Annotated in this window: 52 protein-coding genes and 1 pseudogene (1 of these 53 running past the window's edge); 31 read left to right on the top strand and 22 right to left on the bottom strand. The window is 68.2% G+C overall.

All coding sequences use genetic code 11. The features are described 5' to 3' along the window. The 4 genes from infC to NE2_RS21435 form a co-directional block, all read left to right on the top strand. Positions 1 to 575, top strand: partial view of a translation initiation factor IF-3 gene (gene infC, locus NE2_RS21420; protein WP_030518932.1) — the 3' portion only. The gene continues 106 nt to the left of window position 1, outside the view; 575 of the gene's 681 nt are visible here — the last part of the coding sequence; the start codon falls outside the window, past its left edge; it ends in the stop codon at positions 573 to 575. Between the two features lie 66 nt (positions 576 to 641). Then, positions 642 to 836, top strand: a complete 195-nt coding sequence (gene rpmI / locus NE2_RS21425; protein ID WP_030518931.1) for a 50S ribosomal protein L35 — start codon at positions 642 to 644, stop codon at positions 834 to 836. A gap of 73 nt (positions 837 to 909) precedes the next feature. After that, entirely contained in the window at positions 910 to 1,290 is a 381-nt protein-coding gene (gene rplT / locus NE2_RS21430; RefSeq protein WP_025348785.1) for a 50S ribosomal protein L20, read from the top strand. A gap of 71 nt (positions 1,291 to 1,361) precedes the next feature. After that, positions 1,362 to 2,213 carry a TrmH family RNA methyltransferase gene (locus NE2_RS21435; protein WP_063028888.1) on the top strand — a complete coding sequence of 284 codons (852 nt, stop codon included), beginning with the start codon at positions 1,362 to 1,364 and terminating at the stop codon, positions 2,211 to 2,213. Positions 2,214 to 2,277: 64 nt separating this feature from the next. On the opposite strand, the gene NE2_RS21440 is transcribed toward NE2_RS21435, so the two are convergent. Then, positions 2,278 to 4,692, bottom strand: coding sequence for an MFS transporter (locus tag NE2_RS21440; RefSeq protein ID WP_218018641.1), 2,415 nt, complete (start codon positions 4,690 to 4,692; stop codon positions 2,278 to 2,280). Between the two features lie 185 nt (positions 4,693 to 4,877). Beyond that, complete coding sequence (locus tag NE2_RS21445) at positions 4,878 to 5,450, bottom strand: TetR/AcrR family transcriptional regulator (protein ID WP_063028802.1); 573 nt, start codon at positions 5,448 to 5,450, stop codon at positions 4,878 to 4,880. Positions 5,451 to 5,594: 144 nt separating this feature from the next. On the opposite strand from NE2_RS21445, the gene NE2_RS21450 reads away from it, so the two are divergent. From NE2_RS21450 to NE2_RS21475, 6 genes are all read left to right on the top strand, one after another. Beyond that, a complete protein-coding gene (locus NE2_RS21450) occupies positions 5,595 to 7,073 on the top strand; it encodes an MFS transporter (RefSeq protein WP_084494219.1) in 1,479 nt (492 codons plus the stop codon). 375 nt (positions 7,074 to 7,448) lie between these two features. Continuing rightward, complete coding sequence (gene pheS, locus NE2_RS21455) at positions 7,449 to 8,522, top strand: phenylalanine--tRNA ligase subunit alpha (RefSeq protein ID WP_030518955.1); 1,074 nt, start codon at positions 7,449 to 7,451, stop codon at positions 8,520 to 8,522. Positions 8,523 to 8,577: 55 nt separating this feature from the next. Further along, a complete protein-coding gene (gene pheT, locus NE2_RS21460; RefSeq protein WP_063028804.1) occupies positions 8,578 to 11,079 on the top strand; it encodes a phenylalanine--tRNA ligase subunit beta in 2,502 nt (833 codons plus the stop codon). A 19-nt stretch (positions 11,080 to 11,098) separates the two neighbouring features. Further along, positions 11,099 to 11,881, top strand: a complete 783-nt coding sequence (locus NE2_RS21465) for an alpha/beta hydrolase (RefSeq protein ID WP_063028806.1) — start codon at positions 11,099 to 11,101, stop codon at positions 11,879 to 11,881. Positions 11,882 to 11,920: 39 nt separating this feature from the next. Continuing rightward, positions 11,921 to 12,406 (top strand): hypothetical protein, encoded by a 486-nt coding sequence (locus NE2_RS21470; protein WP_030518958.1) that lies wholly within the window; start codon positions 11,921 to 11,923, stop codon positions 12,404 to 12,406. 41 nt (positions 12,407 to 12,447) lie between these two features. Beyond that, entirely contained in the window at positions 12,448 to 13,488 is a 1,041-nt protein-coding gene (locus NE2_RS21475; RefSeq protein ID WP_063028808.1) for a hypothetical protein, read from the top strand. 71 nt (positions 13,489 to 13,559) lie between these two features. Here NE2_RS21475 and NE2_RS21480 read toward each other — a convergent pair whose 3' ends face one another. Next, on the bottom strand, positions 13,560 to 14,045 hold the full coding sequence (locus NE2_RS21480; protein WP_063028896.1) for a carboxymuconolactone decarboxylase family protein: 486 nt from the start codon (positions 14,043 to 14,045) through the stop codon (positions 13,560 to 13,562). 96 nt (positions 14,046 to 14,141) lie between these two features. Beyond that, on the bottom strand, positions 14,142 to 15,098 hold the full coding sequence (locus NE2_RS21485; protein ID WP_218018642.1) for an LLM class flavin-dependent oxidoreductase: 957 nt from the start codon (positions 15,096 to 15,098) through the stop codon (positions 14,142 to 14,144). Positions 15,099 to 15,379: 281 nt separating this feature from the next. Between NE2_RS21485 and NE2_RS21490 the strand changes: the two genes are divergently transcribed. Further along, positions 15,380 to 16,933: an amino acid permease gene (locus tag NE2_RS21490; protein ID WP_063028810.1), complete on the top strand. Its 1,554-nt coding sequence runs from the start codon at positions 15,380 to 15,382 to the stop codon at positions 16,931 to 16,933. 35 nt (positions 16,934 to 16,968) lie between these two features. Here NE2_RS21490 and NE2_RS21495 read toward each other — a convergent pair whose 3' ends face one another. Beyond that, positions 16,969 to 17,883, bottom strand: a complete 915-nt coding sequence (locus NE2_RS21495; RefSeq protein WP_063028812.1) for an oxidoreductase — start codon at positions 17,881 to 17,883, stop codon at positions 16,969 to 16,971. A gap of 75 nt (positions 17,884 to 17,958) precedes the next feature. On the opposite strand from NE2_RS21495, the gene NE2_RS21500 reads away from it, so the two are divergent. Then, positions 17,959 to 18,399, top strand: a complete 441-nt coding sequence (locus NE2_RS21500) for a winged helix-turn-helix transcriptional regulator (RefSeq protein ID WP_063028814.1) — start codon at positions 17,959 to 17,961, stop codon at positions 18,397 to 18,399. A 262-nt stretch (positions 18,400 to 18,661) separates the two neighbouring features. Here NE2_RS21500 and NE2_RS21505 read toward each other — a convergent pair whose 3' ends face one another. The 3 genes and pseudogenes from NE2_RS21505 to NE2_RS35115 form a co-directional block, all read right to left on the bottom strand. Next, positions 18,662 to 18,868, bottom strand: coding sequence for a DUF397 domain-containing protein (locus tag NE2_RS21505; protein WP_063028816.1), 207 nt, complete (start codon positions 18,866 to 18,868; stop codon positions 18,662 to 18,664). Beyond that, positions 18,865 to 19,020 carry a Scr1 family TA system antitoxin-like transcriptional regulator gene (locus tag NE2_RS37705; protein ID WP_373862270.1) on the bottom strand — a complete coding sequence of 52 codons (156 nt, stop codon included), beginning with the start codon at positions 19,018 to 19,020 and terminating at the stop codon, positions 18,865 to 18,867. Before NE2_RS37705 ends, NE2_RS21505 begins: the two co-directional genes overlap by 4 nt. A gap of 109 nt (positions 19,021 to 19,129) precedes the next feature. Then, positions 19,130 to 19,993: pseudogene (locus tag NE2_RS35115) on the bottom strand (helix-turn-helix domain-containing protein); the annotation flags it as partial. 401 nt (positions 19,994 to 20,394) lie between these two features. On the opposite strand from NE2_RS35115, the gene NE2_RS21510 reads away from it, so the two are divergent. Continuing rightward, positions 20,395 to 22,131, top strand: coding sequence for a pyruvate dehydrogenase (locus NE2_RS21510; protein ID WP_063028898.1), 1,737 nt, complete (start codon positions 20,395 to 20,397; stop codon positions 22,129 to 22,131). Between the two features lie 51 nt (positions 22,132 to 22,182). On the opposite strand, the gene NE2_RS21515 is transcribed toward NE2_RS21510, so the two are convergent. Next, positions 22,183 to 23,715, bottom strand: coding sequence for an acyl-CoA synthetase (locus NE2_RS21515; RefSeq protein WP_063028818.1), 1,533 nt, complete (start codon positions 23,713 to 23,715; stop codon positions 22,183 to 22,185). A 273-nt stretch (positions 23,716 to 23,988) separates the two neighbouring features. Between NE2_RS21515 and NE2_RS21520 the strand changes: the two genes are divergently transcribed. Both NE2_RS21520 and NE2_RS35835 read left to right on the top strand, forming a co-directional pair. After that, positions 23,989 to 24,393, top strand: coding sequence for a hypothetical protein (locus tag NE2_RS21520; RefSeq protein WP_063028820.1), 405 nt, complete (start codon positions 23,989 to 23,991; stop codon positions 24,391 to 24,393). A 425-nt stretch (positions 24,394 to 24,818) separates the two neighbouring features. Further along, the gene (locus NE2_RS35835; protein WP_146165246.1) at positions 24,819 to 25,709 is read left to right on the top strand and encodes a hypothetical protein; all 891 of its coding nucleotides are present in this window, start codon (positions 24,819 to 24,821) and stop codon (positions 25,707 to 25,709) included. A 412-nt stretch (positions 25,710 to 26,121) separates the two neighbouring features. Here the strand turns inward: NE2_RS35835 and NE2_RS21525 are convergent, their stop codons facing one another. From NE2_RS21525 to NE2_RS21555, 7 genes are all read right to left on the bottom strand, one after another. After that, entirely contained in the window at positions 26,122 to 26,592 is a 471-nt protein-coding gene (locus NE2_RS21525; protein ID WP_146165245.1) for a MarR family winged helix-turn-helix transcriptional regulator, read from the bottom strand. Next, entirely contained in the window at positions 26,585 to 27,010 is a 426-nt protein-coding gene (locus NE2_RS21530) for an SRPBCC family protein (protein WP_063028824.1), read from the bottom strand. The genes NE2_RS21525 and NE2_RS21530 overlap by 8 nt, the downstream gene beginning before the upstream one ends. A gap of 116 nt (positions 27,011 to 27,126) precedes the next feature. Then, positions 27,127 to 27,351 carry a translation initiation factor IF-1 gene (gene infA, locus NE2_RS21535; RefSeq protein WP_227462776.1) on the bottom strand — a complete coding sequence of 75 codons (225 nt, stop codon included), beginning with the start codon at positions 27,349 to 27,351 and terminating at the stop codon, positions 27,127 to 27,129. Next, positions 27,342 to 28,094 carry a GNAT family N-acetyltransferase gene (locus NE2_RS21540; protein ID WP_063028830.1) on the bottom strand — a complete coding sequence of 251 codons (753 nt, stop codon included), beginning with the start codon at positions 28,092 to 28,094 and terminating at the stop codon, positions 27,342 to 27,344. The genes infA and NE2_RS21540 overlap by 10 nt, the downstream gene beginning before the upstream one ends. A gap of 419 nt (positions 28,095 to 28,513) precedes the next feature. Continuing rightward, on the bottom strand, positions 28,514 to 29,116 hold the full coding sequence (locus NE2_RS21545; protein ID WP_063028832.1) for a flavodoxin domain-containing protein: 603 nt from the start codon (positions 29,114 to 29,116) through the stop codon (positions 28,514 to 28,516). Between the two features lie 169 nt (positions 29,117 to 29,285). After that, positions 29,286 to 31,634: an FtsX-like permease family protein gene (locus NE2_RS21550; RefSeq protein ID WP_063028834.1), complete on the bottom strand. Its 2,349-nt coding sequence runs from the start codon at positions 31,632 to 31,634 to the stop codon at positions 29,286 to 29,288. Beyond that, positions 31,628 to 32,395, bottom strand: a complete 768-nt coding sequence (locus tag NE2_RS21555) for an ABC transporter ATP-binding protein (RefSeq protein ID WP_084494223.1) — start codon at positions 32,393 to 32,395, stop codon at positions 31,628 to 31,630. The genes NE2_RS21550 and NE2_RS21555 overlap by 7 nt, the downstream gene beginning before the upstream one ends. A gap of 152 nt (positions 32,396 to 32,547) precedes the next feature. On the opposite strand from NE2_RS21555, the gene argC reads away from it, so the two are divergent. The 6 genes from argC to NE2_RS21585 are packed head-to-tail and all read left to right on the top strand — an operon-like array spanning position 32,548 to position 38,464. Continuing rightward, positions 32,548 to 33,645, top strand: coding sequence for an N-acetyl-gamma-glutamyl-phosphate reductase (gene argC / locus NE2_RS21560; RefSeq protein ID WP_063028902.1), 1,098 nt, complete (start codon positions 32,548 to 32,550; stop codon positions 33,643 to 33,645). Next, the gene (gene argJ, locus NE2_RS21565; protein WP_063028836.1) at positions 33,642 to 34,859 is read left to right on the top strand and encodes a bifunctional glutamate N-acetyltransferase/amino-acid acetyltransferase ArgJ; all 1,218 of its coding nucleotides are present in this window, start codon (positions 33,642 to 33,644) and stop codon (positions 34,857 to 34,859) included. Before argC ends, argJ begins: the two co-directional genes overlap by 4 nt. Further along, positions 34,856 to 35,791, top strand: a complete 936-nt coding sequence (gene argB / locus NE2_RS21570; RefSeq protein WP_051757197.1) for an acetylglutamate kinase — start codon at positions 34,856 to 34,858, stop codon at positions 35,789 to 35,791. Before argJ ends, argB begins: the two co-directional genes overlap by 4 nt. An 11-nt stretch (positions 35,792 to 35,802) precedes the next feature. Then, positions 35,803 to 36,990, top strand: a complete 1,188-nt coding sequence (locus tag NE2_RS21575) for an acetylornithine transaminase (protein WP_063028904.1) — start codon at positions 35,803 to 35,805, stop codon at positions 36,988 to 36,990. 2 nt (positions 36,991 to 36,992) lie between these two features. After that, positions 36,993 to 37,931, top strand: a complete 939-nt coding sequence (gene argF, locus NE2_RS21580) for an ornithine carbamoyltransferase (protein ID WP_063028838.1) — start codon at positions 36,993 to 36,995, stop codon at positions 37,929 to 37,931. A 59-nt stretch (positions 37,932 to 37,990) separates the two neighbouring features. Then, positions 37,991 to 38,464, top strand: a complete 474-nt coding sequence (locus NE2_RS21585; RefSeq protein WP_030518235.1) for an arginine repressor — start codon at positions 37,991 to 37,993, stop codon at positions 38,462 to 38,464. Positions 38,465 to 38,503: 39 nt separating this feature from the next. Here the strand turns inward: NE2_RS21585 and NE2_RS21590 are convergent, their stop codons facing one another. After that, positions 38,504 to 39,106, bottom strand: coding sequence for a TetR/AcrR family transcriptional regulator (locus NE2_RS21590; protein WP_063028840.1), 603 nt, complete (start codon positions 39,104 to 39,106; stop codon positions 38,504 to 38,506). A gap of 77 nt (positions 39,107 to 39,183) precedes the next feature. Here NE2_RS21590 and NE2_RS21595 point away from each other — a divergent pair, with 77 nt between their 5' ends. Continuing rightward, positions 39,184 to 39,738: a TIGR03086 family metal-binding protein gene (locus tag NE2_RS21595; RefSeq protein WP_063028842.1), complete on the top strand. Its 555-nt coding sequence runs from the start codon at positions 39,184 to 39,186 to the stop codon at positions 39,736 to 39,738. Positions 39,739 to 39,748: 10 nt separating this feature from the next. Here the strand turns inward: NE2_RS21595 and NE2_RS21600 are convergent, their stop codons facing one another. Both NE2_RS21600 and NE2_RS21605 read right to left on the bottom strand, forming a co-directional pair. Further along, positions 39,749 to 40,555 (bottom strand): SAM-dependent methyltransferase, encoded by an 807-nt coding sequence (locus NE2_RS21600; RefSeq protein ID WP_063028844.1) that lies wholly within the window; start codon positions 40,553 to 40,555, stop codon positions 39,749 to 39,751. A 173-nt stretch (positions 40,556 to 40,728) separates the two neighbouring features. Continuing rightward, the gene (locus NE2_RS21605) at positions 40,729 to 41,598 is read right to left on the bottom strand and encodes an NmrA family NAD(P)-binding protein (RefSeq protein WP_063028846.1); all 870 of its coding nucleotides are present in this window, start codon (positions 41,596 to 41,598) and stop codon (positions 40,729 to 40,731) included. Between the two features lie 72 nt (positions 41,599 to 41,670). Between NE2_RS21605 and NE2_RS21610 the strand changes: the two genes are divergently transcribed. Then, complete coding sequence (locus tag NE2_RS21610) at positions 41,671 to 42,285, top strand: TetR/AcrR family transcriptional regulator (RefSeq protein WP_063028848.1); 615 nt, start codon at positions 41,671 to 41,673, stop codon at positions 42,283 to 42,285. 47 nt (positions 42,286 to 42,332) lie between these two features. Beyond that, positions 42,333 to 43,130 carry a maleylpyruvate isomerase family mycothiol-dependent enzyme gene (locus NE2_RS21615; protein ID WP_063028850.1) on the top strand — a complete coding sequence of 266 codons (798 nt, stop codon included), beginning with the start codon at positions 42,333 to 42,335 and terminating at the stop codon, positions 43,128 to 43,130. A 52-nt stretch (positions 43,131 to 43,182) separates the two neighbouring features. On the opposite strand, the gene NE2_RS35840 is transcribed toward NE2_RS21615, so the two are convergent. Next, positions 43,183 to 43,350, bottom strand: a complete 168-nt coding sequence (locus NE2_RS35840) for a hypothetical protein (protein WP_157110955.1) — start codon at positions 43,348 to 43,350, stop codon at positions 43,183 to 43,185. Between the two features lie 319 nt (positions 43,351 to 43,669). Between NE2_RS35840 and NE2_RS21620 the strand changes: the two genes are divergently transcribed. The 4 genes from NE2_RS21620 (at position 43,670) to NE2_RS21640 (ending at position 48,105) form a co-directional block, all read left to right on the top strand. Continuing rightward, positions 43,670 to 44,872 (top strand): argininosuccinate synthase, encoded by a 1,203-nt coding sequence (locus tag NE2_RS21620; protein ID WP_030518242.1) that lies wholly within the window; start codon positions 43,670 to 43,672, stop codon positions 44,870 to 44,872. A gap of 508 nt (positions 44,873 to 45,380) precedes the next feature. Then, positions 45,381 to 46,313, top strand: coding sequence for a class I SAM-dependent methyltransferase (locus NE2_RS21630; protein WP_373862273.1), 933 nt, complete (start codon positions 45,381 to 45,383; stop codon positions 46,311 to 46,313). After that, the gene (gene argH, locus NE2_RS21635) at positions 46,310 to 47,725 is read left to right on the top strand and encodes an argininosuccinate lyase (RefSeq protein WP_063028856.1); all 1,416 of its coding nucleotides are present in this window, start codon (positions 46,310 to 46,312) and stop codon (positions 47,723 to 47,725) included. The genes NE2_RS21630 and argH overlap by 4 nt, the downstream gene beginning before the upstream one ends. A 56-nt stretch (positions 47,726 to 47,781) precedes the next feature. Then, positions 47,782 to 48,105, top strand: coding sequence for a DMT family transporter (locus NE2_RS21640; RefSeq protein ID WP_063028858.1), 324 nt, complete (start codon positions 47,782 to 47,784; stop codon positions 48,103 to 48,105). Between the two features lie 7 nt (positions 48,106 to 48,112). On the opposite strand, the gene ilvA is transcribed toward NE2_RS21640, so the two are convergent. Next, the gene (gene ilvA / locus NE2_RS21645; RefSeq protein ID WP_063028861.1) at positions 48,113 to 49,333 is read right to left on the bottom strand and encodes a threonine ammonia-lyase; all 1,221 of its coding nucleotides are present in this window, start codon (positions 49,331 to 49,333) and stop codon (positions 48,113 to 48,115) included. A 152-nt stretch (positions 49,334 to 49,485) separates the two neighbouring features. Here ilvA and NE2_RS21650 point away from each other — a divergent pair, with 152 nt between their 5' ends. Beyond that, on the top strand, positions 49,486 to 49,968 hold the full coding sequence (locus tag NE2_RS21650; protein ID WP_030518247.1) for an RrF2 family transcriptional regulator: 483 nt from the start codon (positions 49,486 to 49,488) through the stop codon (positions 49,966 to 49,968). 217 nt (positions 49,969 to 50,185) lie between these two features. Further along, complete coding sequence (locus tag NE2_RS21655) at positions 50,186 to 51,421, top strand: globin domain-containing protein (protein ID WP_063028863.1); 1,236 nt, start codon at positions 50,186 to 50,188, stop codon at positions 51,419 to 51,421. A gap of 6 nt (positions 51,422 to 51,427) precedes the next feature. Here NE2_RS21655 and idi read toward each other — a convergent pair whose 3' ends face one another. Then, complete coding sequence (idi, locus tag NE2_RS21660; RefSeq protein WP_233429850.1) at positions 51,428 to 51,991, bottom strand: isopentenyl-diphosphate Delta-isomerase; 564 nt, start codon at positions 51,989 to 51,991, stop codon at positions 51,428 to 51,430. A 484-nt stretch (positions 51,992 to 52,475) separates the two neighbouring features. On the opposite strand from idi, the gene NE2_RS21670 reads away from it, so the two are divergent. Next, on the top strand, positions 52,476 to 54,023 hold a 1,548-nt coding region (locus tag NE2_RS21670), incomplete at its 3' end, for an AMP-binding protein (RefSeq protein WP_157110957.1).

Below are 54,023 nucleotides of genomic sequence, written 5' to 3' on the forward strand. Positions count from 1 at the left end.
GGATCGTGCGTGTTGAAGATGCACTACGCGTCGCCCAAGAGGCTGACCTCGACCTCGTCGAGGTCGCACCGGACGCGCGTCCACCGGTCTGCAAGATCATGGACTACGGCAAGTTCAAGTACGAGACCGCGCAGAAGGCGCGCGAGTCCCGCAAGAACCAGCAGCAGACCGTGATCAAGGAGCAGAAGCTCCGTCCGAAGATCGATGACCACGACTACGCGACCAAACGGGGACACGTGATGCGGTTCCTCGAGGCCGGGTCGAAGGTCAAGGTCACCATCATGTTCCGTGGTCGCGAGCAGTCGCGTCCCGAACTCGGTTTCCGGCTGCTGCAGCGGCTGGCCTCCGACGTCGCCGACCTCGGCTTCGTGGAGACCTCCGCCAAGCAGGACGGCCGGAACATGACGATGGTCCTCGCACCTCACAAGGGTGCGAAGACCCGGGTCAAGGCGCAGACCGCCGCGCAGCAGACCGCGCAGCGTGGTGCGGCGCCCGGTAGTTCCGCGCCCGCTGGGGGCGACGCTGCGGCCGGTTCGGCGCCCGCGCCGGAAGCCGAAGCGGCCAGCCCGCAGTAAACCGATACAGCACCGGCGGTATCGCACGACGCGATGCCGCCGGAACGAGACAAGATTGAGGAATCCATGCCGAAGATGAAGAGCCACAGCGGCACCTCGAAGCGATTCAAGGTGTCCGGTCGCGGCAAGCTGCTGCGCCAGCAGGCGAACCGTCGCCACCTGCTCGAGCACAAGTCCAGCCGCCGGACTCGTCGTCTGGACGGCACGGAGGTCGTCGCGCCCGCTGACGTCCGTCGCGTGAAGAAGCTGCTCGGTATCTGAGCGCACTCGCGCACCGTTCCCTCTCCCAACCTGTGGGCGCCGCCGCGCCCCTCGATCGAACAAGGACTGACCAGTGGCACGCGTCAAAAGGGCCGTCAACGCTCAGAAGAAGCGCCGTTCCGTGCTCGAGGCCTCCAAGGGCTACCGTGGGCAGCGCTCGCGGCTGTACCGCAAGGCCAAGGAACAGCAGCTGCACTCGCTCACCTACGCCTACCGGGACCGCCGGGCTCGCAAGGGTGACTTCCGCAAGCTGTGGATCGCGCGCATCAACGCCGCGGCTCGGCTCAACGACATCACCTACAACCGCTTCATCCAGGGCCTGAAGGCCGCGGGTGTCGAGGTCGACCGCAAGATCCTCGCCGAGCTCGCCGTCTCCGACGCCGAGGCGTTCGCCGGCCTGGTGGCGGTGGCCAAGGCCGCCCTGCCGGAGGATGTCAACGCCCCGGCCGCCTGAGCTGCGACCAGTTGACCAACACGTCGAAACGACCCGCGCAGCGCGGCTCCGACGACCGGACGAATCCGGAACTGTCGGAACGCAATCCGCGGGTCGTTTCCGCTGTCAAGCTGCACCGATCGGCATCCCGCCGCAAGACCGGCCTCTTCCTGGCCGAGGGCGCCAATTCCGTGGCCGCGGCGCTGGATACCGAGCGGGTCGAGGAGCTGTTCTACTCGAATCGCGCCGCCGAACGCGAACACGAACTGGTGGCCACGGCCGCCGCGCTGGGGGTCCGCGCGACGCTGGTGAGCGAGCGGGCCGCCGAACATCTGGGTGAGACGGTCACACCGCCCGGCTTGGTCGCGGTCTGCCGGCTCGTGGATGTGCCACTGTCGCAAGTCGTTTCGCCGCGGCATGAGGATGCGCCAGCGCCGGCAGGTGCCGTGCCGGGACTCGCCTCGGGCGCCCACCTGCTCGCCGTCCCGGTCGAGATCGCCGACCCCGGCAATGCCGGCACCCTGATTCGCGTGGCCGACGCGGTCGGCGCCGATGGTGTGGTGCTGGCCGGTGATTCGGTCGATCCGCACAACGGCAAATGTGTGCGCGCGTGCGCGGGCAGCCTGTTCCACGTGCCGATCGCGCGCGACCGCGATATCGACGCCGTGTTGAACGCGCTGCGCGACAACGGCATCACCGTGCTCGCGACCACCGCGCGCGGTGAAGTCGATCTCGACGACGCCGACGACCTGCTCCGCACCGCTGGCGAATCCGGCGGCACCGCATGGCTTTTCGGCAACGAGGCGCACGGCCTGGACCCTGCCGTCGCCGCTCGCGCCGACCACCGCGTCCGCATCCCCATCCACGGCCGCGCGGAAAGCCTCAATCTCGCCGCCGCCGCGGCGATCTGCCTCTACGCCGACGCCCGGGTCCGCCACCGCTGACTTCGTGCCCCGAATATGGCTGTGGGCGCCGGACTTCCGAATCCGGCGCCCACGTTCACGTCGATCAGTCGCGCGGGTGCGCCAGCTCGATCACGTGGTTGCCGCCGGTGCCCGCGGCCAGGGTCAGCGTGGAGGTGGTTTCCGGGTAGCCGGATGCCACCACCGTGTAGTCGCCGACCGCGAGATTGGCGAACAGATAACTGCCGTCGGCGTCGGTGGTGGTGCTGTCGATCACCGCACCCGCCGCGTCGACGAGGGTCACCCGGGCATCGCGCAGCGGACCGTGCGCACCGTGCACGACACCGCGCAGCTGCGCGCCGCGCGACAGCACCACGTCGAGCTGGGTGATGCCCTGGCCGGCGACCTCCGCCGGCAACGCCACCGGCTGGAACGTGGCGGCGTTCACCGCGACGGTCACCGGTCCGGGAACCAGTTCGGTCAGCGCGTAGTCGCCCTCGGGCCCGGACGCGCCCGCCGCCAGCACATCGCCGCGGCTGTCGGTGACGATCACCAGCGCATCGGCCACCGGCGTGCCGTCGTCGGCCGCCCGCACGGTGCCGGCCAATCCGCTCATACCGCTGAGCCGCACATGATGTTCCAGCGGCCGCGTGCCCACCGTGATCGGCGTGGCCTGCGGCTGGAATCCGTCGGCCGAGGCGATCAGCACATAGGAACCGGGTTCCGGGGCGTCGAGTGCGTAGTGCCCGTCGTCGCGGGCGATGGCACGGCCGATCTGGCGGCCGGTGGGGGAGATCAGGGTGAGCGCGGTGCGCGTCACCGGCGTGCCGTCACCGGCCAGGACGCGGCCGTGGACCATGATCCCGGTGCTCACGAACTCCTCCGGGACCAGGCCCGAGGCGTCCTCGGCCATGACCTTGGCCGAGAGCACCGGTTCCGGCCCCGACTCGGCGGCCTGTGCCAGCGCGCCGGTGGTCCGCAGCGCGACCTCCTTGATGAACAGCGTCAGCAGGAAGGCGACAAGCGCGATGGGCGCCGCGATGAGGAACACGTCGGCGATGGCGTGACCGTAGCCGTCCTCGACGACCGTGCGGACCGGACCGGGCAGCGCGGAGATGTTCGGAATCCGGCTGCCGCCGCCCATGGCCTGCGCCGCGGCCGGGTTCAGGTGGCTCAGACCATCGCTGATGTAGTCCTTCACCCGCTCGGCCATCACCGCGCCGAGCGCCGAGACACCGATCGCACCGCCGAGGCTGCGGAAGAACGTCACCAATGAGCTGGCCGCGCCCAGTTCGTGCGGCGCCACCTGGTTCTGGGTGCACAGCACCAGGTTCTGCATCGTCATACCGATGCCCAGGCCCATCATCGCCATGTAGATCGCGACCAGCCAGTAGTTGGTGTCGTAGCGGATGGTGCCGAGCAGGCCCAGGCCGGCGGCCACCAGCAAGCCGCCGGTGACCAGCCATGCCTTCCACCGGCCGGTGCGGGTGATGATCTGGCCCGACACCGTGGAGGAGATGAACAGGCCGCCGATCATCGGGATGGTCATGATGCCGGACATCGTGGGGGATTCGCCGCGCGCCAGCTGGAAGTACTGGCTGAAGAACACGGTTCCCGCGAACATCGCGACACCGATGAACAGCGAGGCGGCCGAGGCGAGGCTGATGGTGCGGTTGGCGAACAGGTGCATCGGCACGATCGGTTCGGCCGCCCGCAGTTCGGCGAAGACGAACAGCAGAGCCAGCACGACGGCGCCGAGCACCATCGTCAGGGTCTGCCAGGAGGCCCACGCGTACTTGTCGCCGGCGAAGGTGACCCACACCAGCAGCAGGCACACCGCCGCCGTGACCAGGAAGGCGCCCAGCCAGTCGACCTTCACCTCGCGCCGCGTGACGGGCAGACGCAGCGTGCGCTGCAGCACGATCAGCGCGACCACCGCGAACGGCACACCGACGTAGAAGCACCAGCGCCAGCCCAGCCAGCTGGTGTCGGTGATGACACCGCCGAGCAGCGGGCCGCCGACGGTCGCCACCGCGAACACCGCGCCCAGATAGCCGCTGTAGCGGCCGCGTTCGCGCGGGGAGATCATCGCGGCCATCACGATCTGGGCCAGCGCGGACAGACCGCCGGCGCCGATGCCCTGCACCGCGCGGCAGGCGATCAGCATGCCCGGGTTCTGCGACAGACCCGCGACCACCGAGCCGGCCACATAGATCAGCAGAGCGATCTGGACGAGTGCCTTCTTGCTGAACAGGTCGGCGAGTTTGCCCCACAGCGGGGTGGTGGCCGTCATCGCGAGCAGGGAGGCGGTGACGACCCAGGTGTAGGCGGACTGTCCGCCGCCCAGCGTGCCGATGATCTTCGGCAGCGCATTGGTCACGATCGTCGAGGAGATGATCGCGACGAACATGCCCAGCAGCAGACCGGACAGGGCCTCCATGATCTGCCGGTGCGTCATCGCCGCCGTCTCACCCGATTCCGGGGATCTGCGCGCGGCGTCGTTCGCAGAGGTGATTGCCATCGTTCTCTTTCCGGAAGCGTCGATGCGGCGGTCGGCCGGTAGCCGATGTCGCCGCATCACAAGTGTTCGGGGGATATCAAACAAGTTGATTAACGAAAGTAACTATAATCCCGTGAGAACGCTGCGCAAAGGCCGAACGCCCGGTGTGTTCGATCACATCCGGGCGCGGCGGGCGAAACGGCTGGTCAGTCGTCCTCGAAGCAGGCGTTGATTTCCTCGGCCCAGCGGGTCGGCACCGCATCGGGTCCGATCACCTGCATGGCGGTCATCACGGTGATGAGCATGCCGGTGGCCATGAACTGGCGGGCATCGTCGGCGTCGGCGCCGGTGAGTTCGCGGACCAGGTCGTAGATGCGCCCGAACCGCTCGCGGACGTGGTCGCCGATCGCGGGATCGGCGCTGGCGGAGAAGCCGTGCAGCAGCAGGAGCGGCAGTTCCCGTTCGGCGAGGAAGGCCTCGTAGCCCTTGCCGAGCGCCTTCAGTGCTTCCTGTGGGGTCGCGTTCGCCGGCGCGTCGGCGCGCGCGGCGCGGAAAACCTCTTCGATCCGCGCGCAGGACCGATTGACCGCGGCGACGAACAAGCGTTCCTTGGTGCCGAACAGCCGGATCACATAGGGCTGCGACACGCCGGCGAGCCGGGCGATCTCATCGGTTTTCGTTGCGGCGTAACCGGTTTCGGCGAATGCGGTGACCGCAGCGGCCAGTACCTGCTCGCTGCGCTCGGCTGCGGTCAGCCGCGTGCGGGTCGAGTCCGCCATGGTCCTCCTCGTGATCGTCCGACGGTCACGGTAGCGCGGTGCGGGCGGGAATCGAGCCCGGCATCGCTACCTGTTGACATGTTATCAGTGGATGCATACTCTTTCGACATCAAGTTATCAGTCGATAACAACAAAGGATCTGCGATGACCTCCACCCTCGAAACCACCCCCCGTGCCGGCACGGCCGGCTCCCTCCGCCGACCGCTGGGCGCGGTCCTGGCCGCCGTCGGCATCCCGATGTTCATGGTCGCCCTGGACAACCTGGTCGTCACCAACGCGCTGCCGGTGATCCGCACCGAACTGAACGCCTCGCTGAGCGACCTGCAATGGTTCGTCAACGCCTACACCTTGTCCTTCGCGTCGCTGCTGCTCACGGCCTCCGCGCTCGGCGACCGCTTCGGCCGGCGCCGGATATTCCTCGCCGGCATCGCGCTGTTCACCGCCGCGTCGGCGGCCTGCGCCCTGGCCACCGAGCCGTGGATGCTGGTCGCCGCCCGCGCGATCCAGGGATTCGGCGGCGCGGCGGTCATGCCGCTGTCGCTGACGCTGCTGTCCGACGCGGTGCCGGAGAAGATGCGCAGTGCCGCGATCGGCATCTGGGGCGGCATCTCCGGACTGGGCATCGCGGTGGGGCCGGTGGTCGGCGGCGCTGTCGTCGGCGGCCTGAGCTGGCAGTGGATCTTCTGGCTGAACGTGCCGATCGGCATCGCGGTGCTGCCCTTCGCGGCCCGGGTGCTCGGTGAATCCTTCGGCGGCGCACGACGTTTCGATCCGCTCGGGCTGGTCTTGTCGGCGGGCGGGGTGCTGGCGATCGTGTGGGCGGTCGTGCACGGCGCCGACGACGGCTGGACCTCCGCGCCGGTGCTGAGCGGACTGCTCGGCGGGGCCGCGCTGCTGGCCGCCTTCATCGCCTGGGAAATGCGAACCCCGGCCCCGATGCTGCCGCTGCGACTGTTCCGGTCGCGTGCCTTCCGGGTCAGCAACATCACCAGCTTCACCTTCGCGGTCGGCGTTTTCGGCGCGATCTTCCTGATCTCGCAGTACTTCCAGGTCGTGCGCGGCTACAGCCCCTTCGAATCCGGTCTGCGCACGCTTCCCTGGACCGCCGCGCCGATGGTCGTGGCGCCCCTGGCGGGCCTCGTCGTCGGCCGGATCGGTGCCCGCACCCTGCTGGTGGCCGGGCAGGCGATGCTCGCCGCGGCCCTGGCCTGGATGGCGACGGTGAGCACGGTCGACGCCGGCTACGGCTCGTTCATCGGCGCCATGGTGCTCGGCGGCGTGGGCATGGGCTTGACCTTCGCGCCCAGCGCGACCGTCGTGATGGCGAGTGCCGCCGCCGAGGATCGGGCCATGGCCTCGGGAACGAACAACACCGTGCGCGAAGTGGGCGTCGCGATCGGTGTGGCGATTCTGGCCTCGATCTTCGCCTCGCACGGGTCGTATGCGAGTCCGCAGGGATTCGTCGACGGGCTGGTCCCGGCCGTGTGGACCGGCGCGGTGATCGTGGCGGCCGGGGCGGTGATCGTCCTGCTGCGGTTGCCCCGGCACCTCGTCGCGATCGAGGCGCCGGCCAGCGCGCGGGACTCGGACCGCGACGCTGTGACCGTATCGGCCGACGCATGACATCGGGCCGGGCGCGCCGTCGGTGAGCAGTAGGTCCGGTCCGCATCGATCGGCGAGGCCGGGCCGGACGCCGCGGAATGCGTACCCCATATATCGGCTCGCAGGACGGCCTGCCCAGGCGCGTCGCCCGGATCTCGGGCGACGCGCCTTTCCCTATCGGCGCCTCCGATGTACCGATTGCCGGTGTTCGGGCCGATGCCGCGGAACGTCCGAACGCCGGAAATATCCGTGTGAGGCGGCCTGCCGACATCGCCTACGATTCGACCAGCGACAATAGTTGGCATCGCATAGTCGTGTATCGCATGTGCCGATGCCCGATGTGCGTATGCAGGCAACCGCACGGACCCGACCAGCCCAGGGGAGAGACGAACCATCGTGGCCGACGAGAAGGATGCAGCCGAGCAGTCAGCGACGCCGGCGGAGGCGCTCAGCGAAGAGGCTCTCTCCGCTGCTGCCGCCGCCGCGGAGAAGGCGTTCGCGGCCGCGGCCGACCTGGATGCGCTCGCCACCGCCAAGACCGAGCATATGGGCGGCAAATCGCCGATCGCCCTGGCTCAGCGGGCGATGGGCGGGCTGCCCAAGCAGGACAAGGCCGACGCCGGTAAGCGCGTGAACGTGGCCCGCGGCCGGGTCTCGGACGCTTTCGAGGCCCGCCGCGCCCAGCTGCTCGCCGAACGCGACGCCGCCGTCCTGGTCGCCGAGGCGATCGACGTGACGCTGCCGGCCCGGCGCGGTGCGATCGGCGCGCGTCATCCCATCACGGTGATCTCGGAGCAGATCGAGGACGTCTTCGTCGGCATGGGCTGGGAGGTCGCCGAAGGACCCGAGGTCGAGACCGAGCACTTCAACTTCGACGCGCTGAATTTCCTGCCCGACCACCCGGCCCGCACCATGCAGGACACCTTCCACGTAGCGCCGGAAGGGTCCCGCCAGGTCCTGCGCACCCACACCTCCCCGGTCCAGGTGCGCTCGATGCTGTCGCGCGAGCTGCCGATCTACGTGGTCTGCCCCGGCCGCACCTTCCGCACCGACGAACTCGACGCCACCCACACCCCGGTCTTCTCCCAGGTCGAGGGTCTGGCCGTGGACAAGGGACTGACCATGGCGCATCTGCGCGGCACCCTGGACGCGTTCGCGCGGGCGCTGTTCGGTCCCGAGACGCGAACTCGCATGCGGCCCAACTACTTCCCGTTCACCGAGCCCTCCGCCGAGGTCGATGTGTGGTTCCCGGACAAGAAGGGCGGCGCCGGCTGGGTCGAATGGGGCGGCTGCGGCATGGTCAACCCGAAGGTGCTGATCGCCAGCGGTATCGATCCCGAGGTCTACAGCGGATTCGCCTTCGGTATGGGACTCGAACGCACCCTGCAGTTCCGCAACGGCATTCCGGATATGCGCGACATCGTCGAGGGCGATGTGCGCTTCACGCTGCCGTTCGGCATCCGCGCCTGAGCCCGGCCCCCAATCCACCACCCGAGAACCTTCATACGAGGAAGCGAAACGTCACGTGCGAGTAGCGCAGTCCTGGCTGACGGAAACCCTGCAGCGGACCACCCCCGGCTGGTCGCTGACCCCCGAGGAACTCGACGCCGGTTTCGTCCGCGTGGGCCTCGAGGTCGAGGAACTCGACACCCTCGCGCCGGTCACCGGAGACATCGAGCACCCGCTGGTGGTCGGCCGGGTCGCCGAGATCACCGAGCTGACCGAGTTCAAGAAGCCGATCCGCTTCTGCAAGGTCGATATCGGCAAGCCGGAACTGCAGGAGATCGTCTGCGGCGCGCGCAATTTCGCGGTCGGTGACCTCGTCGTGGTGGTGCTGCCGGGCGGCGTGCTGCCGGGCGGATTCGCCATCAGCTCGCGCAAGACCTACGGCCACGTCTCCAACGGCATGATCTGCTCGGTCGCCGAACTCGGTATCGGCAAGGATCATTCGGGCATTCTGGTGCTGGAGCCGGGCACCGCCGAACCGGGCGCCGACGCCAACGAACTGCTCGGCCTCGACGATACGGTGATCGAACTCAACATCACCCCGGACCGTGGCTACTGCTTCTCGGTACGTGGCCTGGCGCGCGAACTCGCCTGCGGTTTCGATCTCGACTACGCCGATCCCGCGGTGCGCACGCTGCCCGACGACGAGGCCGACGCGTATTCGGTGACCGTCGAACCGGAATCCGGCTGCACCCGCTTCGCGGTGCGCAAGGTCACCGGCGTCGACCCGAACGCGGTGAGCCCGTGGTGGTTGCAGCGCCGGCTGTTGCTGGCGGGTGTGCGGCCGATCTCGCCGGCGGTGGATGTCACCAACTACGTCATGCTCGAACTGGGCCAGCCGTTGCACGCCTTCGACGCCGCGAAAGTGACCGGGCCGCTGGTCATCCGGCGCGCGCACACCGGCGAGACGCTGCGCACCCTCGACGAGGTCGAGCGCGTGCTCGACGCCGAAGATGTCGTCATCACCGACGATTCGGGCGTGATCTCGCTGGCCGGCATCATGGGTGGCGCGAGCACCGAGGTCGGCGACGCCACCACCGACATCCTGCTGGAGGCGGCGACCTGGAATCCGCTGGCGGTCTACCGCACCGCGCGCCGGCACAAGCTGGTCTCGGAGGCGGGCAAACGCTACGAGCGCGTCGTCGATCCCGAGATCAACGTCGCAGCGCTCGACCGCGCCGCCACGCTGCTGGCCGAAATCGCCGGTGGCACAGTCGAACCCGCGCTGACCGACGTGCGGCTCCCGGTGCCTGCCGTCGAACCGATCCGGATGGATATCGATCTGGCCGACCGCACCGCGGGCGTGGTCTATCCCACCGGCACCTCGGCGCGCCGGCTCGCGCAGATCGGCTGCGCGGTCGAGGTGAGCGTCAGCGAGACCGGCCACGGTCAGCTGGTGGTGACCCCGCCGAGCTGGCGGCCCGACCTCGTCCAGCCCGCCGATCTGGTGGAGGAGGTGCTGCGGCTCGAGGGCCTGGAGCAGATTCCGTCGGTGCTGCCGACCGCTCCGGCCGGGCGCGGCCTCACCGCCGTGCAGCGCCGTCGCCGCGCCGTGAGCCGTGCGCTCGCCTTTTCCGGATGTGTGGAGGTGCCCGCGCCGATCTTCATGACCGCCGGGGTCTTCGACACCTGGGGTCTGGACGCCGACGATCCGCGCCGCGACACGATGCGCGTGCTGAATCCGCTCGACGTGGAGAAGGCGGAACTCGCGACGACCCTGTTGCCCGCGCTGCTCGAGGTCGCCGCCCGCAATATCTCGCGGGGTGAGCGCGATCTGTCGATCTACGGCATCGCCCAGGTCGTCCTGCCCGGTCCGAACACCCGTGGGGTGGCCGAACTGCCGGTCGACCGCCGGCCCACCGACGAGCAGATTCGCGAGCTGATCGAGTCGCTGCCCACCCAGCCGGTGCACGTTGCCGCGGTCCTGACCGGCCGGCGCGAGCCGCGTGGCCCGTGGGGGCCCGGCCGGGTCGCCGAGGCCGCCGACGCATTCGCGCTCGCCGACGCCGTGGCCGATGCCGCCGGCGTCACCATCGAGCGCCGCGCCGCCGCCTACCTGCCGTTCCATCCGGGTCGCTGCGCGGAACTGCTGGTCGACGGCACGGTCGTGGGCCATGCCGGTGAACTGCATCCGGCCGTGCTGGAGCGCAGCGGTCTGCCGCCGCGCACCTGTGCGCTGGAACTGGATCTGGATGCGCTGCCGCTGCGCGAATCCCGTCCCGCCCCCGTGGTTTCCGCCTTCCCGGCGGTCCTGCAGGACGTGTCGGTGAGTGTCGAGAAGACCGTGGGCGCGGCCCAGGTCGAATCGGCGCTGCGCACCGGTGCGGGCGAGTTGCTCGAGGACATCGCGCTGTTCGACGTCTATGAGGGCGCCCAGGCGGGCGAGGGCCGCAAATCCCTCACCTACGCCCTGCGCTTCCGCGCGAGCGACCGCACCCTCACCGAGGACGAGGCGAGCGCGGCCCGTGATTCCGCGGTCGCGGCGGCGGCCGACGCGGTCGGAGCCGTCCTGCGCGGGTGAGAGGGGGTAAGAAGGGGATATGCGACATCCGGCCGAGGGCGTGCTCAACGCGCTGACGTTCCATCCCGAACGTCGGATCACGATGACGCCCGAGCAGTTCGGCTTCGACCACGAGGACCTCTGGCTCACCGCGGCCGACGGAGCCCGGATCAATGCCTGGTTCGTTGCCGCCGAGAAGCCGATCGCCCACGTGCTGTACGCCCACGGCAACGGCGGCAATATCGGTGATCGCTCGCCGATCCTGGCATTGCTGGCCGCGGCCGGCTTGAACGTGCTGACCTTCGACTATCGCGGTTACGGTCGCAGCCCGGGCCGGCCGAGTGAACGCGGGCTGTATCTGGACGCCCGCGCCGCCCGCCGGGCGCTACTGGAACAGTCCGGCGTGGAACCGAAACGGGTTGTCTACCTCGGTAAATCGCTCGGCGGCGCGGTCGTCACCGAACTGGCGACCGAATATCCGCCCGCCGCGATGATCCTGATGTCCACCTTCACCGGCCTGCGCGACGCGGCCCGCGCGGTCTACCCCTTCATTCCGAAAGCCTTGGTGCCGAACGCGTTTCCGACGCTGCAGCGACTCCGCACCCTGCGTGTGCCGACGTTCGTCATGCACGGCGACGCCGACGAACTGCTCCCGGTCGAGATGGGCCGGACGCTGCACGCGGCGGCCGCCGACCCCAAGCGGCTGCTGATCTACCCCAACGCCGGTCACAACACCCTGGTCTCGATTCCCGGGTGGTCGGGAACCGTATCGGCGTGGGTTCGCGACGTTCTCGCGGGCGTGGAGTCGGTGACCGGCGAGTGAAACCGGCCGGACCGCGGCCGCGATGCGTAGCCTGGGTGCATGTCCGAAACCGGTGATATGGCGGCCCTGCTCGCCGCGATGCAGGATGAGGATCTGCTCGAGGTCGTGGTCACCGCGACCACGGGCCGGCCGGGTCTGGAGAAGTTGCATCTGACCGCGGCCGAACTGGCGGCCCGACCCACTCATGCCGAACCGGAGGTCGATGTGAGTTCGGACACCCCCGGTGCGGCCGCCGCCGTGCCGCCGCCGATCTCGGGCGGATTCGGGCAGGTCGCGGTGGGCTCGGGCGTGCCGCTGCCGCCGGAGGGCTTCGGGGTGCCCGGCGGATACTCCGAATCCGGAGTCCCTACTTTCGAGTCAGTTCGCGATAAGGTCGAGCAGCGCTACGGCACCGCCCAGGGGTTGGGCGAACTCGACCGGCAGACACCGGCGGGCCGCAGCGCCGACGAACAATGGCAGGCGCGGGAGAAAGCCGCGCGGGAACGCCTGGACGAGATCCGGAAGTCGCTGCGCGACGACGTGTGATTCCGGCTGGTCCGGCGGTCCGGACAGCTGAAGGGGAACCGATGACCGCAGCACAGGACATCGCCGCGAAACTGCTCGACGCGCAAGTGGACTACCTGCTCGCGGAGGTGACGGGAGATCGGTTCGCCGAGGTCGTCGCTCGCGATGTGGACGATGTGCTGGCGGTCGCCGACACCATCGTCTTCCGCGATGTGGTCTCCGTCGACGAGGCGCGGCAGACGGTGCGCACCGTGGTGAATCGCATGGGCGGCAGCCCGGTGCTGCAGGATTCGGTGGCCGTGTTCGCCGACGCCATCTACGACAACATCGCCGAGAACAACGACTACACCCTCGGCGACGTCGTGGACCGCGAACCCGTGGAAGCGTTGCTGGAGAAGATCTTCGGCATGCACCAGGCCCAGGAGCGCCTGCTGGAGCGGCTGACCGAAAGCCCCCTGGTCGCGACGGCGGCGTCCAAATTCGTCGACAAGCTGATCGACGATTTCATGGAGTCGAACCGGCAGATGGCCAGCAAGGTTCCGGGCGTCGGATCGCTGGTGTCGTTCGGCACCAACGCGGCCAAGTCCGCCCGCAAGGCCGCCGAGAAGGCCAGCAGCGGCACCTTCATCGGCGATATGGCCGGTAAGGGCGCGATGTTCGCCCTCAAGCGCACCAACAACGCGATCCGGGAGATGCTGCGCGACGCACCGGTGCACGGCGCGGCGATGGAGTTCTGGGATCTGCACGCCGGTGAGCCGGTGAGCGGCCTGCGCGATTACCTGACCCAGGCCGACCTGCGCGAACTCGCCCTGCTGGTACACCGGATCGTCGTCACCACCCGCGACAAGGAGTACGTGGGTGTGCTCCTCGACGAGTGCGTCGACGTGTTCTTCACCAAATACGGCGACCACACCCTCGGCGCGCTGCTGCCCGAACTGGGCCTGGCCGCCGACGACATCCGCACCGAGATCCTGCGCTACGGCCCCGCGGTGGTCGAGGCGGCGAAGCGAAACGGCGTGCTGGCCAAGCTGATTCGCGAACGCCTCGAACCCTTCTACACCTCGGAGCCGGTGCTGGCGATCCTGGCCGAGGCCACGCAGTAGACGGGCACACACGAACCGCGGCGACGGCCCGGCCCGGGGCGACTACCCCCGGGCCGGGCCGAGCTCGCTGATCAGCCGTCGATATCGGCGAACATGCCGGGCTCGTACGAGCCGCCCTGCTGGCGCACGATCACGCCGAGCCGGTTGGCCGCGTTGATCTGAGCGACCAGGCCGACCAGTGCGGCGATCTGGTCGTCGTCGTAATGCTTGCGCACCTGCGCCCAGGTCTCGTCCGAAACTCCCTGATGGGCGTCGGCGAGCCGGGTGCCCTCCTCGGCCAGCGCCAGCGCGGCCCGCTCGGCCTCGCTGAACACCGACGCCTCGCGCCACGCGGCGACCAGGTTGATGCGCACCGCGGGCTCTCCGGCGGCGGCGAGGTCCTTGCTGTGCACGTCGGTGCACCAGCCGCAGCCGTTGATCTGGCTGACGCGCAGCATCATCAGGTCCTGGGTGGCCTTGGGCAGCGTCGACTGGAGGATGACCATGCTGGTGTTGCCGAATCGCTTGGCGAACTTGGCGCCGAGCGCACTGTCGGTGAGGGTGAAGCGGGATTCCATGACGTCGTCCTTGCTGTCGTGATCGTTGTCGGGAACGAACACAAGATGCCGCTCACGCGATCGATGTGACAGTGCGGAAAAGTGATGTGCGGCACATCAGTGCGAAGTCGTCATGGGTTGTAGCAGGGACTCGATCTGGGCCAATTGCCCGGTGAACTCGGTCGGGTCGAGGGCGGCGATGCGCAGGAGGATGTGTTCGGCGCCCGCGTCGATGTACCGATGCAGTTGCGCCGCAACGTGTTCGGCGGTGCCGGTCAGCAGGACCTGGATCGTTTCGACCGTCTCCACCGGCATCCGGTAGGTCGCCTGCGCGTAGCGGTCCAGTGCCGCCCGGCCGTCCTGCGCGTCGTCGCTGAGGTAGACGGTCGCGAAAAGTGCCGGAGTGATGGATGTTTCGGCGCGGCCGGCGGCGGACGCGGCAGACCGGACGGTGGCCAGGCCGTCGGCGTAGGCGGCCACATCCGGTGGGTAGGGGAGCCAGCCGTCGTAGCGCCGTCCGGTCCGGGCGAGCGCGGCGGGCGTGATGCCGGTGGCCCAGATGGGCGGTCCGCCCGGCCGATGCGGCTGCGGGACGTCCGGCAACCAGTCGTAGTGGAGAACCTTGCCGTGGAAGGGGTCGGTGTTGCCGGACCACAGCCGCCGCCACAGGTCGACGGTGTCGTCGAGTTGGGAGAAGCGGGTTCGGTAATCCACGCCGACGAGGTCGAATTCGGCGCGGCTGAGTTCCGGGAATCCCGCGCCGACGCCGAGGATCAGCCGGCCCGAGGCGAGCTGGTCCAGCGATGCGAGGGTGGCGGCGGCCTGTACCGGGTGCCGGTAGGCCGGCATCAGCGCGGCCGTCCCGAGGGTGATCCGTTCGGTCACCGTCGCCGCGGCCGCCAGGACCGTCAGGGGTTCGATCCGAGCCCGGCTCAGCGAATCGCCCAGCCACACCGAATCGAATCCCATTCCTTCGGCTGTCACCGCCAGCTCGGCCAGGCTGCGGGCCGCGCCGCCGCGTTCCAACTGCGCGACGCCGCCGGGGAGGAGCAGGCCGTATCGAATGTCGTTCACGAGACCAGCGTGGGCCGCGGTGCGAGTGCCGGCAATTCCCTGCGGGGTATGGCCGGGTGCCGCTATCGCGGTCGCCGGAGCCGACCGGCAACGATTCGGCGACATCGAATTGCCCCCTCGTCGAATTCGATTATGCACGTTTGAATTTTCGACATTGGGGGCACCGTGGCCATTTTCTGAGAACCGACCGCGCGGTATATGAATATTCCCACCAGTGAACGTACCGATGTCCGACGCTACGTTGTTTGAAGATTCAATGTTGTCCACCGGAAGGTCCGGTCATGAGCACAGACCACCGACCCGTCGAATTATCGGCTCTGGCCGCGGCGTTGCATACGGAGCAGGACGGTTACCGAAAGTCGTTACGTAACCGTCAGTTGCAGATGATCGCGATCGGTGGAGTGATCGGCACCGGACTGTTCCTCGGTGCCGGCGGACGTCTCGCCGACGCAGGTCCGGGGCTCTTTCTGGTCTACGCGGTCTGCGGTGTCTTCGTCTTCTTCGTGCTGCGGGCGCTGGGGGAGTTGGTGCTGTATCGGCCGTCGTCGGGATCGTTCGTATCCTACGCGCGCGAATTTTATGGCGAGAAACTCGCATTTGCCGTCGGCTGGATGTATTTCTTTCACTGGTGTATGACCGGCATCGTCGACATCACCGCGATCGCGACATATGTCCGATATTGGGGTGCGTTCTCGGTGGTGCCGCAGTGGGTGATCGCACTGGTGGCGCTGGTCGCGGTCGTCGGCACGAATTTGATCTCGGTGCGATGGTTCGGAGAGCTCGAATTCTGGGTGGCGCTGGTGAAAGTCGTCGCCCTCATCGGATTTCTGATCGTGGGCTCGGTCTTTCTCGCCGGCCGGTTCGCCATCCGGGGCGAAGCCACGGGGGTCGGCGTGATCGCTCATCACGGCGGACTGTTCCCGACCGGTGTGCTGCCGCTCGTCACGGTCACCACGGGCGTCGTATTCGCCTATGCGGCAGTGGAGTTGGTCGGTATCGCGGCGGGGGAGACCGAGAATCCGCACGAGGTGATGCCGCGCGCCATCAATTCGGTCATCGCCCGCATCGGGGTGTTCTATGTCGGCTCACTCGTCCTGCTCGGACTGTTGCTGCCCTACACCGCCTTTCGTGACGGCGAGAGCCCGTTCGTCACCTTCTTCGCCCGCATCGGCGTCCCCGCTGCCGGGTCGATGATGAATCTGATCGTGCTCACCGCCGCGTTCTCCAGTCTCAACGCCGGCCTGTATTCCACCGGCCGCATCCTGCGCTCGATGTCGGCGAACGGCAGCGCCCCCGCCGTGGCCGGCCGCATGTCCCGCACCGGCGTGCCCTACATCGGCATCCTGGCCACCGGCGTGATCGCGCTGATCGGCGTGGGGCTCGACGCCGTGGTACCGGACAAGGCCTTCGAAATCGTCCTGAACGTCTCGGCTCTCGGCACGATCGTCTCGTGGATGGTGGTGCTGCTCTGCCAGCTGCGCCTGTGGCGACGCTGGTGGGACGGCATCTCCCATCGCCCCGCGTACCGCATGATCGGCGCGCCCTACACCGGTATCGCCACCCTCGTCTTCCTGGTGGCCGTGGTGGCACTGATGGCCTGCAGCAGCGACCCGATCCAACGCTGGGCGGTCGTGGCGACGGTCTGTGTGATGGGCCCCGTCCTCGTCGGGGGATGGTTCCTGACGCGCCGGAAAGTGTTGCGAATAGCGGCGATTCGCCACGACCACACCGGCCAGTTCCCGGTGGTCGCCGAGCGCCCGTGGCCGGGAAGGCCGGCGGAGCCGGAAGTGATCGTGGAGGATCCGGGCCGGCGCCGACCCAGCCACGAGGTATGAGCGGCCACAGGGTGAGCGGCTCCTCTGCGGCATGGTCAGCGGCCGATTCCGTCCAGCGCGGCGACGTCCTCATCCGACAGTGAAAGCCCGGCCCCCGCGATGTTTTCGCGCAGGTGAGTCGCGGATGACGTACCGGGGATGAGCAGAATGTTCGGTGCCCTCCGCAACAGCCACGCCAGCGCCACCGGCAGCGGCGCGGCACCCACTCGGCTCGCGACCTGGGAGAGTGTCTCCGACTGTAGCGGCGTGAAGCCACCGAGCGGGAAGTACGGCACGTAGGCGATGTCGTCGACGGCGAGCCGGTCGATGAGGTCGTCGTCGTGGCGATGGGCGAGGTTGTACATGTTCTGCACGCACACGATCGACGCGATGCTCCGCGCCTCGGCGACTTGATCCGCGGTGACGTTGCTGACTCCGAGATGGCGTATCAGACCATCCTGCTGGAGGTCGGCGAGCGTCTCCAATGCGTCTGCGAGCGAGCCGGGCCGGGTGCCTGCGGCATCGCCCATGCGCAGGTTGACCAGATCGAGGGTCTCGACCCCGAGCGACCGAAGGTTCCGGTGCACCTGTTCGCGCAGGTCTTCGGGACGCCGGGCCGTAGGCCAGCCGCCCTGCGCGTCGCGGCGCGCCCCGACCTTCGTGGCGATGTACACCGTGTCCGGGTAGGGGTGCAGCGCCTCACGGATCAACTCGTTCGTCACGTCGGGCCCATATGCGGCGCTGGTGTCGATATGGGTGATACCGGCATCGACTGCCTCGCGTAGCACGGCCAGCGCGCTGTCGCGGTCGGCGGGCGGCCCCATGACCCCGGGGCCGGCGAGCTGCATGGCGCCGTAGCCGAACCGGGTGACAGTCGCGTCGCCGAGCATTCGGGTACCGCCGGGAAGTAGGGGTGTGCTCACGTGGTGCCTTTCGTCTCCGATCGGGAGTCTCCGACCTCCTGGCACCATTGTTGGAGAGCTACTTCCTTTCGGGAAGTAGGCACTTGAAAGTGCGTAACTCTCCGAGGGCGAAAGGCGAGACCGGTGACAGCGAAGGTATTCGAGGGGGCTCGAAGCAGCGCGGAGTACAACGCATTCCTGGCGGCATGCCCCAGTCGTCAACTCCTCGATCGAATCTCCGACAAATGGGTCGTGCTGATCTTGTGCGCATTGAGCGGGGATGCGGGCGACCCATCCGATCGGCCCGGTGTCGCGGCTGCCGCGAAGGCGATGCGCTACTCCGAACTATCGCGCCTGCTGGTCGGAGTCAGCCAGAAGATGCTGACCCAAACCCTGCGGGCTCTCGAACGTGATGGCTTGCTCGCCCGCACAGTGACGCCGACTGTTCCGGTCACGGTCACCTACGAGCTCACCGAACTCGGCCTCTCACTCCACCACCTGACGCGCGGCCTCAGATCCTGGGCGCAGGACCATATGGACGAGGTGTTGGCCCACCGTGAGAACCACGACGCTCGTACCTCCTGAGCGGACCGCACGGGCGGGTCATACGCAAGCGGTAAGTGGTGAATCATCGTGCAGCACCGGTCAGTTGAGACAGCAAAGTACCGTAAGCGAGACGTTACTATACTTTCCGACACCTAAAGTATAGTAACGGTATTCATGCTGTACTTCACGCGGCCAAGGTCCAGTTCCCAGATCGAACGGATGTTCCGCTCGGATTTGTGAAGATGGCTGTATGACAAGGGCGTTCGAGCGACGTGCTCGAACGCCCTTGTGGCACAGAAGGTTAGGTCAGGTCGAAGCCGCCGCCCTCGAGGCGGGCGGTGAACGCATCCCATTCGGCGGGGGCGAAGACGAGGGCGGGGCCGGTGGGGTTCTTGGAGTCGCGGACGCCGACCATGCCTTCGGAAAGGTGGGCTACCTCGACGCATTCCTTGCCTGACGAACTGCGGCTGGACTTGAACCACTGGGCGCCGGATAGATCAATGCTCACGCGAACTCCTCAGCTAGTGCCAGGATCATGTTCCTGCTGTCGTGTTCGTCCAACGCTACCTGCTGAATCGCGCTCAACGCAGCGCGATAGCGGGTGACTTCCTCGGGCCGCTCCAAGTACAGATCGCCTGCATACGCTTCGATGTACACCACCGGCGGTTCCGACAATTTCGACTGCGGCAGGTCGGGGAATTCGAGGAGAATGAACGACCCGGCCAGCCGGCCCGGTGTGGCGCCGAGCGTCGAACGGGACGATCCGTATGGAGACGTTCGGCCTTTCGCACATCTTCGCTAGGTGAATCAACTGCTCTGCCAACACCTTTCGGCCACCGACTTGGTCACGCACAGCGGCTTCGGACAGTAGAACATCCAGCATGAAGGTGGGGTCTTCGAGGCGCTTTTGCCGGTGAGCAGTCACTTCCAGACGCCCTTCGACTGCTTCGGGGGCCAGTTCGGGAATCTCCGACCAGGCCAGTGCGCGCCGATATGCAGCTGTCTGCAACAACCCGGGCACGATCTCGGTTTTCCATGCCGTCAAACGACTGGTGGCCTCTTCCAGGGCGAGGTAGTGGTCGAACCCGCTGGGGATCTTGGCGTCCGCATACGCCCTCCACCACCCGCCTCCGCGCTCCCGCGATGCCCGCACCTCGGATACCAATCCCAGCAGTGTCCGGCGCTCCTCGTCCGACGCCTCGTAGAAGTCGCACAGCGCATTCACCTGCAGCCCAGTGGTTCTCGTCGAGAGCCCCTCCTCGATGCGGCCGATGGACTGGGGTGAGGTTTCGGCGGCGCGGGCGGCGGCGGCCTGCTTCAGTCCTTTGGCCTCGCGGAGGCGGCGCAGTTCGCGCCCCAGGGCGCGGCGGGCGAGGGTGCTGCCGGTGACGGACATATCTTTAGCCTCCCTGACGATCGAGCCTGTTTCTGGAAGCCACCCTGTGGTGGCGTTCGAAGTTCTGTCCCCGTAGTGAATGTCCGGGATCCGTGAAAAACATTCGGGCACTTGCCCATTCCGGATGCGGGACGTTTCGAGTGTACTGACATCAGCCTCGGTAGCCGGGAAGAACCAACCGCCGAATTCCGATCGTTTTCCGCGATGCGGCGGTCTCCGGCCCCGGCTATCGGGCATGCCATTACCGAAAGCCTCAGGAGTGCATGGATGTACGGACCTCCGATCGCCGATCACATCGAGATCACGGTGGTGGTTGCTCGATGTCGTGTATGCGTCGTCGGTCGTATCGGCAAGTGGGTGGCGCCGTATGCCGTGTGGCCGATATCTACTGTCCGCCAACGCCTTTGCGGCCGCAAGATCGTGCCGGACGACGGCTCGGCCGGCCGACCGGAATGCGCTGTGAATATTCAGGGGGCAATTTCGCCAACGGTCGGCGCACCTTGGCCGTGCGACGCCATTTCCGCTCCACCCCGCCCGGTAGTATTCGTGGCGATCGCGATCTGTTCATCCGGAAGGGAGCTTCGGCTCCGGGCGAAGGCGAATACGCCGCCGCCGATCACAGCGGTGGAGGAGTGCGCATGGCGAAAACGAATGTGGCCGACCAATTCGTGCACGTTCTCGTACAGGCCGGAGTGCGGCGGATCTACGGCGTGGTGGGCGACAGCCTCAATCCGATCGTCGACGCCGTGCGCCGTACCCCGCAGATCGAATGGGTGCACGTGCGCAACGAGGAGGCCGGCGCCTTCGCCGCGGCGGCGGAGGCGCAGTTGACCGGCCGTCTGGCCGTGTGCGCGGGAAGCTGCGGCCCGGGCAACACCCACCTCGTCCAGGGCCTCTACGACGCGCACCGCACCGGGGCGCCGGTATTGGCACTGGCCTCCCACATCCCCTCCGATCAGATCGGCACGCAGTTCTTCCAGGAAACGCATCCGGAACGCCTCTTCGTCGAATGCAGCGGATACTGCGAAATGATCAGCCGGCCCGAGCAGATGCCGCGCATGCTGCGGATCGCGATCCAGCATGCGCTGGCGCGCAACGAGGTGTCGGTGGTGGTGCTCCCGGGCGATGTCGCCCAGTTGGACACCGCGCATCCGACCGGCGAAACGAGCCTCGTCTCCGAACTCGGCCGCGTCATGCCCGTCGCCGAACAGGTGCGGGCGCTCGCCGACGCCCTGAACGCGGCACCCACCGTCACCCTGTTCTGCGGTGCGGGCGTTCGCGACGCGCACGAAGAGGTGATGCAACTCGCCGAGACGCTGCACGCACCCGTCGGGCACAGCCTGCGCGGTAAGGAATGGATCCAGTTCGACAATCCCTACGACGTGGGGATGAGCGGTCTGCTCGGTTACGGCGCCTGCTACAAGGCCATGCACGAGGCCGATCTGGTCCTGCTGCTGGGCACCGATTTCCCCTACGACGAATTCCTGCCGGGAACCAATACCGTGCAGATCGACCACGAGGCCGCTCGCCTCGGCCGGCGCACGCCACTGCGGCTGGCCGTGCACGGCGACGTTCGCGAAACCCTGCGCGCGGCCCTTCCCCTCCTGGCGCAGAAATCCGACCGGGAATTCCTGGACCGCATGCTCGGCGAGCACTGCCGGCTGCTCGAGCAGGTCGTCGACGCCTACACCCGAAATGTCGCCGACCACAAGCCGATTCACCCCGAATACGCCGCCGACATTCTCGACGAACTCGCCTCCGACGACGCGATCTTCACCGTCGACACCGGCATGTGCAATGTGTGGGCGGCTCGCTATCTGACCCCGAACGGCCGCCGCCGGGTGATCGGGTCGTTCCTGCACGGAACCATGGCCAACGCCCTGCCGCATGCCATCGGCGCGCAGTTCGCCTATCCGGACCGGCAGGTGATCTCGATGTCCGGCGACGGAGGTCTGGGCATGCTGATGGGTGAGCTGCTCACCGTGGCGCTGCATCGGCTGCCGGTGACGATCATCGTCTTCAACAATTCGTCGCTGGGTATGGTGCGGCTGGAAATGCTGGTGGACGGCCTGCCGAATTTCGAAACCGACCACGCCCCGGTCGATTTCGCCGCAGTCGCCCGCGCTGCCGGCATCCACGCCGCGCGGGTCACCGATCCGTTCGCGATCCGGAACGCCATCGCCGAAGCGCTGGAACATCCGGGCCCCGCCCTGGTCGACCTCGTCACCGACCCCAACGCCCTCTCCCTCCCGCCGCACATCACCGCCGCGCAGGTACGTGGCTTCGCGCTCGCGGCCAGCAAGATCGTGCTGACCGGCGGCGTGGGCCGCATGATCGACATGGCCCGATCGAACCTGCGCAACGTTCCGCGCTGAAACACGCCGTGCGTCAGCGAGATTCGTGGTTGCCGTGGCCGCCGGCGAACCTCACACGTACTGCTCGCGCAGCTTGCCCTTGACCAGCTTTCCCGTAGGCGTACGGGGCAATTCGTGGGCGAAATCGACGCTGCGCGGCACCTTGTAGTGGGCGATGCGCTCGCGCAGGAAATCGCGAAGTCGTTGTGCCAGTTCGGGTCCCGGCTCGACGCCGGGTGCGGGCTGGACGACCGCCTTCACCGATTCGCCCATCTCCTCGTCGGGGACCCCGATCACCGCCACATCGAGGACGTCCGGATGCAGGGCCAGGGCGTCCTCGATTTCTTGCGGATAGATGTTCACCCCTCCGGAGATGATCATGAACGCTTTGCGGTCGGTCAGGAACAGGAATCCGTCGGCGTCGATATAGCCGATATCGCCGGTGGTCGTCCAGGTCGGATGCTCGGGATGGATTGCCTTCGCGGTCTTCTCGGGATCGTTGTGGTAGTCGAACGGGACTTCCTCGCGCTCGAAATAGATGGTGCCGATCTCGCCGGCGGGCAACTCGTGGCCGTCGTCGTCGCAGATGCGAACGGCGCCCAGGCCCGCCGGCCCGACCGAGCCGGGTTTGCGCAACCACTGCTCGCTGTCGATGAAGGTGGCGCCGTTGCCCTCGGTGGAGGCGTAGTACTCGTACAGCACCGGCCCCCACCAGTCGATCATCGCCTGCTTCACCTCCACCGGGCACGGCGCGGCGGCGTGCACGGCGACTCGCATACTCGAGACGTCGTAGCGAGTACGCACGCTCTCGTCCAGTTTCAGCATGCGCACGAACATCGTCGGCACCCACTGGCTGTGGGTGACGCGATAGCGTTCGATCGCGGCGAGCGCCTGTTCGGTGTCGAAGCGTTCCATCACCACCACGGTTCCGCCGAGGGCATGAACCACGCCGCCGAATCGCAACGGCGCGGCGTGATACAGCGGAGCCGGGGACAGGTAGACGGTGTCGGTGTCGAATCCGTAGAGCGGGCCGAAGACGGCGGTATAGGTGTCACCCGGCGGATCGCCGACCTGCCGATCCGGCAGCGGATGCTTGATGCCCTTCGGGCGGCCGGTGGTGCCCGACGAATACAGCATGTCGGCGCCGCGTGGCTGATCCGGCAGCGGTTCGGGAGACGCTGCGGCCACAGCCTTTTCATACGATTCGTAGCCGGGGACATCCCCGCCGAAGGCGAGCCGGATCCCGACCGCGGGAGTCTGCTCGACCACCCGCTGGGCCACCTGCGCCAGTTCCGCGGACACGATGAGCGCCCGCGCGCCGCAATCGTTGACGATATAGCTGATCTCGTCCGCGGACAGATGCCGGTTGACCGCCGTGATGTAAAGACCGGATCGCAACGCCGCCCAGTAGACCTCGTACACCTCGAGCGTATTGCCGGACAGCAGCGCGATGTGATCGCCCTTGCGCAGGCCCGCCTCGTACAGATGCCGCGCGAGGCGAACCGAGTTGTCCTCGAGCTCGCGGTAGGTCAGCGTGCTACCGCTCCCGGCCAGCACGACCGCCGGTTTATCAGGGAATCGATCGACATGCGCACCGGGGTACATCCTGCTCCTCCACAACACCGCCGACGGCTCTGACGCGACCGCCGGTCGAGAGGGACCTGCCTCGCCGCCGCGACACCGGCCCCGCCGAGACACCGTCCCGACGAGCGCGACGATAGCGGAAAGTGAACGACGATTCGTGAGTTATCGCCAAACTTGTGAACCGCTCGAGAGCGCACGAAGGCTCGCGTGCCCGGCGCCCACCTTTTTCGGGGCATAACAGGTTTGCCGAGGTCTCGATATTCCGTACGAGAGTTCGTCGAGCGGGAGGTTCCTATGAAGATCGGGCGTATCGGCGTGCTGGCCGCCGGGGTGGCGATGGCGGCCACGACCGCGGTGGGTTTCGGCGTTGCGGCGCAAGCCGAACCGGCCGGTGCCGATGTGGAGGTGTACACCTACTGTGGCGGGGCGTTGCCGGGCTTCCCGCCGCCGTTGCAGGTGATCGTCCGCAATATCGGCGCCGCGACCGCGGAGAATGTGGCGGTGAACTACTGGACGCCGTTCGGCCCGTCCGGATCCATCATCAAACCCACTCTGGCACCGGGAGAAATCGCCAACTACACGGTCGGCACCGCGCGCACGCTGGAACTGATCACCGCCACGGTGACGAGCGCGACGCCGGATGCGAACCCCGGCAACAATTTCGTGGTCCAGCCGATGGTGTGCACGGGGTCGATGTAGCGCCGATGCGGCAGCGACCTGGTCGACGGTGATAGGCGCGTCGACGGGGACGCCCAAGCCCGCGACCAGACGGGGCACCCATAGCCGGTCCGGTAGGTGGGCGCGGAGTTGTCGGTCCCCGGTTCGGGTGAGCTCGAACTGACCGGTCGCCGGCCCGCCGGGTGTGGGTCGGCGGCAGCCACGTCGGCGATCCGCGGCTGCGACCGTCGCCCTGACGGAACCGGCGCGTATGCCGGTGAACCCGCGCGGACCCCGGCACTCGCTTAGGCTGAGCCACAAGCGATGCCGACAAGGAGTCCCGACCGATGGCGAACCCGTATCAGCCCGGATATCCCGCACCGCAACCCCCGGGCTGGGGTGCGCCACCGAATTACCCTGGCGCTCAGCCATTCCCGGGGATCAGGCCGCGGAGGAGGCGCACGGCCGTGGACATCGTGGCGGGCATCGCGTTGGCGGTGGCGGCGATTCTCACGGCCGCGCAATCGGTATGGGCAATCGTCGGCCCGGGCCGTGACTATCCCGCCTTCGAGTACGGCTTCAAATCCGCTCTGATCCCGTTCTGGGCGTGCTCACTTGCCGCATTGGTCGGCGGCATCATGCTCTCGGTTACCGGGGCAGGATCCATTCGGATTCGTATCGTTGCCGCGCTGGGCGGTGGCGCGCTGTTCGTCTCGATCGCCCGTAGCATCGTGATTCTCTGCGTCGACTCCTACGTTCGGGTGTCAGCCAGTGGCAACTGGCTCGCGATACCCGCCGCCATCGCAATCCTGGTCGCGGTGGGGGCCCTGATCGCGGCACCATCGGGCTCCTCGGCGACCCCCGTTCCTCCGTCTGCGATCCCCGGTTACCCCGGTGCTGCGTCTTACCCGGGGGCGGCGGTCTACCCCGGCGTCCCGACCGGCTATCCGGCTCCCGCTGTCGCGCCGAACTATTCGGCTCCCGTGGTCTACCCGGCCGCTGAATCTTCTCCCCCCGCGCCTCATGGCTGGCCGTCGTATCCGGGCGCGGCTGCTCCCGGCTCTCCGGCTGCCCCCACACCGGCTTATCCGGGAGTGCCGGGTTATCCGGGAGTCCCGTCGGGCGCTCAGGGAGAGCCGAACGCCGCCGTTGCCCGCCCGGTCGCTGGTCCGCACGCCGCTGCCGGCACGCCGCCGGCCCACGCCCATCAACCCGCCGCGCCGGCCCCGACTGGTCCACAGCTGGGTTACGCATCCGCACCGGAACAGCCCGGCGGCCCGGACTCATCCTCCGCTCCCACCGTCCACGCGGGCCCGAGTGGCACGCCGCCTTCGGAACCGCGTCCAACTCAACAGTGAAGCGGCGCTGTGGATTCGGGGGAGGAGATGGGCTGACCACCGCGCGCACTGATCGGCTGAACCCGGCAGTGGGCGCGAGGTAGGCCAAATTTCGCTGCCGCAACGCGACGCTGCATTAATCGTGCAAACTTCGGCGAAGTCCGCGGTTTTCGGGCTGTTGCAGAATGCGAGCGGGTTTCCGCCATGACTTGGGTCACAGGTCCAGCTGGGCGGCAGAGGCAATATCGCGTCCCGAGGAAGGTCGTTTGGTCACCTGATGTGACGTCACTATCGAGCCTTCGGCACATACTGCAACAGCCCGTTTTCGCGCATTGTCGCGGAGGTTTGCGCGAATAGTTCGGCTGCGGAGAAGGTTCCGCGTAACAAGTGGAATCCGTTCGGCCGCTGCTGGATCAGGTTGCTCGCTGCCGTGTCACTCGGTCGGCCGTTCTGCCGGCACCCGGTGGGCGGCGATCGGCCGGAGGTGTTCGCGCAGCTGATCGCCATGGGCGCCGAAGATCTGTTCGTCGGTGTCTACGGCGACCCTGACCGCTGCGGACGTCAAATCCCTTCCCGCAGCGGTGAGTTCGAGCCGGAAGGCGCGGGCGTCGGCGCGGTCGGGGTGGCGCCGGAGCATGCCGCGCTCCTCCAGGACACGGATCACCCGGGACGCCATCATCCGGTCGGCGCCCGCCATATCCGCCGCCTGCTGTTGAGTGGGCAGGGCGCCGTGGCGGGCCAACCATCCGGTGGAGGCCAGCAGGTTGAATTGAGTCGGCGTCAGTCCGAGCGGGCGCAGGTTCCGTTCCAATGTTGCTCGCCACTCGAGGGCGGCGTGATGCAACCAGAACCCAGGGGACATGAGCGGACCCCGCGGTACGGCCTGTGCCGATCGCTCAGCCACGCCGTGCCGCCTCCGCCGCGAGGGCCGCGAAGGTGCGCGGCATATCGGCGCGCATACCCTTTTCCCAGATGAGCTTGAACAGCGGTCCCATCGGCCCGTGGACTTCCACGTTCTCCGATACCCGCACGGTGCCGTCGCCGAGTGGCTCGTAGGTGCGCCGACCCCGCAACTTGCCGAACGGCAGGCCCGCCTCGCTGGTCCACGACCGTCCGGGTTCCACCGCGACGATCGTGAACGGTCCCGCTGGTGCTCCTTTGGGCTTCACCCACCCCGTGGTTCCCGCTTCGAACGGCCCGTCGATACGCGCCTTCTCCTCGTGCGGATCCCATTCGGCCCAGCGGGCCACGTCCGTGGCCACCGCCCAGATGCGGTCGATCTCGCCCGTTACCACGGCTTCTTCGGTGAACGAGTACATCATGGCTGCCTCCCTAATTGTTGCTGCAACAACAATAACTGTTGTTGCAGCAACAATCCTACGAGATGGCCGATACCCGCTAGTTCGGTCGTGGATGAGCAGTCCAGGCCCCTGGAGTACTAACTCCGATAACGGAACAGGATTCGGCCCCTGGTCAGGTCGTAGGGACTCAGCTCCACCAAGACCCGGTCGTCCGGCAGGATCTTGATGTAGTTCATCCGGACCTTGCCGGACAGGTGGGCGAGGACTTTGTGCCCGTTGGGCAGTTCCACCGTGAAAGTCGCGTTGCGCAGGCATTCCACGACGTGCCCCTGAACTTCGATCGCTCCTTTCTTCATCGCCACACCAACTCCAGGGCGCTGTTCGACCGCTCGGCGCCGATGCCTTCGAACAGGGCGGTCGCCGCCGCGTTGGATTCGTCGATTTCGGCCGAGGCCCAAGCCTTTCCGGCACGATGCAGTGAGCCCAGCGCCCGCCCCAGCAGAGCTCGCGCGATGCCGCGCCGGTGCGCGTCGGCGCGAACCGCGATCAGGCCGATGCGCGGTAGCCGCGTCGGTTGCGTCACGCGGCACAGCCCCGCATAGCGGCCGGCCTGGGCCGCCACCACGTAGTTCGCGGGATCGATCGGCGGGGATATCACCTCGGCCGGCATGGTCTGCCAACCGGCGGCGGCCTCGACTTCGGCGCGTACGGCGCGGTCCAGTTCGCGCAGTGAATACGCCTCGGCCGCACCGAAATTCAGGATCTCGATACCCGGCGGCGATGCCGAATCGAGTCCCGTGATCGCCGGATCGGTGGGAACCCGGTATTCCCATTCGCGCCGCCGGATCGCGAGACCCGCCCGGCGCCAGTGCGCGGTCAGTTCGAGGTCGGCCTCGTCGACCACCGTGTAGAGCGGTGTGGGCAGGTCGGCCAGCATGGCGGCGGCGAGCCGATCGAAGGCGTCGGCCTGCCAGGAGTCGATGCTGAGAAAAAGTCGCCCATCGGGCCGCGGCGATGCCTCGCCACAACCGACCACCCGGTCGCCGGCCAGCGCATGCCACTGGCGGTCCGCGATGCGCGTCACCATGAGTTCGGAAGAGTGCATTGTCGTCCCCTTTCGGGATCGCTCGGACGAGCGCTCCCGATGACGACGTGCGTCAATCGTCCGATCGTGAGAACGGGGAGCGCCCAAGGAATGCCGTGAAAATGGGACTCACCCCCTCGCGTGATCAGGTCGGACCGCAGAAGGTTAACAACTCCGATTTCCGGCGCCAACCCATTTTCCGAACACCCCGCCCGAAGTCCGGAACGCCGTGATTGCCCGCGAAGATCGCCACATCCAGCCGAGCACCGCGATGATCACCGGGTGCCTACCTCACCTCGCTATGGCCGTCATCGGCAGCGCGATCATCGTCGCCGTCGTCTGATCGGCGGCGTGGCTCAGTTCGTGGATCTCGAATAGTTCTGTAGCACAACACATTCAGCAATCCGCAGGGGCCGTGCGCCGACGGGATCCGAGGCGGCTCAGGCCGGGCCCGAATTGCCTTCGCCGATCGTGGTGTCCGCCGGATCGCGGGTCGCCGGTAGTCGAGTGGCGGGCAGGGCATCATCGATCCACGAGACGATCTCGTCGGCCCACGCCGTGATCGCGGCCCAATCGCGTAGATCGCCGTACGGGCAACCGAACAGGCGGATCAGCAGCCGGTTGCGCAGCTCAGGGGGCCGGACGACGACACCGGCGAAACCGCGATATCCCTTGCTGGCGGCCGAAGTCCGGCATTCGGTGACGACGGGCGGCGTGAGGCGTTTGAAGAACGCTCCCACCGGGCCACGCAGGGCCGGCCCCATGCCGACGCTGAACAACCAGTTCGGGCGTTGTTTCAACGTCTGCGCATAGCGCTCGATGTAGTCGGCGAACCCGGGGAGGAAGCCTCCGTTGTGGATCGCGCTGCCCAGCACGACCGCCTCGAAGCAGCCGGGATCCGGTGCCCGATCCACCGGCTCCACCCGGACGTGTAATCCCGCGTCCCGCATCCGCCGCGCCATGAACTCGCCGATCTGGGCGGTCGAACCCGCTGCGGAGGCGTAGACGATGAGTACCGTGTGCTCGGTCTGATCGGATGCCATAGGCCAACTGTGCGTCGAGGCCGATCGTTCGGGCAGGGTCTTCGGTCCCATCGCCTCGGCGACCTTCGTCGTCGGCTTCCGCGACAACGGATGCGATCCTGCGGCAGCGGGGACAGCCGATGACTCCGGTGATGCTCAGACAGTCCGCCACGCCGGCGGAGTGCCCTCGTCAGAGTGAGCGCTCGCGGACGATGCGGGCGATGTCGAGGTCGCGGACGCGGCGTAGTGCGGGAAGTTGGACGGCGATCGCGGCGGCCAGAATGGCGAACGCGACAAGCATCGGTGTCGGCGAACTCATCGCCAATTCGAGGCGGGCGCCCTGATTTTCGTAGGTGGCCAGCAGTCTACGGGCGAGCAGGATGCCACATCCGATGCCGAGCGGAATGCCGACCACGACGAGGACGAGATTCTCGGCGGCGATCAGGCGCGACAACATTCCGGTACCCATGCCCGCCGCCCGCAGGGCGCCGAGTTCTCCCAGTCGCTCACCGATGTTGGCCGACATCGCGTTGAAAAGCAGCGCCGCGGCCATGGCGGCGGCGAAAATCAGCATGATTCCCACCAGCGTGTTGTACATCGCGAACGCCTGCCGCATGGCCGAGGCCACGGTGGCCGTGGAAAGGTACGCGACCGCACCGGGGATCGCGGTGAGCCGATCGGAGACGGCGCGCTCATCGGTCACGCCGGGCCGCAGCTTCACCAGCACGCCCGTATCCGGTACGGGACCGATAGCCTGCCGCAGGTAGTCGGCCGAAACGTAGACGACCGGGGACAGCGGCTCGTCGACGAATCCGGCGACCGGTGCCGATAGGTGTTGCCCGGTAGCGGTATCGGCGACATCGACCGTGTCCCCGACCGAGACGCCCAGGGTGTCGTGCAGCCCCGAGCCGAGCAGTAAACCCTTGCTGGACAACTGGTTCGAACCGGACTCTGCGATGAACCGGTGCATCTGCGTCGCGGGCGGCAAGCTGATCACGAGGGTGTCGTAGTGACGATCCCCGGCCGAGAGCGCCACGTCGTAGCGGCCCATCGGCTCGGCCGCGGCGACGTCGGGGTCCTGCCGGACGCGGGTCAGCACCGAATCGGTAGCGCCGGGGGCGGTCGCGATCTCGGCGTCCTGCAGCATGATCCGGCCGTACTGCCGGTCGATGAGTGTCGCGACGGTGTCGCGCAACCCGGCGAACACCATCACCAGGCTCACCGAGACGGCCACACCGACGATGGTCAACACCGCGCGGCGACGGTTCCGCAGTACGGCCCGCAGCATCATCCGCCAGCGTGCCGGCGCGCGTTCGAGCGGTGGAAAGAGGCGTTCGAGGACGCTGCGTCCTCCGCGCCGGGACGGCGGCGCGACTCGCATGGCCTCGGCGGGCGACATTCGCGCTGCGGCCCGCGCGGGCGCCCACGCGGCAACGGTCGCCGCGGCCAGGGTCGCGGCGGAAGCGACGAACAGGATGCCCGGATGCCATGCGGTCACATGCAAGGGCAGTCCGAGAGCCTGGGTATAGCGGGTGGTGATCCAGCCGCCGAGTAGATAGCCCCCGGCCAGGCCGGGAACGATGCCGAGCACCGCGCACGCCACGCCGTATCCGAGGTAATGCCGGCGCAGTAACCCCGGGGAGAAGCCGTTGGCAGCGAGGGTTCCGATGACTGCCCGCTGCGCTGCCACCACGCGGGACAGCAGCACGTAGGTACCGAGCACCGCCGCGGCCAGGAACAACCACGGCAACAGATTTGCGAAGGTCCCGAATGCCTCGACGTCGTCCTGCAACGCTCGATACGACGGCTGCTGATCGCGCGGGACAAGCTGTAGTCCGTGTGCTCGCGTGTAGTGTTCGGCCGCACTGACCAGATCACCCGCCGCAGCACGGTCGGTCGCGTACAACGCGACCTGTTCCACCGGATCGGGCAGATTCCGGACCAGATCGCGGTCGGGAAGGAACACGACGCCGAAATGCTCGGGGGTGGTCATGATCTCCTGCGTGGAGCGGGCGGGCCAGAAGTACTCCGTCGACAACGCCGAACCCGCCACCGGAATCGCTTGCCAGCCGCCGGGATTCAGAATTTCGACGCTGTCGCCGGGGTGCAGGTCGTAGTGATCGGCGAGGTGCTGTTCGACCACGAGCCGGCCCGCCGACGGCAATGTCCCCGACCGCATCGAGAGCCGGGAGACCTCGGGCTGTGTCCCGTCCGGGATACCGATCGCGCGGCCGAGGAAGGTTCGCCCCCCGATGCGAATGCCGACCTCGCTCTGATGCCTGACCTCGGCCACCGGCGCGCCCGGTAGCGCCTCGAATGCCGCAACGGATTGTCCGGCGCCCGGGCCGGAGACGACCGCGTCCGGCAGTCGTTGCGCACTGTAGGCACGGGAGAAGGATTGATCGAGATTGCGGTAGGCGCTCGCGGCCGCGACGAACGCCGCGACGCCGATGGCCAGGACCGTGGCGACGGCCAGGAACTGCCAGCGCTGCCGCCATAGATCCCGGCGCAGCTTGCGCAGCAGCGTCCGGCCTACCACTGCAACTCCGATGCCTCGACCGGATGGTCCACCCACTCCGAACGGCTGATCTCACCCGACTGGAGCCACACCACGCGGTCGGCCATCCGGGCGATTTCGGAGTTGTGCGTCACGATCAGGACGGTGTGATGGCCCTCCCGCGCGAGACCGCGCAATACGGCCAGCACCTGTCGGCCGGTGGTGAGGTCGAGGCTGCCGGTGGGTTCATCGCACAGCAGCAGCGGCGGTTCCTTCACGATCGCCCGCGCGATGGCCACTCGCTGCTGCTGTCCACCCGACAGCTGTCCCGGAAATCGGTCGGCGACATCTGCGACACCGACTAGGTTCAGCGCGGCGCGACTGCGGGCGGCGGCATCCGGCCCCGTCAGCTCCGCCAGGATTTCCACGTTCTCCAGCGCGGTCAGGGTCGGGACCAGATTGAAGAATTGGAAGACGAATCCGACGCGGTCCCGCCGGAACGCGGTGCGCTGCTTGTCGTTCAGCGCGCCGATATCCATGCCCGCCACTTCGACGACACCACCCGAGGGCTCCTCGATCCCGCCCACCAGGTTCAGCAATGTGGTCTTACCCGACCCCGACGGACCCAGCAGGACCACGAACTCGCCCGGCCGGATCTTCAGATCCACATCGCGCAGCGCGACGACCTGGCCCGCACCGGAACCGTAGGTCTTACCGACTCCGGTCATTCGTAGCGCGGGCGCACCCGATGCCGCGGCGGCCTCGGCCGCGAGCAACGGATCCGCGTGGGTGCGGCGGTTCATGATCTCAGCGTCGCGAACCGGCTGTTACGGCGGGAAGGGCCGGTTGTCACATATCGTTGCTGAACTGGGTATTCACCGACCGGAGCGAACCTGTGCCCACGGATCCGCAACCCGCCCGTGAATGAGCTTGCATGATCGTGCATAATCATCACATGGCGGATACCTCGAGTGGGCCCGTGGTGCGGGTCGCGGTAGCTGGTGCGAGCGGATACGCGGGCGGTGAGGTCCTGCGTGTGCTGCTGGGGCATCCGGAGTACCGAGCCGGGCGCCTCGAGATCGGGGCGCTGACCGCAGGATCCAATGCCGGGACCAAGCTGGCGCAGCTGCAGCCGCATCTGCTGCCGCTGGCCGATCGCGTCCTCGAGGCGACCACGGCGGAGGTGCTGGCCGGGCACGACGTGGTGTTCCTCGGGCTGCCGCACGGGCAGTCCGCCGCCATCGCGCAGCAGCTGCCGGAGTCCACGGTGATCATCGACTGTGGGGCCGATTTCCGGCTCACCGACCCGCAGGACTGGGAGACCTATTACGGATCCCCGCATGCCGGAAGCTGGCCCTACGGTCTGCCGGAGTTGCCCGGCGCCCGGGAACAGCTGCGCGGGGCCACCCGGATCGCGGTGCCGGGCTGCTATCCGACGGTGTCGAGTCTGGCGTTGGCGCCGGCGGTCGGGGCGGGCATCGTCGAACCGGATGTGACCGTGGTCGCGGTGAGCGGCACCTCGGGCGCGGGCCGCAAACTCGACGTGGGGCTGCTGGGTTCGGAGGTGATGGGCTCGGTCCGCGCCTACAACATCGCCGGCGCGCACCGGCACACCCCCGAGATCGCGCAGAACCTGAAGGCCGCGGCCGCGGCGACGGGCGCCGACATCGGCGATGTCACAGTCTCTTTCACGCCGGTGCTGGCCCCGATGCCGCGCGGCATCCTGGCCACCTGCACCGCGCGCCTGCGCCCCGACGCCGCGGGCGCGGTGGCCGACCTGGCCGCCGCCCGCGCGGTGTACGACAAGGCATACGGCGACGAACCGTTCATCCACCTGCTGCCCGAAGGCGTACTGCCGCAGACCGGTTCGGTGGTCGGCTCCAACGCCATCACCCTGCAGGTCGCCGTCGACACCGCCGCCCGCACGCTGGTGGTGATCGGCGCCATCGACAATCTGACCAAGGGCACCGCGGGCGCTGCGGTGCAATCGATGAATCTCGCTCTCGGTCTCGACGAGACCGCCGGACTTTCCACCGTAGGAGTGGCACCGTGACCGACACCGATATCGCCGGCGGCAAACTGGTCCGCACCCAGGGTGTGACCGCACCGCTCGGATACCGGGCCGCCGGCATCGCAGCCGGCATCAAGGCCAACGGAAAGCTCGATCTGGCACTGGTTTTCAACGAGGGGCCCGACTATGCCGCGGCGGGTGTGTTCACCCGCAACAAGGTGAAGGCCGCGCCGGTGCTGTGGTCGCAGCAGGTGCTCACCAGCGGGCGCCTGCGCGCGGTGATCCTCAATTCCGGCGGCGCCAACGCCTGCACCGGCCCGGGCGGATTCCAGGACACCCACGCCACCGCCGAGGAACTGGCGAAAGCGTTGAGCAACTGGGGAACCGAAACCGGCGCGGGCGAAATCGCGGTCTGCTCAACGGGTTTGATCGGTGACCGGCTGCCGATGGACAAACTGCTGCCCGGCGTGACCGAGATCGTGCACGAGATGGCGGGCGGCCTGTCCGGCGGCACCGACGCGGCGCACGCCATCATGACCACCGACACCGTGCCCAAGCAGGCCGCGTTCCATCACGCCGACAAATGGAATGTCGGCGCGATGGCCAAGGGCGCGGGCATGCTCGCCCCGTCCCTGGCCACCATGCTGGTCGTGGTCACCACCGACGCCGCCGCCACCCCGCAGCAGCTGGATGCGGCGCTGCGCAATGCCACCCGGCTGACCTTCGACCGGCTCGACGTCGACGGCTCCTGCTCGACCAACGACACCGTATTGCTGCTGGCCAACGGCGCCAGCGGCGTCACCCCGAGCCAGGAGGAACTCGACGCCGCGGTGCTGGCGGTCTGCGACGACCTCGCCGCGCAGCTGATGGCCGACGCCGAAGGCGTCACCAAGCGCGTCGAGATCACCGTCACCGGCGCGGTGAGCGAGGACGAGGCGCTGATCGCCGCTCGCGCGGTCGCCCGCGACTCGCTGGTCAAGACCGCGTTCTTCGGTTCCGATCCGAACTGGGGCCGGGTGCTGGCCGCGGTGGGCATCGCCCCCATCGAACTCGATCCCGATCGGGTCACCGTGTCGTTCAACGGAAATCCGGTGTGCGTCAACGGAACCGGCGCTCCCGGCGCACGTGAGGTGGACCTGTCCGGGCCCGATATCGCGGTGCTGGTGGAACTGGGGCTCGGCGAGGGCACCGCGACCGTGCGCACCACCGACCTCTCGCACGGCTACGTCGAAGAGAATTCGGCCTACAGCTCATGACCACCGAAGCGACACCGGAGGTTCCGGTGACCACCCAGGACCTGTCGGCGCTGGACAAGGCGCACGTGCTGGCCGGCGCGCTGCCGTGGCTGCAAAAGTTCCGCGACAAGATCGTGGTCGTCAAATACGGCGGCAACGCCATGGTCGACGACACCCTCAAACACGCCTTCGCCGCCGATATGGCGTTCCTGCGCACCGTCGGCGTGCACCCGGTGGTGGTGCACGGCGGTGGCCCGCAGATCAGCGCCATGCTGAAGAAGCTGGGGCTGCAGGGCGAATTCCGCGGCGGCTTCCGCGTCACCACCCCCGAGGTGATGGATGTGGTGCGGATGGTGCTGTTCGGTCAGGTCGGCCGGGAACTGGTCGGGCTGATCAACGCGCACGGCCCGTACGCGGTGGGCATCTCCGGTGAGGACGCGCGGCTGTTCACCGCCACTCGCCGCACCGTCACCGTCGACGGCGAGCAGACCGATATCGGCCTGGTCGGCGACGTCACCGCGGTCAATCCGGACGCGGTGCTGGATCTCGTTCGCGCCGGGCGCATTCCGGTGGTCTCGACCATCGCGCCCGATGCCGACGGCGTGGTGCACAACATCAACGCCGACACCGCCGCCGCCGCGCTGGCCCAGGGCATCGGCGCGGAGAAGCTGGTGGTACTCACCGATGTCGAAGGCCTGTACACGAATTGGCCCGACCGCTCGTCGCTGACCACCCATATCGACACTGACGCCTTGGCCGCCCTGCTGCCGAGCCTGGACGCGGGCATGGTGCCGAAGATGGAGGCCTGCCTGCGCGCGGTGCAGGCCGGTGTCCCGACCGCACATGTGATCGACGGCCGGGTACCGCATGCGGTACTGCTGGAACTGTTCACCGGGGAAGGTATCGGAACGATGGTGACCCCACCCGAGACGGCAGGAACGACAACGTCATGAGCGACAACGTCATGAGCACAGAGCAATTGCAGCAGCGGTGGTCGTCCGCGCTGATGAACAACTACGGCACCCCTAAGGTGGCGCTGGTGCGCGGCTCGGGCGCGGTCGTCTACGACGCCGAGGGCAACCGCTACGTCGACTTCCTGGGCGGTATCGCGGTCAACAGCCTGGGCCACGCCCATCCGGCGATCGTGGAGGCTGTCACCCAGCAGCTCGGCACCCTCGGCCACGTCTCGAATCTGTATGTGAGCGAACCGGTTCTGGAACTGGCCGAGAAGCTGCTCGCGCATTTCGGTGACGGACACGGCCGGGCGTTCTTCTGCAATTCGGGCACCGAGGCCAACGAGGCGGCGTTCAAGATCGCGCGCCTCACCGGACGGCACAAGATCGTCGCCTGTGACGAGGCCTTCCACGGCCGCACCATGGGCGCGCTGGCGCTCACCGGGCAGCCGTCGAAGCGGGCGCCGTTCGAACCGATGCCGCCCGGTGTCGTGCACGTGCCGTACGGTGACGCCGCCGCGCTGGCCGCCGCGGTGGATTCCGATACCGCCGCGGTCTTTCTCGAGCCGATCATGGGGGAGAGCGGTGTGGTGGTGCCGCCGCTGGACTATCTGGCCGAGGCCCGCCGGATCACCTCCGAGCACGGCGCGCTGCTGATCCTCGACGAGGTGCAGACCGGAATCTGCCGCACCGGACCGTTTTTCGCGCATCAGGCCGCGGGCATCGTGCCCGATGTGATCACGCTGGCCAAGGGGCTCGGTGGTGGCCTGCCCATCGGCGCGGTGCTGGCGCAGGGCCCGGCGGCGGAACTGCTCACCCCCGGACTGCACGGCACCACCTTCGGCGGTAACCCGGTCAGCGCCGCGGCGGCGCTGGCGGTGCTGCGGACCATCGACGAGCAGGGGCTGGCCGCGCACGTCGAATCGGTCGGCAAGACGCTGATCGACGGCATCGAGGAACTCGGCCATCCGCTGGTCGACCATGTGCGCGGCGCGGGGCTGCTGATCGGAATCCAACTGACCGAGGACGTTTCGGCGAAGGTCGAGGCGGCCGCGCGTGCCGCCGGCTATCTGATCAACCCGCCGAAGCCGAATGTGATCCGGTTGGCCCCGCCGCTGATCCTGACCGAGGCACAGGCGCAGGGCTTCCTCGCCGACCTGCCCGGCATCCTCGACGCGGCTTCCCAGGAGAGTGAGTGACCATGGTGCGGCATTTCCTGCGTGACGACGACGTCACGCCCGCCGAACAGGCCGAAATCTTAGCGCTGGCAGCGGAATTGAAGGCCGCGCCGATTTCCCGTCGGCCGCTGGAGGGGCCGCGCGGGGTGGGTGTGATCTTCGAGAAGAACTCCACCCGTACCCGGTTCTCCTTCGAGATGGGCATCGCGCAACTCGGTGGGCACGCGGTGGTGGTCGACGGCCGCGACACCCAGCTGGGCCGCGAGGAAACCCTCGCCGATACCGGACGGGTGCTGTCGCGCTACGTCGACGCGGTCGTCTGGCGCACCTTCGAACAGCACCGGCTCGACGAGATGGCCTCGGCGGCAACGGTTCCGGTGGTGAACGCGCTGTCCAACGAATTCCATCCGTGCCAGGTGCTGGCCGATCTGCTGACGTTGCGGGAACGCAAGGGCGAACTCGCCGGGCGCAAACTCACCTACTTCGGCGACGGCGCGAACAATATGGCGCATTCGCTGCTGCTGGGCGGCGTCACCGCCGGACTGGATATCACCATCGCCGCGCCCGAGGGGTTCCAGCCGTACGACTGGGTGCTCGAGGCCGCCCGCAAACGGGCCGCCGAAACCGGCGCCACGATCACCCTGACCGAGGATCCTGTCTCGGCGGCCACCGGCGCCGACGCCCTGGTCACCGACACCTGGACCTCGATGGGGCAGGAGAACGACGGCCTCGACCGGGTCGGCCCGTTCCGCCCGTTCCAGCTGAACGCCGAACTGCTCGCCCATGCCGCCTCGGATGTGGTTGTGCTGCATTGCCTTCCGGCGCACCGGGGCGAGGAGATCACCGACGAGGTGCTCGACGGCCCGCACAGCGTCGTGTGGGACGAGGCCGAGAACCGGCTGCACGCGCAGAAGGCGCTGCTGGTGTGGTTGCTGGAGCGACGATCGGGTGGTGCGGCGTGAGCACTGCGAGAACGAACGGGTCGGGCGCCGGATCGGAGGGTCCGCGCACCGGCCCGGCCATCGCGCGCACCCGCGCCGGACGCCAGCAGCGCATCGTGGAACTGTTGTCCGCCAACGCGGTTCGCAGCCAGACCGAGTTGGCGGCCCTGCTCGCCGACGAGGGCATCGAAACCACCCAGGCCACCCTGTCGCGTGATCTGGACGAACTCGGCGCGGTGAAACTGCGCGCCGCCGACGGTGGCGCCGGTATCTACGTCGTCCCCGAGGACGGCAGCCCTGTGCGCGGCGTCACCGGCGGCACGTCCCGGCTCTCCAAACTGCTCGGCGACCTGCTGGTCTCCACCGACCACAGCGGTAACCTCGCTGTCCTGCGCACGCCGCCGGGTGCGGCGCACTTCCTGGCCAGCGCACTCGACCGCGCGGCACTGCCCGAAGTGGTCGGCACCATCGCCGGTGACGACACCATCGCGGTCATCGCCCGCGAACCCATGACGGGTGCCGAACTGGCCGCGAAGATCGAACATTTGGCGTAGACGGCCGAATCGGAGATCGACCCGCCTAGAACGTGTGCCTCACGGCGCCAGCCCCAAGGCGGCTCGAAGCGCCGACCGCCCGCGATCGGCGGCGCGGGGATCGTCCAGCAGTTGAATCTCCTGGTTGACCGCCATCGTGATTCCGATGACAGTGGTGACCAGTTCGTCCACCGGGCGATGGGGGCCGTCCGATTCTGCTCGGCAGGCAACGATTTCGGATGCCAGCGCTGCGCGAGCGCCGTCCACGTACGCGCGGAGCCGATCGCGGAGCACTCCCGGCCGGCCATCGAGTTCGGTCGAGGCCGCGGTGACGAAACAGCCTCCGGGAAAAGGGCATTCGGCCAGATAGGCGATCCAGTTGTCGATCAGACGGCCCAGCCGTTCGGTGCCCGGCGGCAATTCCTCCAGTGGTGCGATCACCGCCTCGCGGAAGATCTTTCCGGCTTGTTCCAGGGCGGCGAGTTGCAGCTGTTCCCGCGAGCCGAAGGGGCCGACGACGCCGGCCTTGCTCATCTCCAGGCTCTCGGCGAGCGATCCGATCGTCACACCCTCCAGGCCCCTCAGCGAGGCCTGCTCGACGGCGACGGAGACGATGCGCTCTCGCGTGCGAGATGCGTCGACGGCGGAACGGCGAGGTGACATCCGTTCAGCATAGCGTCCGATCGTTCGCTATAGTCATTTGGCGAACGCTCGTACGCTAAATAATGAAAGGTGTTGTGATGAGTGAACTTCTGCGACTGGACGCGATGGCTCTGGCCCTGATCGGCCACGATGTGGTCACACTCGAGGACGCGGATCTCACCGCGCCGACGCCGTGCGCGGGATGGAATGTCGCCGACCTGATCACGCATATGAACGAGCGGCACGAGGCGGTCAACGCCTCCGTGCTCGGCACCTCGGCCGAATTCGCGGACGATCCGCGCGCCGCGTTCGCGCACGTCACGGCCCGGTGGATCGCGGCGATCGAGCGCTCCGGTGACGTCGTGGAACTGCCGCGGTCCGGTCCGCTCGCCACCGAGCGAGTACTGGGTATCCACCTGGTGGACATGCTCACTCACCGCTGGGACCTCGCGCGGGCGTTGCACCGTCCCTGTCCCGTCCCGCAGCGATTGGCGGCGGTGGCATTGCCGATCGCCCGGTCGATCACCGCGCCCGGCAGCCCGCTCACCGGCCCCGGCGGCGCCTACCGGCCCCGGCTGGCCGAGGACGAATCACGCCCGCCACTGGACCGTATCGTCGCCCTCCTCGGCCGCGACCCGGACTGGCGCGGCTGAGCGTCGAACGCTACGGCTTGCGGGCGACCGCGCCCCAGCAGTTGACCTGCGCGTCGAGCCAGGACGGGGGTTCGATGCCGGGACGCCAGCGGTTGACCGCGACGACGCCCGGGTCCAGCAGTTCGAGGCCGTCGAAGAAGGCGGCGAATTCGTCGCGGGTGCGGGCCTGCGCGTACACGGCGCTGCGGCGATACATCTCGAGCGCCCGGTCCATCCCTTCCGGATCCAGATCGGCGGTGATGTGTGACGCGACGACGAACGAGCCGGGCGCGAGGTTGTCGAGCAGGGTCTTCAGGATGCCGACCGGATTCTGTTCGGCGGACAGGAAATGCAGCACCGCGACCAGGCTCAACGCCACCGGACTGGCCAGATCGAGGGTCTCGCGCAATTCCGGTGCGGCCAGGATCGCCTCGGGATCGGTGAGGTCGGCCTGAATGTAGGCGGTGCGGCCCTCGGGCGATCCCGCGAGCAGGGCGCGTGCGTGCGCCAGCACCACCGGGTCGTTGTCGACGTACACCACGCGGGCCTCCGGTGCCCGCTCCTGCGCCACTTGATGCAGATTGGGTTCGGTCGGGATGCCCGTGCCGATGTCGAGGAACTGTTTCACCCCGGCATCGGCGAGGGCGTCGACCGCGCGGTGCATGAACTGCCGGTTGTGCCGGGCCGCGATCCGTACTGTCGGGAAGCCTTCCATGACCTTCTCGAGGGCGCGGCGGTCGACTTCGTAGTTGTCCTTGCCGCCCAGTGCGTAGTCGTAGATGCGGGCACTGCTGGGCGCCTCGGCATCGGAGGCCGCACTGCTGTCGGACGCGTTCATCACATTCCTGTCGGCACGGGATCGTCTCGATCGGATGGTATTCGAAATCAAGCGCTCGTGCACGGATTCCGTGCCGACCGGAAGGCGTTGCCGATCAAAGGGTTTGGGGATCCGGAACGGCGGCCGCCGATAGGGCGGGCGACATCCCGGACCCGACCGTCGAATCGGGCGAATCAGCCGGCGACCGCCGGAGCGAGCACCTCCTCGCACCACTGCCGGAAACCGGTGGGGGAGTAAGATTCCGGTGTGCGAGGCGTGTCGTAGAGGCCGTCGTCGACGGCGGCCGACATATCCGCCAGCCCCTGCGCCCAGGCCGCGCTCATCCCGTGCGCCGTCAGCGATGCCGTGTAGTCGGCGGCCGAGACCTGCTGATAGCCGATCGGGCGGCCGAGTACCTCGGACATGATGCGCGCCATATCGTTGTGCGACAGATCTTCCGGACCGCGGATCTCCACGCTGTCCTGTCCGGTCCAGGAATCGTCGAGCAGCAGCCGGGCCGCGACGGCCGCGATATCCCGTGTGGCACAGGCGGGCAACCGGCGATCGCCGGACACGGTGCCGAAGAAGGTGCCGAGGTTCCGGATCGGATCGACCTGCCGCAGCATATTGTCCATGAATCCGGGCGGGCACAGCGACCGGTAGTGCACCCCGCTGCTCTCGATCAGCGCGTCCATCGCGAAAATCGCCGAGATCTGGCCCGCCTTACGGCCGTTGGCGCGACCGAGGCTCGACACGGCGACGATCCGGCCGATGCTGTCGAGCGCCTCGCACAGCGGCGTCACGAATTCCAGGAGGTGCCCGGGCACGCTGGGCGCCGACGGATTCGGGGGAACCAGCCAGAACACGGTGTCGGCGCCCTTCACCGCGGCGGCGACGACACCGCGATCGGAGGTCGATCCCTGAACCACCTCGACCCGCTCGCGGATGTGCGGGGCCAGACGCGCCGGATCGCGGGCGATCACCCGGATCGGCTGGTCGCTGTCGGCGACGAGATCGAGGACCTGGTGTCCGATACTGCCTGTAGGTGTGGTTACGACGATCATGAACTACTCCTGAGCGAGTGCGACGTAAGTAAACTACACCGTACCGTTTACTTTGACGGAAGGGAAGACCGCATGGCGAGGCGTGGTGATCGACTGCGCGAACACATCCTGTGGACGGCCAAGGACGTCTTTCTCGAGGTGGGGTTCGAGCGGACGTCGATGGATGTGCTGGCCGCGCGCGCCGAAACCTCGAAGCGAACCCTGTACGCGCATTTCGAGAACAAGGACGCGCTGTTCCTCGCCGTCGTCGACTTCGTGCGCGGCCTGCATCTGAACCGGCTGGGGACTCCCGAGGACTACGGTGACGACCGACTGGACGCGGTGACCGGATACTGCGTCGGATTCCTCTGGTCTGTGGTGTGGGTCCAATCGGTGCGCACCTGCCGGCTGGTGATCGCCGAGGCGGAGCGGGTACCGGCGGCCGCCGCCGATTTCTACGACGCCATCTTCGCGACCACACGGCGCAATCTCGCCGCATTCGTAGCGGCGAAGTGGCAGCTGCCCGAATCCGAGGCGCTCGCCGCGGTGGACGAAATCTTCTCTCTCGCAATCCATTCGCGCTTCACGGCGGTCCTGTTCGGCATCGAGGAAGCGCCGGACGAGTGGCCCGAACGGCAACCGGGTCCCGCCGATCCCGACTACGAGCGGATTCGTCCTATCGTCACCGGCGTTCTCGGTGGGGCCTGATGCGCGGAGTCCGCGAACATGTCGGTGCCTGTTCCTAGGGTGTGCGCATGGCGCTGACCTTCGAGCGGTATTGCGATGAGATCGTGGCCCAGACCGAGTTGCTGCGTGCCGCGCTCGCGCACGCCGACACCGCGGTTCTGGTACCGAGCTGCCCGGGCTGGACCGTGGGGCAGTTGGGGCGTCACCTCGGCGGCGCGCAGCGGTGGGCGCGGGCGGCGGTCGCCGGGCGGGTGCGAGAACCGTTGCCGGAGGACGACTTCGCGTTCCGGGATCTGTCCGGATATCTGGACGAGGACCCCGAAGAACTCCGCGGCTGGCTCGCCGAGGGCGCCGCGGATCTGTCCGCCGAACTCCGCCGGGCCGGGCCCGGCCTCGAGCTCTGGACTCCGGTGCCGGTCGTGCCGACCACGGACTTCTACGCCCGCCGCTTCACCCACGAAACGCTGATCCATCGGGCCGACGCCACGCTCGCCCTGGGCGCCGACTATCACGCCGCACCGGACGTGGCCGCGGACGCCATCGATGAATGGCTGGAACTGGCCTCGCTGCCGGTCATGTTCGACTACAAACCCGAATCGCGGGAACTGCTCGGCCCCGGCCGCACCCTGCACTTCCATGCCACCGACACGCCCGAGGACCTTCATGCCGAATGGATCGTCGATCTCACCGGCGACACCATCGGCTGGCGGCGGGCCCACGAGCGCGCCGCGGTCGCGGTTCGCGGGCCGCTCACCGAACTCCTGCTGGTGATCTACCGTCGTCGGGCGGTCGAGGACGCCGCGATCGAGGTTCTGGGCGACCGGGGACTGTTCGACTTCTGGCTCGACCGGGTCAGCTTCGGATGAGTGCCGGGCTCGCACCTCGCGGAACGCGAGCCCGCAACTCACGTCCTGTAGCTCAGGCCAGGGGATACTGTCCGGGCGGGTAGCTCCCGCCGAAGCCGCCGCCCGGCGTGCCCGCGCCGCCCGCGCCGATCAGGTCGGAGATGAGAGTGATCACCGACTGGCCGATCGCCAGCACATCGGAGCCGATCGTGCCGAAATAACCCGCAAACGTGGAGAGCATGGGTCCGCCTTTCCCAGGGCATCTGAGGCCGTTCGCTATCAGGGTGACATATCGGTGATACCCGGTTTCGGCAATCTCATTGACGCCCAGAGGTTTCGGGGTGAATGTCCGTAGTTGTCCGATCCGTCGGCCGGGCCGGTGGGGGCGCCGGGGTGCTCGGGCGGTGGTATGCCCACCCCCGGTTATGAATGGGATTGCATCATCATGCATAATCATTTGCAGTTGATGTGAGCCGTCCGAGGGCGGGTAGCGGCGGCACATCGCACCGGTGACATCGCGCACCCCCTACGCATACGCACGAACCTGAGGAGCATCAGATATGGCCGATCGCGTCGTACTCGCCTATTCCGGCGGGTTGGACACCTCCGTTGCCATCAGCTGGATCGGCAAGGAGACCGGGGCCGAGGTGGTCGCCGTCGCGATCGATCTGGGTCAGGGCGGCGAGGACATGAACGTGGTGCGCCAGCGCGCACTGGACTGCGGCGCGGTCGAGGCCATCGTGGTCGACGCCCGCGACGAATTCGCCGACGAGTACTGCCTGCCGACCGTGCAGGCCAACGCCCTCTACATGGGCCGCTACCCGCTGGTGTCCGCGATCAGCCGCCCGCTGATCGTCAAGCACCTGGTCGAGGCGGCCGAGTACCACGGCGCGACCACCGTCGCGCACGGCTGCACCGGTAAGGGCAACGACCAGGTTCGCTTCGAGGTCGGCATCGGCGCGCTCGCGCCCGATCTGAACGTCATCGCCCCCGTGCGCGACTACGCGTGGACCCGGGAGAAGGCCATCGCCTTCGCCGAGGAGAACGCGCTGCCGATCACCGTCAGCAAGAAGTCGCCGTTCTCGATCGACCAGAACCTCTGGGGCCGCGCCGTGGAGACCGGCTTCCTCGAGGATCTGTGGAACGCGCCGACCAAGGACGTCTACGACTACACCGTCGACCCGACCGTCAACTTCGAGGCGCCCGACGAACTGATCGTCACCTTCGACAAGGGTGTGCCGATCGCGATCGACGGCCGCCCGGTCAGCGTGCTCGAGGCCATCACCGAACTCAACAAGCGCGCGGGTCGCCAGGGCGTGGGCCGGCTGGACATGGTCGAGGACCGCCTCGTCGGCATCAAGAGCCGCGAGATCTACGAGGCGCCGGGCGCCATCGCGCTGATCACCGCGCACCAGGAGCTCGAGGCCGTCACCGTCGAGCGCGAACTCGGCCGCTACAAGCGCCAGGTCGAGCAGCGCTGGGGCGAGCTGGTCTACGACGGCCTGTGGTTCTCCCCGCTCAAGCGGGCCCTGGACGCCTTCGTGCGCGACACCCAGCAGCACGTCTCCGGTGAGGTGCGCATGGTGCTGCACGGCGGCAATGTCGTCGTCAACGGCCGCCGCAGCGAGGAGTCGCTCTACGACTTCAACCTGGCCACCTACGACGAGGGCGACAGCTTCGACCAGTCGCTGGCCAAGGGCTTCGTCCAGATCCACGGCCTGTCCTCCAAGGTCGCCGCGCGCCGGGACCTGTCCAAGAAGTAGGAAGCCGGCGGGCTCAGCCGCACGATCGGCCGAGCCGTGCGGCCGGTCGGGAGCAGTGGTAGCCGGTCTTTGCCGCGAGCGCTCGGTCATCGTTCGGTCGATGGCCGAGCCGCCGAGCAGGGTGTCCATGTCGGCGCGTGTGTCGAGCCGGAGGTGCGCTGCCTCGCCCCGTGGGGTCGCAGCTCTCGCGATGGCGACGCTCGGGCGCCAGAGGTTCATGAGTATCCGGTCGGCGGCGCTGACGTACAGCACCGGCCGGCGGACCGCGAAGACTCGTGGTGGCACGCCGAATGCGTTGCGGTTGGCAATCGTCGCCGCGATGCCGGATCGCCTCCGGCGGGCAGTCGCCGTGATCCGGCTGCACCCACTCCCCGCCGAGCGTGTCCGTCCGTGATGCGGAGTCCGGCGCCGCGCCAGGCGCGGAGTAGCCTGCCACCGGGTGAGACCGCACGACCGCAGGGTGCGCATCGTGTAGAAGGCGACGCAGCCCGAACGGGAGGAGATGTCCGTGCGCAGTGACGACGACAGCTGGGATATCACCGAAAGCGTCGGCGCTACCGCCATCGGTGTGGCCGCGATGCGGGCGGCCGAGACCAGGCGCCCCGATGCGCTGTTCCGTGATCCCTACGCCGCGCGTCTGGTCGAGGCCGCCGGTTCGGGCTGGAGCCACATCATGCGCGCTCAGGTCGCGGCGACATCGGCCGGTGCGGATCCCGCCGGCGAGGGCGAGCCTGCCTACAGCTCGCTGGCCGCGATGCTCATCGCTCGCACGGTCTACTTCGACGAGTACTTCGCTGCCGCCTCGGCCGCCGGCATCCGGCAGGTCGTGATCCTCGCGAGCGGACTCGATGCCCGTGCGTATCGGCTCGAATGGCCCTCCGGCACTGTGGTTTTCGAGATCGACCAGCCGAAGGTGCTGGAGTTCAAGAACTCCGTTCTCGCCGATGAGCAGCCCGCCGTCGACCGGCGCGCGATCGGCGTGGATCTGCGCCAGGATTGGCCGAAGGAGCTGTGGGACAACGGTTTCGATCCCACCGCACCGACCGCCTGGCTGGCGGAGGGATTGCTGCGCTACCTGCCCGGCGAGGCACAGGACCGGCTGTTCGGCGATATCGCGGCGCTCAGCGCGCCCGGCAGCCGGATCGCCCTGAACATCGGGCGCGGGCGACGCGAGGATTCGCCCGCACTGCAAGCGATGCGGGAGCGTCGCAAGCGACTGCTCGCCGAGGCCGGGATCACGCTGAACCTCGAAGAACTCTGGTACCCGTGGGAGGGCCGTACCGACCCGCGCGACTGGTTCACCGCGCACGGCTGGGCCGTGACGGCCGGCGATCCGGTCGCCGTCCTGTCCGACCACGGCCGCGAGCAGCCCGAGGCCGCTCGCGCCGAACTGAACCGCCACATTCTGATGACCGCCACACGAGGAGACGAGAACCGATGAGCCAAGCCACCAACGAGGGCGCGCTGTGGGGTGGGCGTTTCGCCTCCGGCCCCGCCGCGGCCATGGCGGCGCTGAGCAAATCGACCCATTTCGACTGGGCGCTGGCGCCCTACGACATTCGCGCGTCCAAGGCCCACGCTCGTGTGCTGCACAAGGCCGGACTGCTGTCGGAGGCCGATCTGGCGGGCATGCTGGACGGACTCGACCGGCTCGCGGCCGATGTCGCCTCCGGCGCCTTCACTCCGGCCGAATCCGATGAGGATGTGCACGGCGCGCTCGAGCGTGGTCTGATCGATCGGGTCGGCGCCGAACTCGGCGGCCGGTTGCGCGCGGGGCGCTCCCGCAACGATCAGGTGGCCACCCTGTTCCGCATGTGGCTGCGTGATGCGGTGCGCCGCATCGCCTTCGGCGTGCTCGAGGTCGTCGACGCCCTGGTCGAGCAGGCCGCCGCGCATCCGGATGCGGTGATGCCCGGCAAGACCCACCTGCAGGCGGCCCAGCCGGTGTTGCTGGCTCACCAGCTGCTCGCCCATGCGCACCCGCTGCTGCGCGACGTCGACCGGCTCCGCGATTTCGACAAGCGCGCGGCGATTTCCCCGTACGGTTCGGGCGCGCTGGCCGGATCGTCGCTGGGGCTCGATCCCGAGGCCATCGCCGCCGACCTGGATTTCGATGCGGCTGCGGCCAATTCGATCGATGCGACCTCCGCGCGCGACTTCGCCGCCGAGGCCGCCTTCGTCCTCGCGATGATCGCGGTCGATCTGTCACGCATGGCGGAGGAGATCATCATCTGGAGCACACCGGAATTCGGCTACATCACCCTCGCCGATGCCTGGTCCACCGGATCGTCGATCATGCCGCAGAAGAAGAATCCCGACGTGTCGGAGCTGACCCGTGGTAAGGCCGGGCGCCTGATCGGCAACCTCACCGGCCTGCTCGCCACTCTCAAGGCGCAACCGCTGGCCTACAACCGGGACCTGCAGGAGGACAAGGAGCCGCTGTTCGATTCGGTGGCGCAGCTGGAACTTCTGCTGCCCGCCATCGCCGGTCTCGTGTCCACCCTGACCTTCCATACCGAGCGGATGGCCGAACTGGCGCCCGCCGGGTACACCCTGGCCACCGATATCGCGGAATGGCTGGTGCGCCAAGGCGTTCCGTTCCGCGTGGCGCACGAGGCGGCCGGTGCGTGCGTGCGCGCCGCCGAGGCCCGGGGCGTCGGCCTGGACGAGCTCACCGATGCCGAGTTCGCCGCCGTGGATCCGGCGTTGACGCCGCAGGTACGCGAGGTGCTCACGGTGCAGGGGTCCATCGCCTCCCGCAACTCCCGCGGTGGCACCGCCGGGGTGCGGGTCGCCGAACAGCTGGGTGAGGTCCGCGGCACCGCCGCCGAAGCCCGAACCTGGCTGAGCTGAGCGGCTGAGCGGGTGGTTGTCCGCGCTTCGGTCACCGCGCCCGATATCGTGCGCGCATGATGTTCGTCTTTCTCGGATTGGCCATCGTGACCGAGGTCTCGGCGACGGTGTCGCTGAAGCTGTCCGAGGGGTTCACCAAGCTGGTGCCCTCCCTCGTCGTGGTGGTCGGCTACGTGGCGGCGTTCATCTTCCTGTCGCAGGCGCTGAAGCGGGGGATGTCGGTCGGTGTCGCCTACGGGGTGTGGTCGGCGATCGGGGTGGCGCTGGTCGCCACGATCGGCGTGTTGTTTCTCGACGAGCCGCTGTCCGCGGTGCAGATCGGCGGCATCGCGCTGCTGATCGCCGGGGTGCTGGCGCTGGAGCTGGGCGGCGCGCACTGACGCGCGCTCAGTCCTGAACGCGCACAGCGTATTCCGCCCGCTCGAGCGCGTCGAGAACATCGTCGCGATGGGCGGGGCCGCGGGTCTCGAGGGTCAGCTGCACCTCCACCTCGTCGATGGCCAGAGCGGCGGGGGTACGCGAATGCACCACGTCGAGCACATTCGCGCCGGTGCCGGCGACGGCATCGAGTAACCGGCTCAGACTGCCCGGCCGATCCGAAATGGTGATCCGCACGGCGAGGTAGCGCCCGCCGGTGCTGAGCCCGTGGCCGATGATGCGAGTCAGCAGGATCGGATCCACGTTGCCGCCGGAGATGATCGCGCAGACCGGTCCGCGCAGGCGCAGTTCCTCGGCGGGCAGGCTCAGCAGCGCCGCGACCGCCGCCGCGCCCGCCGGTTCCACGACGAGTTTCGCCCGTTCCAGGCACAGCAGCACGGCCGCCGAGAGCGCGTCCTCGCCCACGGTGACGATCGTCGGCTGATGGGCGATGACATGGGCGAACGGCACCTCACCGGGTCGCCCGACGGCGATGCCGTCGGCGATGGTCGACATACGCTGCAGGGCAACGGGTTCCCCGGAACGCAGCGAATCGGGCCAGGCTGCCGCCAGCGCCGCCTGCACCCCGATCACCCGCACCTGCGGTGCGACCGGGTGCAGGGCCGCGGCGACCCCCGCGAGCAGTCCGCCACCCCCGGTCGGCACCAGTACGGTCCCGACTTCCGGAAACTGTTCCAGCAGTTCCGATCCGACGCTCGCCTGGCCCGCGACGATATCCGGATGGTCGAAGGGATGGATCAGCGTCGCCCCACTGCGATCGGCGAATTCCTGGGCCGCGAGCAGCGCCTCGTCGACCGTCTCGCCCACCTGATGAACGGTGGCGCCGTAGGCGCGGGTGGCGACGAGTTTGGGCAGAGGCGCTCCCACCGGCATGAACACCGTCGAGGCGATGCCCAAAGTCGTTGCGGCCCAAGCGACTCCCTGTGCATGATTGCCGGCGCTCGCGGCTACCACCCCGTGGGTGCGTTCTGCCGGGGCGAGATTCGCGATCCGGAAGTACGCGCCGCGTGGCTTGAACGACCCCGTCCGCTGCAAATTCTCGCATTTGAGCCGCACATCGGCGCCGGTCCGCTCGGACAGCACCCGCGAGGCGATCACCGGGGTGCGGCGGATGACGGGCGCCAGCATCTCCCGGGCCGCGCTGATGCGATCGAATCCGATCAGCTCCATGCGGCCATGCTGCCAGACACCTGCGGTGAATCCTCCCAGCCGGGCGCGCGGTGGCGGGTGTGAGCCGGCCCGCAAAATCCGCACGATGCGGGGTAATTGAACCCACACCGCTGAATGCGCTTTTGAAAGGCGGAATTAAGTAACCTGGGGGAATGCAGTTGTCGCGTTTCACCGATCTGGGGCTGCGGGCGATGATGCGGCTCGCGGTGAGCAGCGGCGTCGAGGAGCGGGTTACCGCGAAGCTGATCGCCCGGCAGGTCAACGCCTCCGAGCACTACGTCGCCAAGGCCGTCACCAAACTCTCCGAACTGGGCCTGGTGGCCTCGCAGCGCGGCCGCGCCGGTGGCATCTTCCTCACCGACGCCGGTCGCACCGCCACCGTCGGGCAGATCGTGCGCGGCCTCGAGGGAGCGGCCGAGGTCGTCGACTGTGTGGGCGAGCACCCCTGCCCGATGGCCGGGGCGTGTCGCCTGCGGCGGATCCTGGCGGAGGCGCAGGAGTCGTTCTATCGAGAACTCGACCGTTATACCCTCAGCGATCTGGTCGATCAGCGCACCCAGCAATTACTGCATCTGTCGGCCTCGCCGAAATTGCCGTTCGGCGGTTTCGCAGCCGATATTCCCGCCGTGTCCTGACGTTATTTTCCCTTCGTAATACACTGTGCGCCAACATCTTCGGTGTCACAGCACATTTCTCCGTATTCGAACGAAAATGTGGCGCGGACAACATAATCCGCACCCGGGACCGTAATTGAACACACGGGCTCGGAAATGGATTCGAGGCGCCCGAGATGGTTACTGTGGAATTCGCCCGGTGATGCACCGGAATTATTGCTCGAAGAGGAGTTTCACCATGACGACCGCGTCGACATCGGCACTGGACACCATCGCCGAACTGGAACCGCATCACGCCGAGATCGTGCGGGCGACCCTGCCGGTGATCGGGGCGCGGATCGACGACATCACCGCCGAGTTCTATCGGCGTCTCTTCGCGGCACACCCCGATCTGCTGCGCAACGTCTTCAATCGCGGCAACCAGGCCCAGGGCGAGCAGCAGCGCGCGCTGGCCGCCTCGATCGCCACGTTCGCCACCCACCTCGTCGATCCGAACCTGCCGCATCCGCGCCAGCTGCTGGCTCGTATCGGGCACAAGCACGCCTCGCTCGGGGTGGTCCCCGACCAGTATCCGATCGTGCACGAGCATCTGTTCGCGGCGATCGTGCACGTGCTGGGCGAGGCGGTGACCGCCGAGGTCGCGGCCGCCTGGGACCGGGTCTACTGGCTGATGGCCGACACCCTGATGGGATTCGAGAACGAGCTGTACTCGGGCGCCGGTGTCGAACCGGGCGCGGTCTTCCGTGAGGTCCGGGTGGTGCAGCGCGTCGAGGACCCCGCCGAGACCGTCACCTTCGTCGTGGAATCCGCCGACGCGGCCGCGCCGCTTCCCGACTTCGTTCCGGGACAATATGTTTCGGTCGGCGCAGATCTGCCCGACGGCGCCCGGCAGTTGCGCCAGTACAGCCTTGTCAACGCTCCCGGCGCGGGCCTGCTGGCCTTCGCGGTGCGCCGTGTCACCGCCGCCGGCGACCGCCCCGAGGGTGAGGTGTCGTCGTGGCTGCACACCGACGTCGAGGTGGGCGACCGGCTGCAGATCACGCTGCCGTTCGGCGATCTGACCATCGACACCGCCGCGCGGACGCCGCTGGTGCTCATCTCGGCCGGTATCGGCGTCACCCCGATGGTCGGAATCCTGGAATATCTCGCGGCCGCCGGGTCGCCGCGCCGCGTGCTGGCGCTGCACGCCGACCGCGCCGCGTCCACGCACCCGCTGCGCGGCACCCAGGCCGATCTGGTCGCCGGTCTACCGGATGCCGAGCTGCACGTCTGGTACGAGGAGCCCACCGCCGGTGCGCACGCGGGCCTGCTGTCGCTGGCCGGCATCGACCTGCCCGGGGACGCCGACATCTATCTGTGCGGCGGCACCGGTTTCCTGCAGGCGGCACGGGCCCAGCTGAAGGCGGCCGGTGTGTCCGACGAACGGGTCCACTTCGAACTGTTCGCCCCCAACGACTGGCTGCTGGATCTCTGAGCGGCCTCAGCGGCCGGCGCGCGCCGCGGCGAGCACTCCGTGCAACCAGGGCGTGAAATCCGCTGGGGCGGAGGCGATATCGGCCTCCAGTCGATCGGGCTCCGCCCAGCGCACCGCGGCCACCTCGGCCGGGTCGGGATGGTCCGGCACGCCGGAGAACTCGCCGATCAGCACATGATCCCACTCGTCCTCGACCCGCCCGGTCGCCGGATCGTCGGCCCGATAGCGATAGACGCCGACCTCGCGCAGTTCCGCGCTCACCCGCAGTTCCTCGCCCAGCCGGACCGCGGCGGCCTCGGCGAGGGACTGGCCCGGCGCCGGATGTCCGCAGCAGGTGTTGGACCAGCGCAGCGGGAACCGGGTCTTGACCGCGGCCCGCTGCTGGAGCAGCACCCGGCCGTCCGGCCCGAACAGCAGCACCGAGAATGCGCGGTGCAGCCGACCGGGCGCGGTGTGGGCATCGGACACCGGGCAGATTCCGGTCGCGCGGCCCTGCTCGTCGACCAGTTCGACGGGCAGGGACTCGCGGTCGACCGTGCTGTCGGTGGAGGTGATGTGGGTGCCGGTCACGGTCCCACCTTATCGGCGGCTGTCACCAGGTGAAGGAACCTGCCCTCGCGATATGCGATCGGCGACGCCGGTGCCGCCGCAGCCGGCCCGGGCCTCCGCCGGCCGGTCGCCGGGGCCGAAATCGCTGGGGAAGCCCGCGCGGCGATCGGCCCGGGCGATGGCCGAAATCGCCGGCGCGGTGAATTCCCCTCCGCAGGAGAGGCCTTCGGGCAGCATCGCGGCCAGGTCGCCTACCGGCCGGGGCACGGTCGGCGATGCGGGACCGTATTCGCGAAAACGTGGCGCCGCCTGCCGCATCCGCACCCCGTCCGTGCGCAACCTGTGATCGCGGATGGGACCGATCACACCAGGCCCGCAGTAGGCTGTCGATGTGGCAGGCTCGACCCGCACGCAGGGGGCGTGAAGGTGTGAGCGCAGGGCGCAAGGGCTGGGAGTGGTTGTGAAATTCGATACGAGAACCCTGACGGGACCGGCGCGACGGTTGATGGCGACCGCGCAGAACGGTCTCGAGGTCATCCGTTTCGGCGGCCTCGCCCACGATGTGGAGTCCTCGCCCTTCGAGGTCACCGAGCGCAAGCGGATGTACCGGCTGCGCCACTACTTCCCGGACGACCCGTCCGCCGACCGGCCCGTCGCGCTGCTGGTGCCGCCGCTGATGGTCAACGCCGACATCTACGACGTCAACGCCGAGGGCGGCGCTGTCGGTATCCTGCATCGCGCCGGAATCGATTGCTGGGTACTGGATTTCGGCTCGCCCGCCACGGAGGAAGGTGGCTGGCAGCGCGATCTGGCCGACCACGTCCTCGCCCTGTCGAGCGCGATCGACACGGTCAACGAACTGACCGGCCGCGGCGTGCACCTGATGGGGTACTCGCAGGGCGGCATGTTCGCCTACCAGGCCACCGCCTTCCGCTACGGCAAGGGCGTACAGAGCATCGTCACCTTCGGCAGCCCGGTCGACATCGTCGCGGGACTGCCGTTCGGACTGCCCTACGGGCTGGTGTCGGAGGTGGCCGATTTCGTCGCCGACCACGTCCTCACCCGGTTGCCGATCACCGATGCCATGGTGCGCGTCGGTTTCCAGTTGCTCGATCCGGTGAAGACGGCCAAGGCTCGTATCGACTTCCTGCGCCAGCTGCACGACCGAGAGGCGTTGCTGCCCAAGGAACGTCAGCGCCGCTTCCTCGAACATGACGGCTGGGTGGGCTATTCCGGACCGGCGGCGGCCGATCTGCTCAAACAGTTCGTCGCGCACAACCGAATGATGTCCGGTGGCTTCGTCATTCGCGATCAGCCGATCTCGCTGGCCGAAGTCAAATGCCCCATCCTCGCCTTCGTCGGCGAGGTCGACGATATCGGCCAGCCGGCCGCGGTGCGCGGCATCGTGCGTGCGGCGCCCAATGCCGAGGTCTACGAGGCCACGCTGGTGGCCGGGCATTTCGGCCTGGTGGCGGGCAGTACCGCCACCAACCAGACCTGGCCGCTGGTGCGCGACTGGGTGAACTGGCTGGGCGGGAACGCCGACCTGCCCGAACAGATCGCGCCCATGCACGAGCACGTCGCCGCCGACCGCCAGACCACCGCGGCCACCCGGGTCGTGCACACGGCGGCCACCCTGGCCGAGGCCGGCGCCGGAATCGGCGCGGCGTTCGGCAGCCTGGCCGGAAACGCGCTGCGCGGATCCAAGGAGCTGACGGGGGAGGCCGCCCGTGCGCTGCCCCGGCTGACCCGGCTCGGCATGATCCAGCCGCACACCCGGATCTCGCTGGGCCGCCTGCTCGCCGAACAACAGCGCAGCGCGCCGATGCGCGAGCTGTTCCTCTTCGACGACCGGGTGCACACCCACGCCGCGGTCGGCGCCCGCATCGACAACGTGGTGCGCGGGCTGATCTCGGCGGGCGTACGCCCCGGCACCCGAGTCGGGGTGCTGATGGAAACCCGCCCGAGCGCGCTGGCCTCGGTCGCGGCACTCTCGCGGATCGGGGCGGTGGCGGTGCTACTGGCGCCCGGCGGCGAGACCGCGCGGGCGGTC

Source organism: Nocardia elegans NBRC 108235 (genome assembly GCF_001612845.1).
In the GTDB taxonomy this organism is placed as follows: Bacteria; Actinomycetota; Actinomycetes; order Mycobacteriales; family Mycobacteriaceae; genus Nocardia; species Nocardia nova.

What these genes read in the sequence shown, in the direction of transcription:
- rpmI (WP_030518931.1), top strand. Translation starts at nt 642, where the DNA reads ATGCCGAAGATGAAGAGCCACAGCGGCACCTCGAAGCGATTCAAGGTG.
- NE2_RS21440 (WP_218018641.1), bottom strand. Translation starts at nt 4,692, where the DNA reads ATGGCAATCACCTCTGCGAACGACGCCGCGCGCAGATCCCCGGAATCG.
- NE2_RS21445 (WP_063028802.1), bottom strand. Translation starts at nt 5,450, where the DNA reads ATGGCGGACTCGACCCGCACGCGGCTGACCGCAGCCGAGCGCAGCGAG.
- NE2_RS21450 (WP_084494219.1), top strand. Translation starts at nt 5,595, where the DNA reads ATGACCTCCACCCTCGAAACCACCCCCCGTGCCGGCACGGCCGGCTCC.
- NE2_RS21465 (WP_063028806.1), top strand. Translation starts at nt 11,099, where the DNA reads ATGCGACATCCGGCCGAGGGCGTGCTCAACGCGCTGACGTTCCATCCC.
- NE2_RS21470 (WP_030518958.1), top strand. Translation starts at nt 11,921, where the DNA reads ATGTCCGAAACCGGTGATATGGCGGCCCTGCTCGCCGCGATGCAGGAT.
- NE2_RS21475 (WP_063028808.1), top strand. Translation starts at nt 12,448, where the DNA reads ATGACCGCAGCACAGGACATCGCCGCGAAACTGCTCGACGCGCAAGTG.
- NE2_RS21480 (WP_063028896.1), bottom strand. Translation starts at nt 14,045, where the DNA reads ATGGAATCCCGCTTCACCCTCACCGACAGTGCGCTCGGCGCCAAGTTC.
- NE2_RS21490 (WP_063028810.1), top strand. Translation starts at nt 15,380, where the DNA reads ATGAGCACAGACCACCGACCCGTCGAATTATCGGCTCTGGCCGCGGCG.
- NE2_RS21495 (WP_063028812.1), bottom strand. Translation starts at nt 17,883, where the DNA reads ATGGTGCCAGGAGGTCGGAGACTCCCGATCGGAGACGAAAGGCACCAC.
- NE2_RS21510 (WP_063028898.1), top strand. Translation starts at nt 20,395, where the DNA reads ATGGCGAAAACGAATGTGGCCGACCAATTCGTGCACGTTCTCGTACAG.
- NE2_RS21515 (WP_063028818.1), bottom strand. Translation starts at nt 23,715, where the DNA reads ATGTACCCCGGTGCGCATGTCGATCGATTCCCTGATAAACCGGCGGTC.
- NE2_RS21520 (WP_063028820.1), top strand. Translation starts at nt 23,989, where the DNA reads ATGAAGATCGGGCGTATCGGCGTGCTGGCCGCCGGGGTGGCGATGGCG.
- NE2_RS21530 (WP_063028824.1), bottom strand. Translation starts at nt 27,010, where the DNA reads ATGATGTACTCGTTCACCGAAGAAGCCGTGGTAACGGGCGAGATCGAC.
- NE2_RS21540 (WP_063028830.1), bottom strand. Translation starts at nt 28,094, where the DNA reads ATGCACTCTTCCGAACTCATGGTGACGCGCATCGCGGACCGCCAGTGG.
- NE2_RS21545 (WP_063028832.1), bottom strand. Translation starts at nt 29,116, where the DNA reads ATGGCATCCGATCAGACCGAGCACACGGTACTCATCGTCTACGCCTCC.
- NE2_RS21555 (WP_084494223.1), bottom strand. Translation starts at nt 32,395, where the DNA reads ATGAACCGCCGCACCCACGCGGATCCGTTGCTCGCGGCCGAGGCCGCC.
- argC (WP_063028902.1), top strand. Translation starts at nt 32,548, where the DNA reads ATGGCGGATACCTCGAGTGGGCCCGTGGTGCGGGTCGCGGTAGCTGGT.
- argB (WP_051757197.1), top strand. Translation starts at nt 34,856, where the DNA reads ATGACCACCGAAGCGACACCGGAGGTTCCGGTGACCACCCAGGACCTG.
- NE2_RS21575 (WP_063028904.1), top strand. Translation starts at nt 35,803, where the DNA reads ATGAGCACAGAGCAATTGCAGCAGCGGTGGTCGTCCGCGCTGATGAAC.
- argF (WP_063028838.1), top strand. Translation starts at nt 36,993, where the DNA reads ATGGTGCGGCATTTCCTGCGTGACGACGACGTCACGCCCGCCGAACAG.
- NE2_RS21590 (WP_063028840.1), bottom strand. Translation starts at nt 39,106, where the DNA reads ATGTCACCTCGCCGTTCCGCCGTCGACGCATCTCGCACGCGAGAGCGC.
- NE2_RS21595 (WP_063028842.1), top strand. Translation starts at nt 39,184, where the DNA reads ATGAGTGAACTTCTGCGACTGGACGCGATGGCTCTGGCCCTGATCGGC.
- NE2_RS21600 (WP_063028844.1), bottom strand. Translation starts at nt 40,555, where the DNA reads ATGAACGCGTCCGACAGCAGTGCGGCCTCCGATGCCGAGGCGCCCAGC.
- NE2_RS21605 (WP_063028846.1), bottom strand. Translation starts at nt 41,598, where the DNA reads ATGATCGTCGTAACCACACCTACAGGCAGTATCGGACACCAGGTCCTC.
- NE2_RS21610 (WP_063028848.1), top strand. Translation starts at nt 41,671, where the DNA reads ATGGCGAGGCGTGGTGATCGACTGCGCGAACACATCCTGTGGACGGCC.
- NE2_RS21615 (WP_063028850.1), top strand. Translation starts at nt 42,333, where the DNA reads ATGGCGCTGACCTTCGAGCGGTATTGCGATGAGATCGTGGCCCAGACC.
- NE2_RS35840 (WP_157110955.1), bottom strand. Translation starts at nt 43,350, where the DNA reads ATGCTCTCCACGTTTGCGGGTTATTTCGGCACGATCGGCTCCGATGTG.
- NE2_RS21620 (WP_030518242.1), top strand. Translation starts at nt 43,670, where the DNA reads ATGGCCGATCGCGTCGTACTCGCCTATTCCGGCGGGTTGGACACCTCC.
- argH (WP_063028856.1), top strand. Translation starts at nt 46,310, where the DNA reads ATGAGCCAAGCCACCAACGAGGGCGCGCTGTGGGGTGGGCGTTTCGCC.
- NE2_RS21640 (WP_063028858.1), top strand. Translation starts at nt 47,782, where the DNA reads ATGATGTTCGTCTTTCTCGGATTGGCCATCGTGACCGAGGTCTCGGCG.
- ilvA (WP_063028861.1), bottom strand. Translation starts at nt 49,333, where the DNA reads ATGGAGCTGATCGGATTCGATCGCATCAGCGCGGCCCGGGAGATGCTG.
- NE2_RS21650 (WP_030518247.1), top strand. Translation starts at nt 49,486, where the DNA reads ATGCAGTTGTCGCGTTTCACCGATCTGGGGCTGCGGGCGATGATGCGG.
- NE2_RS21655 (WP_063028863.1), top strand. Translation starts at nt 50,186, where the DNA reads ATGACGACCGCGTCGACATCGGCACTGGACACCATCGCCGAACTGGAA.